The sequence below is a fragment of the Myxococcales bacterium genome (assembly GCA_012517325.1).
Classification (GTDB): Bacteria; Lernaellota; Lernaellaia; order Lernaellales; family Lernaellaceae; genus JAAYVF01.
Map to the genome: position 1 here is coordinate 1 of JAAYVF010000012.1, position 57671 is coordinate 57671.

Annotated in this window: 45 protein-coding genes (1 of these 45 running past the window's edge); 29 read left to right on the forward strand and 16 right to left on the reverse strand. The window is 62.1% G+C overall.

The features are described from left to right. Positions 1 to 493: 493 nt before the first annotated feature. The 5 genes from GX444_02835 to rodA are packed head-to-tail and all read left to right on the forward strand — an operon-like array spanning position 494 to position 5963. The gene (locus GX444_02835; GenBank protein ID NLH47519.1) at positions 494 to 1531 is read left to right on the forward strand and encodes a rod shape-determining protein; all 1038 of its coding nucleotides are present in this window, start codon (positions 494 to 496) and stop codon (positions 1529 to 1531) included. A gap of 46 nt (positions 1532 to 1577) precedes the next feature. After that, positions 1578 to 2417 carry a rod shape-determining protein MreC gene (gene mreC / locus GX444_02840; GenBank protein ID NLH47520.1) on the forward strand — a complete coding sequence of 280 codons (840 nt, stop codon included), beginning with the start codon at positions 1578 to 1580 and terminating at the stop codon, positions 2415 to 2417. Next, on the forward strand, positions 2414 to 2938 hold the full coding sequence (mreD, locus tag GX444_02845; protein NLH47521.1) for a rod shape-determining protein MreD: 525 nt from the start codon (positions 2414 to 2416) through the stop codon (positions 2936 to 2938). The genes mreC and mreD overlap by 4 nt, the downstream gene beginning before the upstream one ends. Continuing rightward, a complete protein-coding gene (gene mrdA / locus GX444_02850) occupies positions 2939 to 4789 on the forward strand; it encodes a penicillin-binding protein 2 (protein NLH47522.1) in 1851 nt (616 codons plus the stop codon). It abuts the gene before it with no gap. Between the two features lie 10 nt (positions 4790 to 4799). Continuing rightward, positions 4800 to 5963: a rod shape-determining protein RodA gene (gene rodA, locus GX444_02855; protein NLH47523.1), complete on the forward strand. Its 1164-nt coding sequence runs from the start codon at positions 4800 to 4802 to the stop codon at positions 5961 to 5963. Positions 5964 to 5976: 13 nt separating this feature from the next. Here the strand turns inward: rodA and amrS are convergent, their stop codons facing one another. Beyond that, positions 5977 to 6975 (reverse strand): AmmeMemoRadiSam system radical SAM enzyme, encoded by a 999-nt coding sequence (amrS, locus tag GX444_02860; GenBank protein NLH47524.1) that lies wholly within the window; start codon positions 6973 to 6975, stop codon positions 5977 to 5979. 8 nt (positions 6976 to 6983) lie between these two features. Further along, complete coding sequence (locus GX444_02865) at positions 6984 to 10445, reverse strand: SUMF1/EgtB/PvdO family nonheme iron enzyme (protein ID NLH47525.1); 3462 nt, start codon at positions 10443 to 10445, stop codon at positions 6984 to 6986. Positions 10446 to 10618: 173 nt separating this feature from the next. Between GX444_02865 and GX444_02870 the strand changes: the two genes are divergently transcribed. The 8 genes from GX444_02870 to GX444_02905 are packed head-to-tail and all read left to right on the forward strand — an operon-like array spanning position 10619 to position 19865. Further along, positions 10619 to 11614, forward strand: a complete 996-nt coding sequence (locus GX444_02870) for a QueT transporter family protein (GenBank protein NLH47526.1) — start codon at positions 10619 to 10621, stop codon at positions 11612 to 11614. A 7-nt stretch (positions 11615 to 11621) separates the two neighbouring features. Beyond that, entirely contained in the window at positions 11622 to 13295 is a 1674-nt protein-coding gene (locus tag GX444_02875) for an ABC transporter ATP-binding protein (GenBank protein ID NLH47527.1), read from the forward strand. Continuing rightward, positions 13292 to 14065 (forward strand): energy-coupling factor transporter transmembrane protein EcfT, encoded by a 774-nt coding sequence (locus tag GX444_02880; protein NLH47528.1) that lies wholly within the window; start codon positions 13292 to 13294, stop codon positions 14063 to 14065. The genes GX444_02875 and GX444_02880 overlap by 4 nt, the downstream gene beginning before the upstream one ends. A 36-nt stretch (positions 14066 to 14101) precedes the next feature. Beyond that, positions 14102 to 15436: a hypothetical protein gene (locus GX444_02885; protein NLH47529.1), complete on the forward strand. Its 1335-nt coding sequence runs from the start codon at positions 14102 to 14104 to the stop codon at positions 15434 to 15436. An 8-nt stretch (positions 15437 to 15444) separates the two neighbouring features. Next, positions 15445 to 16758 (forward strand): hypothetical protein, encoded by a 1314-nt coding sequence (locus tag GX444_02890; GenBank protein NLH47530.1) that lies wholly within the window; start codon positions 15445 to 15447, stop codon positions 16756 to 16758. A gap of 3 nt (positions 16759 to 16761) precedes the next feature. Then, positions 16762 to 17919: a hypothetical protein gene (locus tag GX444_02895; protein NLH47531.1), complete on the forward strand. Its 1158-nt coding sequence runs from the start codon at positions 16762 to 16764 to the stop codon at positions 17917 to 17919. After that, on the forward strand, positions 17916 to 18800 hold the full coding sequence (locus tag GX444_02900; protein NLH47532.1) for an acetoacetate decarboxylase family protein: 885 nt from the start codon (positions 17916 to 17918) through the stop codon (positions 18798 to 18800). The genes GX444_02895 and GX444_02900 overlap by 4 nt, the downstream gene beginning before the upstream one ends. A gap of 21 nt (positions 18801 to 18821) precedes the next feature. Beyond that, positions 18822 to 19865, forward strand: a complete 1044-nt coding sequence (locus tag GX444_02905; protein ID NLH47533.1) for a ketopantoate reductase family protein — start codon at positions 18822 to 18824, stop codon at positions 19863 to 19865. Here the strand turns inward: GX444_02905 and GX444_02910 are convergent. After that, positions 19862 to 20569, reverse strand: coding sequence for a hypothetical protein (locus GX444_02910; protein NLH47534.1), 708 nt, complete (start codon positions 20567 to 20569; stop codon positions 19862 to 19864). The genes GX444_02905 and GX444_02910 overlap by 4 nt on opposite strands. A 263-nt stretch (positions 20570 to 20832) precedes the next feature. On the opposite strand from GX444_02910, the gene GX444_02915 reads away from it, so the two are divergent. The 4 genes from GX444_02915 (at position 20833) to mutM (ending at position 25220) form a co-directional block, all read left to right on the forward strand. Continuing rightward, complete coding sequence (locus tag GX444_02915) at positions 20833 to 21840, forward strand: inorganic phosphate transporter (protein ID NLH47535.1); 1008 nt, start codon at positions 20833 to 20835, stop codon at positions 21838 to 21840. A 109-nt stretch (positions 21841 to 21949) separates the two neighbouring features. After that, positions 21950 to 23137 (forward strand): methionine adenosyltransferase, encoded by a 1188-nt coding sequence (locus GX444_02920; GenBank protein NLH47536.1) that lies wholly within the window; start codon positions 21950 to 21952, stop codon positions 23135 to 23137. Then, a complete protein-coding gene (locus GX444_02925; protein NLH47537.1) occupies positions 23134 to 24345 on the forward strand; it encodes an aminotransferase class I/II-fold pyridoxal phosphate-dependent enzyme in 1212 nt (403 codons plus the stop codon). Before GX444_02920 ends, GX444_02925 begins: the two co-directional genes overlap by 4 nt. Before the next feature lie 65 nt (positions 24346 to 24410). Continuing rightward, positions 24411 to 25220 (forward strand): bifunctional DNA-formamidopyrimidine glycosylase/DNA-(apurinic or apyrimidinic site) lyase, encoded by an 810-nt coding sequence (mutM, locus tag GX444_02930; GenBank protein ID NLH47538.1) that lies wholly within the window; start codon positions 24411 to 24413, stop codon positions 25218 to 25220. 10 nt (positions 25221 to 25230) lie between these two features. On the opposite strand, the gene GX444_02935 is transcribed toward mutM, so the two are convergent. Continuing rightward, positions 25231 to 26499 carry a 6-phospho-beta-glucosidase gene (locus GX444_02935; GenBank protein ID NLH47539.1) on the reverse strand — a complete coding sequence of 423 codons (1269 nt, stop codon included), beginning with the start codon at positions 26497 to 26499 and terminating at the stop codon, positions 25231 to 25233. Between the two features lie 298 nt (positions 26500 to 26797). Between GX444_02935 and GX444_02940 the strand changes: the two genes are divergently transcribed. The 6 genes from GX444_02940 (at position 26798) to GX444_02965 (ending at position 34092) form a co-directional block, all read left to right on the forward strand. After that, positions 26798 to 27979, forward strand: coding sequence for a hypothetical protein (locus GX444_02940; GenBank protein ID NLH47540.1), 1182 nt, complete (start codon positions 26798 to 26800; stop codon positions 27977 to 27979). Positions 27980 to 27995: 16 nt separating this feature from the next. Beyond that, on the forward strand, positions 27996 to 28439 hold the full coding sequence (locus tag GX444_02945) for a hypothetical protein (protein NLH47541.1): 444 nt from the start codon (positions 27996 to 27998) through the stop codon (positions 28437 to 28439). 36 nt (positions 28440 to 28475) lie between these two features. Further along, positions 28476 to 29135 carry a cytochrome c gene (locus GX444_02950; protein ID NLH47542.1) on the forward strand — a complete coding sequence of 220 codons (660 nt, stop codon included), beginning with the start codon at positions 28476 to 28478 and terminating at the stop codon, positions 29133 to 29135. Between the two features lie 183 nt (positions 29136 to 29318). Next, positions 29319 to 30242, forward strand: a complete 924-nt coding sequence (locus GX444_02955) for an ATP-binding cassette domain-containing protein (GenBank protein ID NLH47543.1) — start codon at positions 29319 to 29321, stop codon at positions 30240 to 30242. A gap of 7 nt (positions 30243 to 30249) precedes the next feature. Next, positions 30250 to 32586 (forward strand): ABC transporter permease subunit, encoded by a 2337-nt coding sequence (locus tag GX444_02960; protein ID NLH47544.1) that lies wholly within the window; start codon positions 30250 to 30252, stop codon positions 32584 to 32586. 3 nt (positions 32587 to 32589) lie between these two features. After that, positions 32590 to 34092 carry a DUF4340 domain-containing protein gene (locus tag GX444_02965; protein ID NLH47545.1) on the forward strand — a complete coding sequence of 501 codons (1503 nt, stop codon included), beginning with the start codon at positions 32590 to 32592 and terminating at the stop codon, positions 34090 to 34092. Positions 34093 to 34141: 49 nt separating this feature from the next. On the opposite strand, the gene GX444_02970 is transcribed toward GX444_02965, so the two are convergent. Both GX444_02970 and GX444_02975 read right to left on the reverse strand, forming a co-directional pair. Continuing rightward, on the reverse strand, positions 34142 to 35590 hold the full coding sequence (locus GX444_02970; GenBank protein ID NLH47546.1) for a B12-binding domain-containing radical SAM protein: 1449 nt from the start codon (positions 35588 to 35590) through the stop codon (positions 34142 to 34144). A 25-nt stretch (positions 35591 to 35615) separates the two neighbouring features. Further along, positions 35616 to 36014: a hypothetical protein gene (locus GX444_02975; GenBank protein NLH47547.1), complete on the reverse strand. Its 399-nt coding sequence runs from the start codon at positions 36012 to 36014 to the stop codon at positions 35616 to 35618. Positions 36015 to 36164: 150 nt separating this feature from the next. On the opposite strand from GX444_02975, the gene GX444_02980 reads away from it, so the two are divergent. Further along, entirely contained in the window at positions 36165 to 37697 is a 1533-nt protein-coding gene (locus GX444_02980; protein ID NLH47548.1) for an MFS transporter, read from the forward strand. Between the two features lie 12 nt (positions 37698 to 37709). Here GX444_02980 and GX444_02985 read toward each other — a convergent pair whose 3' ends face one another. Genes GX444_02985 through GX444_03000 form a run of 4 tightly spaced genes read right to left on the reverse strand, consistent with a single transcriptional unit; the run spans position 37710 to position 41522 of the window. After that, a complete protein-coding gene (locus GX444_02985) occupies positions 37710 to 39095 on the reverse strand; it encodes an aminopeptidase P family protein (protein NLH47549.1) in 1386 nt (461 codons plus the stop codon). Between the two features lie 48 nt (positions 39096 to 39143). After that, positions 39144 to 40178 (reverse strand): Gfo/Idh/MocA family oxidoreductase, encoded by a 1035-nt coding sequence (locus tag GX444_02990; protein NLH47550.1) that lies wholly within the window; start codon positions 40176 to 40178, stop codon positions 39144 to 39146. A gap of 11 nt (positions 40179 to 40189) precedes the next feature. Beyond that, positions 40190 to 40462 (reverse strand): hypothetical protein, encoded by a 273-nt coding sequence (locus tag GX444_02995; protein ID NLH47551.1) that lies wholly within the window; start codon positions 40460 to 40462, stop codon positions 40190 to 40192. Positions 40463 to 40466: 4 nt separating this feature from the next. Continuing rightward, complete coding sequence (locus GX444_03000) at positions 40467 to 41522, reverse strand: Gfo/Idh/MocA family oxidoreductase (protein ID NLH47552.1); 1056 nt, start codon at positions 41520 to 41522, stop codon at positions 40467 to 40469. 177 nt (positions 41523 to 41699) lie between these two features. On the opposite strand from GX444_03000, the gene GX444_03005 reads away from it, so the two are divergent. After that, a complete protein-coding gene (locus GX444_03005) occupies positions 41700 to 42827 on the forward strand; it encodes a twin-arginine translocation signal domain-containing protein (GenBank protein NLH47553.1) in 1128 nt (375 codons plus the stop codon). A 21-nt stretch (positions 42828 to 42848) separates the two neighbouring features. Here GX444_03005 and GX444_03010 read toward each other — a convergent pair whose 3' ends face one another. Then, complete coding sequence (locus GX444_03010) at positions 42849 to 43571, reverse strand: L,D-transpeptidase (GenBank protein NLH47554.1); 723 nt, start codon at positions 43569 to 43571, stop codon at positions 42849 to 42851. Positions 43572 to 43719: 148 nt separating this feature from the next. Between GX444_03010 and GX444_03015 the strand changes: the two genes are divergently transcribed. The 4 genes from GX444_03015 to GX444_03030 all read left to right on the forward strand — a co-directional run bounded on the left by GX444_03015 (position 43720) and on the right by GX444_03030 (position 48875). Next, positions 43720 to 45117, forward strand: coding sequence for a hypothetical protein (locus GX444_03015; protein ID NLH47555.1), 1398 nt, complete (start codon positions 43720 to 43722; stop codon positions 45115 to 45117). Between the two features lie 47 nt (positions 45118 to 45164). Then, positions 45165 to 46787: an NAD(P)/FAD-dependent oxidoreductase gene (locus GX444_03020; protein NLH47556.1), complete on the forward strand. Its 1623-nt coding sequence runs from the start codon at positions 45165 to 45167 to the stop codon at positions 46785 to 46787. Continuing rightward, on the forward strand, positions 46788 to 47141 hold the full coding sequence (locus tag GX444_03025) for a peptide chain release factor-like protein (protein NLH47557.1): 354 nt from the start codon (positions 46788 to 46790) through the stop codon (positions 47139 to 47141). 258 nt (positions 47142 to 47399) lie between these two features. Further along, positions 47400 to 48875: a hypothetical protein gene (locus GX444_03030; GenBank protein NLH47558.1), complete on the forward strand. Its 1476-nt coding sequence runs from the start codon at positions 47400 to 47402 to the stop codon at positions 48873 to 48875. Positions 48876 to 48951: 76 nt separating this feature from the next. On the opposite strand, the gene GX444_03035 is transcribed toward GX444_03030, so the two are convergent. The 5 genes from GX444_03035 to GX444_03055 form a co-directional block, all read right to left on the reverse strand. Then, positions 48952 to 49947 (reverse strand): carboxypeptidase regulatory-like domain-containing protein, encoded by a 996-nt coding sequence (locus GX444_03035; protein NLH47559.1) that lies wholly within the window; start codon positions 49945 to 49947, stop codon positions 48952 to 48954. A 166-nt stretch (positions 49948 to 50113) separates the two neighbouring features. Then, positions 50114 to 54649, reverse strand: a complete 4536-nt coding sequence (locus tag GX444_03040) for a hypothetical protein (protein ID NLH47560.1) — start codon at positions 54647 to 54649, stop codon at positions 50114 to 50116. Positions 54650 to 54846: 197 nt separating this feature from the next. Further along, complete coding sequence (locus GX444_03045; protein ID NLH47561.1) at positions 54847 to 55668, reverse strand: DUF547 domain-containing protein; 822 nt, start codon at positions 55666 to 55668, stop codon at positions 54847 to 54849. Between the two features lie 135 nt (positions 55669 to 55803). Next, positions 55804 to 56562 carry a triose-phosphate isomerase gene (locus tag GX444_03050; protein ID NLH47562.1) on the reverse strand — a complete coding sequence of 253 codons (759 nt, stop codon included), beginning with the start codon at positions 56560 to 56562 and terminating at the stop codon, positions 55804 to 55806. 47 nt (positions 56563 to 56609) lie between these two features. Further along, positions 56610 to 57671, reverse strand: the 3' portion of a protein-coding gene (locus tag GX444_03055) for a phosphoglycerate kinase (GenBank protein ID NLH47563.1). 120 nt of this gene lie beyond the right edge of the window; only the last 1062 of its 1182 coding nucleotides appear in the window; its start codon lies beyond the right edge, outside the window; the stop codon is at positions 56610 to 56612.

Genomic DNA, 57671 nt, shown 5'->3' on the forward strand with positions numbered 1-57671 from the left:
AATTGCTCGATGGCTCCTGGCGGGTCGAATACAAGAATCAGGTGATTGCCACGCATCCGCCAACGGAACTGCGCGCACCTCTCAAAGCCCGATGCAAAACGGAAAATCGAAAGGGAACAACCAACTGGACGTGGGTCTATTAGGCCTCGGCTCCGAACTCTACGTAACCAAGGGGACATTTTTGCTGCACAGTTAAGGGGACATATTGCCTAAGTATAAACAGGACAAAATGAGGGATCATTTGAAATCCTCTCGAGTATCCATGGCAAGAAGCGGAGCGACAACGGGCCGGCTATTTTTCCGTAACTTTTTACCTCGCCAAGTTGTCTAAAACTTGGATTTTAATTGCCCCAAAAAAGGGGCGGTAAAATTCCCTTGACATTGCGGCATTTTACGTTGAATGTAGGTGGGTTGAACCGACCATGATTCATGGTGTATAGACTATCGGTCTATATGCCCGAGAAACGTTTAAACGAAGCAAACGGATCATTCGATGATCTTAGACTATATACTTGGTATGTTCTCCAATGACCTGGCGATCGACCTGGGGACCGCCAATACATTGGTTTATGTCAAAGGCCGGGGCATCGTTTTTTCCGAGCCCTCGGTCGTGGCGGTCGCGAAGGATTCGCGCGGGGTCAAGCGCGTGTTGGCCGTCGGCAAGGAAGCCAAGATGATGGTCGGTAAAACGCCGGGCAACATCATGGCGATCCGGCCGATGCGCGACGGCGTCATCGCGGACTTCGAGGTGACGCGCGAGATGCTGCGCTACTTCATCCGCAAGGCGCACAACCGCAAGACGCTGGTGCGCCCGCGAATCATCGTCTGCGTACCCTACGGCATCACCGAAGTGGAGAAGCGGGCGGTGCGCGAAAGCGCGATCAGCGCCAGCGCGCGCGAGGTTTACCTGATCGAGGAGCCGATGGCGGCGGCGATCGGCGCGGGCCTGCCGATCACCGAGCCGTCGGGCAACATGGTCGTCGACATCGGCGGCGGCACGACGGAAGTGGCGGTCATCAGCCTGGCGGGCCTGGTGCACTGCCAAAGCGTGCGCGTCGCCGGCGACAAGATGGACGCGGCGATCATGCAGTACCTGAAACGCAAATACAATTTGCTCATCGGCGAAGCGACGGCCGAGCGGATCAAGATGACCATCGGCACGGCCTACCCGACCGAGGAAGTGATGACCATGGCGGTCAAGGGCCGCGACCTGGTCGCCGGCATCCCCAAGACCATCGAGGTCAACAGCGACGAAATCCACGACGCGCTGATCGAACCGATCAACACCATCGTCAACGCCGTGCGCGTCGCGTTGGAACGCACGCCGCCCGAGCTGGCGGCGGACATCGTCGACAAAGGCATCGTGCTGACCGGCGGCGGCGCCCTGCTCAAGCACCTGGATATTCTGCTGCAGGAAGAAACGGGACTGCCCGTCAGCATCGCCGACGATCCGCTGGCCGCGGTCGTGCTCGGCACCGGCAAGGCGCTGGACGAGCTCGATCTGCTGCGCAAGGTGAGCATCCAAAGCTGAACCGCCGGCGACGGCGTCCCGGCTCCCCGCCGCGAAAAGAGAGACGATGCTGCGTTTTATCGCGCAACACCGCGTGCTGTTGTTGGCGCTGCTGCTCGTACTGATCGGGTTGCATCTGCTGAGCACCGGATTGCGCCGGCAGGCCGATGTCGGTTTTTTCGGCAAGGCCGTTCTGGTGGTCTACACGCCGATCTACAAGGTCCTTTCCTGGCCCTTCGCCAAGGTCGCCGACTTCATCCGCGGCTACATCTACCTGGTCGACCTGCGCGACACCAACGAAAACCTGCGCAAGCAGACCGCCATCCTGAAGACGCAACTGGCCGAGTTGCAGGAGTTGCGCGCCGAGAATGACCGGATGAAAAAGCTGCTCGGCCTGCAAACCTCCGATCCCAAGCCCGTCGCCAACGCTTGGGTCATCCGACGCGGCGAGGAATACGATTTCCAGGTGCTGATCATCGACGCGGGCTCGCACGACGGCGTCCAGAAGGGCATGGCCGTGGTGGCGCCCGACGGGCTGGTCGGCTACGTCGCGGCGGTGGCCTTCAACGCCTCCAAGGTCGTGATGCTGACCGACGTCGGGGCGCGCGTCGACGCGATCCTGCAGCGCACCCGGCACCGCGCCATGGTGTTCGGCAGCGGCAAGGATTTCTGCACGCTCGAGTACCTCGACCCCGACGCCGACGTGGCCGAGGGCGACCGCCTGGTGACCTCGGGAATGGACGGCGTGTTTCCCAAGGGGATTCCCGTCGCGCAGGTGGGCGCGGTGAGCCGCGCCGACTTCGGCGTCGTGCAATCGGTGATCGTCAAGCCGACGGCGAACATGGCGACGATCGAGGAAGTGGCGGTGCTGCCCAAACCGCCGATCGACGCGGGACTGATGCCGTGAAAAAATTTCTCATCTTTTTCGCGATCGGCTCCCTCTTGCTGGTCGCGCAATCCATTTGGAGCGTGTTCTTCCACACGCGTTCGGCGCCGGAGTTCGTGTTCATCCTGGTGGTGTTTTCGGGCATCTACCACAAGCCGTTCGGCGGGATGATCCTCGCCTTCATTCTCGGCTTCATGGTCGATTCGCTGACCGGCCTGCTGCCCGGCCTGTTCGCCTCCATCTATACCCTGACCTTCGTCTTCTGTCGGCTGGCCGGCCGCCGCTTTTACATGCGCAGCTACCCGTTTCAAGTGCTGATCGTGCTGGCGACGACGCTGCTGGCGAAAATCCTCGAATACATCGTGCTCAATTGGCTGGCCGAGCGCGGCCATCCCGGTCTTGCCTTCTTCTGGCCGATGTGGCCGCTGTTCGTCTGGAACGCGCTGGCCGCCATCCCGCTGATCGGCTGGCTGGAACGGACGGAGCAGCGCCTGTCGGACCGCTACATGCATCACGTCTTCGAGCACCGGGGCTTTATCTAGATGGCGCAGGACACCAACGGCCAAAAAAATTCCCAGCGGGCGTTCGGCCGTTTCACCGTCGCGGTGACCGTGGCCTTCGTCGTTCTGTTGGGCCGGCTCTGGTACCTGCAAGCCATCCAGGGCCCGCAGTTGATGCAGAAGAGCGAAGCCAACCGCATCGGCACCTACCGCCTGCCCGCGCTGCGCGGCATGATCCTGGACCGCGGCGGACAATTGCTGGTCGACAACCGGCCGAGCTTCAACCTGATGTTCAATTCCGCCCTGCTGCCGGAAAAAGACCGCGCGCCGTTCTTGCTGACTCTTTCGCAGACGATTCAATGCGACATCGAACTGGCCGAGTCGCGCCTGAAAAAGCGGCCGGGAACGATCACGCTGAAGGAAGACATCACGCGCGACGAGGTGGCGCGCGTCGAAGCCCTGCGGATGCTGTTCGAAGGCAAGGAGTTTCCGTTGCGCATCGAGCAGGTCGGCAAGCGCACCTTCAAGCATGCCCGGCTCTTTTCGCACGTCATCGGCTACACCGGCGAAATCGATCAGGAGCGGCTGGACCTGCCCGAATACGCCGGCTACCGGCCCGGCGACCGCGTCGGCCGCAGCGGCATCGAGATGGCCTACGAGCAATACCTGCGCGGCGAATTCGGCATGCGGAAGGTGGAGGAAAACGCGCGCGGGATGCAGATCCAGACGCTGGACAACATTCCGGCGGTGCCCGGCCGGAACCTGGCGCTGAACATCGACCTGGAGATGCAGGCCGCCGCGGCGAACGCGATGGGCGATCAGGCCGGCAGCGTCGTCGCACTCGATCCGCGCAACGGCCGCGTGCTGGTGCTCTACAGTTCGCCGCCGTTCGATCCGGATTTCTTCACCCGCCCGGTGCCGACCGAGGAATGGGAGAGGCTGACCAACGATCCGCGCCACCCGCTGCAAAACAAGGCGATCGGCGGCGTTTATCCGCCCGGTTCGACGTTCAAGGTGGTCAGCGCCCTGGCGGGCCTGCAGGAAAAGGAGATCACCCTGCAGACACCGTTCGAGTGCCGCGGCAAGTGGAAATACGGCGAACGCGAGTTCCGCTGTTTCAACGAGCGCGGCCACGGCTCGGTCACCTTCTACGACAGCATCATGCGCAGTTGCGACATTTACTACTACAAGCTGTCGGTGCAACTGGGTATCGAGCGGCTGGCCAAGTACGCGCGGATGCTGGGCGGCGGGCGCAAGACGGGCATCGACATTCCGGGCGAGAGCGATGGCCTGATCCCCGATCCCGATTGGAAAATGCGGACCTCCGGCAAGGCCTGGATGCCAGGCGAAACGCTCAACACCTCCATCGGCCAGGGCTCGGTGATGCTGACCCCGGTGCAACTGGCGGTGATCTACGCGACTATCGCCAACGGCGGCGTGCTGTACAAACCGCAGCTCGTCGGCAAGGTGCTCGCCCCGGACGGCAAGGTGATCAGCGAGTTCGCGCCGGTGGTGGTCGGCAAGGCAGCCATCGACGCGAAAAATTTCGAATACCTGCGGCACGCGCTGTCGTTGGTCGTCAATTCGCCCGGCGGCACCGCATTCGCCCACCGGCTGCGCTCGATCCTGGTGGCCGGCAAGACCGGCACGGCGCAGGTCCGAAAAATCGGCAAACAGCGCCAACACTACACCACGCTGCCCTACGATCAGCGCGATCACGCCTGGTTCGCCTGTTTCGCGCCGGTGGACGATCCCGAAATCGTCGTGACCGCGGTGGTGGAGCACGGCGGTTTCGGCGGTTCGGCCGCCGCGCCGATTGCCATGGCGGTCGTTGCCAAATACGCCGCCTTGCGAAAAGATATCAACAGCGCGGCGACAACCGCCAACCCCTGACGGACAGACGATGCTGAAACGTTCGACGGCCAAAACGCAGACGATCTACCGCAGCCCGGACCACCGGTTCACCGGGCGGATCGACCGGCGGATGATCACCAATTTCGATTGGCCCCTGCTGGTCATCATCGGGCTGTTCATCGTCATCGGCCTGATCAACCTCTACAGCGCGACCAGCCACGACGACGCGCACAACGAGCGATTCGTCCTGCAGCTCATCTGGATTTTTGTCGGCCTGGTGCTGATGGTGCTGTCGCTATCGGTCAATTATCAGATTTACAAAAACGCCGCGTACGGCGTGATGATCGGGACGATCGTGCTGCTGTTGGCCACGCTGATCATTGGCTACGTCAGCCATGGCGCGAAGCGCTGGCTGTTGCTCGGGCCGGTGCGTTTTCAGCCCAGCGAGCTGGCCAAGCTGGCCGTGGTGCTGACGCTGGCCAAGTATTTTTCCGAAAACGCGAAGCCCTTCGGCATGCGGCTGAAGGATCTGCAGTGGCCGCTGGCGCTGATCGGCGGTCCGACCCTGTTGATTCTGATGCAGCCCGACCTGGGCACGGCCTTGATGATCCTGTTGATCGCCACGACGATGATCCTGTTCGTCGGCGTCCGCCGGCGAACGCTCATCGGATTGTCGGTGACGGGTCTGCTCATCCTGCCGATGATGTATTTTTTCGTCCTCCAGGATTACCAGCGCAACCGCATCCTGACGTTGCTGAACCCCGACCGCGACCCGACCGGCACGGGCTGGCACATCCGGCAATCGCTGATCGCGATCGGTTCGGGGCAGATCTTCGGCAAGGGCTGGATGCACGGCACGCAGACCAAATTGGATTTTCTGCCCGAACAGCACACCGATTTCATTTTTTCGGTGCTGGCGGAGGAATGGGGCTTCATCGGCGGCCTGTTGACGCTGGCGCTGTTTTTCATCCTGATCCTGCTCTGCCTCAACATCGCGATGAATTCGAAGGATCAATTCGGGACGCTGCTGGGCGTCGGGCTCACCGCGTTCATTTTCTGGCACGTCGTCGTCAACATCGGCATGGTGCTGGGGCTGCTGCCCGTCGTCGGCGTGCCGCTGCCGTTCATGTCCTATGGCCGCACCTCGCTGCTGACGATGATGATCGCGATCGGCATGCTGCAAAACATCGCCAGCCGACGCTATATCTTTTAATTTCCCGGAAAAATCAGGAAACAATCGGCAGGCGCGCCCCGCAGTGGGCGCAGGTGTTGGCCCGCGTCAGGGCGAGCCGGTCGACGCGATAGCCCAGCCGCTTGATGACCGGCCGATCGCACGCCGGACAAACCGTGTCGGCCGATCCGGGAAGGCTGAGGTTGCCGACGTACACGAAGGGCAGCCGGGAACGGGCGAGTTCCCAGGCCGCGAGCATCGTATCGGTCGGAGTCGCCGGTGCGGTCCACTCGTGCTGCGGGAAATAACGTGACAGGTGCAGGGGGATGTCGGGGGAAAGATCGGCCAGCCACTCGACCAGTTCGCCGAGCTGCTCGGGGCGGTCGTTGGCACCGGTCACGAGCAGATTCGTCACCTCGACGTGCACCCCGGCGCGATGCGCGGCCTCGACGTTGCGCCGCACCGGCGCCAGCCGCCCGCCGGTCAGGCCGCGGTAGAACTCGTCGTCGCCCTTGACGTCGATGTTCATCGCGTCGACCCACCGGCATAACTCGTCCCACGGCTCGGGCTCCAGGTAGCCGTTGGTCACCAGGACGACAGCCAGCCCCCGTTCGCGCAACAAGCGGGCGTTGTCGAGGATGTATTCGAACCAGATGGTGGGTTCGTTGTAGGTGAAGGCGATGCCGATCGAGCCGCCGGCGGCGCCGCGCGGCGCCAGGGAGGCGGGCGCCAGGAAGTCGGCGCGGGCGTGCCCGCCCGAGAGGTGCCAGTTCTGGCAGAATTTGCACGCCAGGTTGCAGCCGTTGGCGCCGGCCGAAAGAATCGCGGCGCCGGGATGAAAATGATAGAGCGGTTTTTTTTCGATCGGATCGATGCCCAGCGCGGCGACGCGGCCGTATTCGGCGGCGATCAACACGCCGTCCTCGTTCGCCCGGTGCCCGCAAAAGCCGCGACTGCCGGGCCGGATCACGCAATGCCGCGGGCAAAGCTCGCAACGAATCACCTGATCGGCCAGTGGGGTCTGAAACCGCGCGGTGATTTTTTCCGGCGGCATCGCTCAGCCTATTCGTTCGGGCTGCCGCAGCACCGGAAGCCGATCAAGTAGCTGGCGGTGCCGGGGCCGGCCGCGATGCGCACGCCGCAACGGACCGCCCAGTCGGGCTCGTCCGCCGCGCCGCCCTTGACCACGTAAGCGGCCTGGCCGGGCGCGACCGGCGAACTGGTCCATTCGCGCACGTTGCCGGACATGTCGTAAACGCCGAAGCCGGACCGGCAGGCGGCCCAACCGCCCGCCGAGGCAACGGTGCGCTTCTGCCCGTTGGAATTCTGGGTGGCGCAGACATTCGGGTTGAAATCGTTGCCGTAGGGGAAGCGGCTGTTGGCCGGGCCCTTGCACGAGCGTTCCCATTCCGCCTCGCTGCACAACCGTTTGCCCTGGGCTTCGCACGATTTCTTCGCTTCCGCCCAGCCGACGTTGGTCTTCGGGGGCGAACCGGGTTGGTTGGGGAATTCGTAGAGATCGATGCAATAGGCCGCCACGTAGGTCGGCGTGTTGTTCTTCTCGCCCGGTTTGTGCAACGGGTCGTCGGGGGCGCTGCCCATCCGCACCGAACCGCCACCGACGTAGCGCATGCCGTCGGGGCATTTCGAGACGACCACCGACGGCGTCGGCGTCACCGGTTCGGCGACCTCGGCCTGTTTGCCGGCCAGGGCCTGATTTTTCAGATTGAGCAGCTTGGCGTTTTTCGTCTCCGCCTTCAGCCCTTCGCCGGCGGTGGCGATCGCTTCATCCCACTTCTTCGCCGCGAGGTAGCTCTCGGTTTCCTTGATTTTCAGATTGACGATGTCCTTGCGCGCCTTGGCGGCGTCGGGATTGTCGGCCTGAATTTTTTCCATCTGCTCGGCGGTCGACAGCGCACAGGCGCCGATCGGTTGGACGTAAATTTTCTTGGCCATATACCACTTGAGCTGTTCGGCGAGCTTGGCGAGTTTTTTCGCGTCGCTCTGGGTATCCAGGCCTTTCTGGGCGTCGGCCAGATACTTCTGGAATGCCGTGTCATCCGGTTTGATGACCAGACCTTCCTCGGCCAGACTGGCGGCGCTGATGTAATTCTCGTCGCCCATCGCCTTTTCGATGCGCTTGGCCAGGTCGGCCAGCATCTTCTTGCGCGCCTCGGCCGGGAATTCGTTGCTCGGTTCCATTTCCTCGATCTGCTGCAGCAACAGCAAAGCGCAACTGTCCTCGGGCTTGGTGTATTTCTGCTGATCGATCAACGCATTGGCCTGGTTGATGAGATCGGCGATATTCGCGGCCGGCGAACCCTCTTCGGGACTGGCCTCCGGAGTGGCTTCCGGGGTTGGGGTTTCGACGGCTTGCACGACCGGAGTCGGTTCCGTCGGCGTCATGCCGCCCAATCCGAACCAGCCTTGCGAATGGGCTAAAAAACCCAATGCGGCGACAACCAGCAAGCCGCCGAAAATCGTCGCCCACAAACCGACGGACGACTTCGTTTTCGCCCGCGCCGGACGGCGGACTTGCATCGCGGGCTCGGGTTCGGCGGGCCGATCCGCGGCCCGGCCGGCTTCGCCAACGACTTCGTCGAACGAGACTCGCGATCCGGTTTCCATCGTCGCCGGGCTTGGCTGCGCCTCGACCGGCGCGGCCGGCTCCGCCGGCTTTTCTTCCTCAACCAGCTTTTCGAACAAGTCGGATTCGGCCTGAGCCTCCGCGACCTGATTCTCGTGGAGGGTGTACTCCTCGGCCGCTTCCGCCGCGGGAGTTTCTTCCGCCGGTTCCGGTTCGGCGGCAGGCTCTTCGATCGGCTCCGGTTCCTCGGACACGATCGGTTCTTCCGCGATCGGCTCCGGTTCCTCGGCCGCGATCGGCTCTTCCACGATCGGCCCCGGCGCCGCTTCGACCGGCGCTTCCGCCGCGGTTGCTTCCTCGACGACCGGTCCTTCAACAACCGGTTCCGCCGGCATTGCTTCGACCGGCGCCGGTTCCTCGGCAACCACGGGCTCATCGACAACCGCCGGCTCTTCGGCGGCAATAGGTTCTTCGACAACCGCCGGCTCTTCGACAATCGCCGGCTCTTCAGCGGCTTCGGGCTCTTCGACAATCGCCGGCTCTTCAGCGGCTTCGGGTTCTTCGACAATCGCCGGCTCTTCAGCGGCTTCGGGCTCTTCGACAATCGCCGGCTCTTCGACGGCTGCCGGTTCTTCGACGACCGCCGGTTCTTCGGCGAACACTGTTTCCTCGGCCACCTCGGCCGGTTCGTCAGCCGGCTCCGACTCGCCGAAGAGTTCCGCCGCGGCCGCTTCGACAGCCGCGCCGGCTTCAGGAGCGGCCGCCGGCTCGGGCCGCCTGGACACTTCACCGAACAACTCTCCGGCGGCTTCGTCGATCACTTGCTTGAATTCATCGGGCAGAATCGGTTCGGCGGCCGGGGGCTCGGCAGGCGGTTCTTCCGCCGGCGCTGCCGTGGGCGGCGGGGCAACGGGCGGCCGGATTTCCTCCGGAGGCGGCGTGGTGCGCGACGGCTGTTTCTCTTCGCCGGTCACGATGGATTCGCTTTGGGCGATGGCGTTGTCGAGCAGATTGTCGAACGCGTTGGAAACCCAATCGGCTTCCTTGGCTTCGATGGTCTTCGGCCCTTCGCGCACCGGCATTTTTACGGCGCCGAGCGCGGGCAGCGGACCGACCATTTCCGTCAACCGGTGCCGTATTTCGTTCAGCGATTCGAACCGCTGATCGGGTTTTTGCGCCATCAGCCGGTTGAGAAAATCGTCCCATTCCTCGGGGACGCGCGGATTGAGCTGGGAAACAGGCTTGAATCCCTTGCGCGGCGTTTTGCCGGTGAGGATTTCGTAAATCAACACGCCCAGGGCGAATTGATCGGCCTGCGGCGTCACCTTGCCGCCATAGGAAACGAATTCCGGCGCGAGGTAATAGTAGGGCGCGCCCGCCGACAACTGCAGGCTGGCGTATTTGCTGAAGCTCAGAATATGGCTGGTGCCCATGTCGGTCAGAAAGAACGGCGCATCCTCGGGGATCGGACCATCGGGTCGCAAGCCGACAACCAGGATATTCGCCGGTTTGATCGCGCCGTGCACCGTCGCGGGCGGCAACTGGCCGAGGATTTCGCAGAGGCGATCGACGATCAGCGAGGCGACGCGCGGCTCGCCGGTCTGCTCCTCGTCCTGCAGGTATTTGAGCCATTCCCGCAGGCTGGCGCCGTTGATATATGGCATCAGCGCGTACTTGAAGCCTTCGTGCTCGCCGATTTCCAGCGGGCGCACGATCGACGGATGCACCACCGTCTTTTCGTCGTAAACGGCCTTGATTTTGGCGGCGCTGAAATAACTCGGCACGACGCGGGAGAAGAACACCTTCAGGGCGTATTTCTTGCCGTCTTCGACGACCCGGAACACCTCACCCATCGGCCCCGCGCCGATCAGCGCTTCGAGTTGAAACCGACCAGCGAAGGTCGTACCAACGGGCAGACCGCTTTTTGAAGTGGCCATCGGCCCTCCGCAACAGATTGTTCGGCACTAATTCAGTATGACATAGAAACACAGACCATGCGGACAAGCAAGCGGGATAGCGAGGGAAATTCACCTTTTCAACCGACGCCGCTTGACAGTGCCGGGCCGTCGTTTCTATCGTGTTTGGCACCGCCACTTTTAAGGATGGAAACATGGCCTCCCAGATCGGTTTGCTCTGGCAGAAACAGTCCCTGACCCTGCTGCTCGGTTTGGCCGGAACGCTGATCGTCGTCGCCTTGCTGCGCCGGTACGTCCTGCGCCGCCCGATCGATCTGTTCGCCATGTGGTCCAATACGCGAATGGTGGTTTACACGGCCGTGACCGGGGCGTTGTATTTTGCGTTGCTGGTGCCGTTCAAATGGGCCGTCATGGTGCCGGGCTTCACGGAAATCCGCCCGGGCGTCGCCCTGCCCTTGTTTTTCTCGTTTCTGTTCGGTCCCGCCGCCGCCTGGGGAGCCGGCATCGGCAACTTCATCGGCGATTTTTTCGGGATGCTCGGCCCGAGCAGCCTCTTCGGTTTCTTCGGCAATTTCTTATTGGCTTATGCTCCCTATGCGATTTATCGCGCCTGGTGCGGGCATACGCTGCCGTCAAAATTGGGCATCAAAGCACCTTTCGTCATCGGCCTGGCGCTGCTCGGCGGAATTTTTTCCTGCGCGACGTTCATCGCCTGGGGTGTCCATTTGCTGGGGATGGTACCGTTCAAGATTTTGGCTCCGCTGATCGTCATCAACAATTCGGTTGTCGGTCTGGTCCTGGCATTGCCGCTGATTCTGCTCATGCTGCCGCGCATCGAGCGGTGGGGCGTCACCTATTACGAGGTGCTCGACCCGGAAATCGCCCGGCCGTCGAAAACCGCGAAACTCGGTTCGGTGCTGTTCCTTGTCGGGGCGATCGGCGGCTGGCTGCTCGGCATGGGCATCAGCGTCGTCGGGTCGCCCGCGGCGCCGAAAGCGGAGGCCGCGCCCGTCGCGGCGACCGCGCCGGCAACCGCGCCGACCGAAGGGGAAACGGCGGCCGTTCCCACGCCATCCGCCGCCGCGCCGGCAACACCGGCTGACGCCGGCTCCGGATCGTCGGTCCTGCCGATCGCGTTGGGCGTGGCGCCGGCCGTGCTATTGATGATCATCGGCATCCTGCTTTTGTGAAAACGCCATGACGACACCGCTCCGCCTCTCCGAAGTGCAATTTCAATATCGCCGCGCGGCATCGCCTTCGCTGCAAAACGTTTCCTTATCGCTTGAAGCCGGCCGGCTTACCGGGATCAGCGGCCGCACCGGCGCCGGAAAAACAACCTGCGTGCGCACCTTCAACGGCCTGATTCCCCACGTCATCCCCGGCGACTTTCGCGGCCGGGTCGAGCTCTTCGGCCGCCCGCTCGAACGGTCGAACCGCCATGAGGCGATCCGCCGCGTCGGCATGGTCTTTCAGGATTTCGAAGCGCAATTGTTTTCCACCACCGTCCGTGGCGAGGTCGCCTTCGTCCTGGAAACGGCCGGCCTCACTCCCGCCGCGATCCAAACGCGGGTGGCCGAATCCCTGGCGCGGGTCGGCCTGGCCGCGCTGGCCGAACGTGAGCCCGGCACGCTGTCGGGCGGGCAAAAGCAGCGGCTGGCGATCGCCTGCCTGCTGGCGGCGCGACCGGACATCCTGTTGCTGGACGAGCCGACCACCGACCTGGACCCGATCGGCAAGAGCGAGGTCGCCGCGATCCTGCGCGAGTTGGCCGACGCGGGGCACACGGTGGCGCTGGTCGAACACGAAACCGACCTGCTGGCGCGGGCGCGGCAAATCCATCTGCTGGCCGACGGCCGCCTGAGCGACACCCGGCCCCTGGACGGATTCCGCGACGAACCCGAGCGGCTGCTCGATTTCGGTATCCGGCCGCCCGATCTTTGGCGGTTGTGGCGCCGCATCGGTTTGACCGATCCGCCGGACGATGTCGAGGAGGCGGCGCGGCGGTTGCGCGAAAACGGCTTCGTCGCGACGCAACCCGCGAGCGACGAGCCGGCGCCGTCCCGCCGTGAACCGCTGTTCATCCTGGACCGCGTCGGCTTCGCCTACCCGGACGGCAACGCGGTGCTCGCCGATTTTTCCCTGACGATTCAGCGCGGCGAAAGCCTGGCCGTGCTCGGACCGAACGGCGCCGGCAAGACCACGCTGATCGGCCTGCTCAACGGCTTGCGCCGCCCGACGCAAGGGCGCGTCCTGTTTCGCGGCGCGGACATCGCCCGGCAAAGCGTCGGCCGCCTGGGCGCCGACATCGGCTTCGTTTTTCAGAACCCCGACCACCAGTTGTTTTCGCCGACGGTCTTCGAGGAAGTCGCGTTCGCGCTCAAGGTGCGCGGCGCGCCGGCGGCCGCTTGGCCGGCCAAGGTCGAGCGCGTGCTGGCGCTGGTCGGGCTGACGGGCGTCGAGGATCGCGACCCGTTCACCATGACCAAGGGCGAGCGGCAGAAACTGGCCCTGGCATCGGTGCTGGTTCACGAACCCGAAGTGTTGATCCTCGACGAACCGACGACCGGCCTGGACGCGGCGGAACAGGAAGTCATGGCGGATCTGCTGCGGTCGCTGCAAGCGCGCGGCCATACGGTGCTGATCATCACCCACAGCATGGACACCGCGCTGGCGGTCGCCGACCGCGCGTTGGTCTTGGTCGACGGCCGGGCGCTCGCCGACGGTCCGACGCGCGAGGTTTTCGCCAACGAAAACCGCCTGGCCGCGGCGCAACTGCGGCCGCCCATGGCCGCCCGTTTGTCGGCCCGCCTGGGATGCGGGGCGCTGTCGCTGGCCGCGCTTGCGGCGCGCCTGCGACGGAGGCCGACATGAGCCTGGCCTTCCGCCGCAACGCCGCCGCGCCGTTCGCGCAATCCCATCCGGTGGTACGCCTGATCGCCGCCGCCGCCTTGTTCGTGCCGCCGTTTTTCCGGGAGAGCGTCGAATACCAGGTCGGGTATGTCCTGCTGATGTTTCTGGCCGTCCTGGCGACTGGCGCGCTCGGCAACCTCTGGCGCCTGAAAGGAATCGCGCTGTCGATCTTTTTCGTATCGCTCGCGCTGTGGAGCCTGACCCTGCCCGGCGAAACCTTGCTCTGGCGCCTGGGACCGCTCGAAGTGCACCGCGAGGCGCTGCTCATCGGGCTGTCGCGGGCCGTCCGGCTGCTTTCTTTTTTAATGATCGGCGTCACCTTCCTGACGCTGACCTCGATCGAGGAATTCACCTACGGCCTGCACCGGCTCGGCCTGCCCTATCGCGCCTGTTTTTCGGTCACCCTGTCGTTCCGGCTGGCCCCGCTGTTTCTGGAAGCCGCGCTGCAAATCGCCAACGCGCAGCGGACCCGGGGGCTGGATCTGGACGAAGGCAATTTCCTCGCGCGCTGGCGGCGCTACCTGCCGCTGATGATGCCGGTGGTGGTCTCCGGTTTCCGCCGCGCCGACCAACTGGCCGTGGCTTTGGAGGCGAAAGGGTTCTCGCTGCCCGGCCGGCGGGTCTTCCCGGCGGTCTATTCCTTTACCTGGCGCGAAGCCCTCTTGCTTTGCGGCGTATTTTTGCTCAATATCGGGGCATATTTTTTCGCGGATATCCGGCTTGCTGTTTGAGACGACAACTCGAAAGCGGTAGGTAATTTGCATCCCGTGGAATTTCTAAAATCAAATCGCCCGTTGCTCGCGGCGCTTCTTCTTTTACTTCTTCCATGCACGGCCTTCGCCGACGCCTTTTTCACCTACGGCGTGTCGCCGCGCACGATCGGCATGGGCAACGCGTTTTCCGCCACCGCCGACGACTGGACCGGCGCCTATTACAATCCCGGCGGCGTCGCGCTGCAGCACCGCCCGGTGCTCGGCGTCGGTTACATGGCCAACTTCGCCAACCTGAATTACATCGGCAAAAGCGAGGCCGAGTTGGACGAAAGCCGCGCCATGATCTTCGGCGCCAATTTCCCGCTGCCGTTCGACTCCGGCTTCCTGAAAGACCGCTTCACCTTCGGCGTCACCGGTTACATGCCGGAAGGCCGCCTGTTGCAAATGCGCGTCAACGCGCCGGCCAAACCAAGCCTGATCCTGCTGCAAAACGCCCACCGCACCAACGCGATGTACCCGGCGTTCGGCATCCAGTTGACCAAGGGCCTGGGCATCGGCGGCGGCGTACAAACCTTCATCGACACCATCGGCGAAATCAACGCCTTCATCGACCCGGCGGGCAACGTGCAAACCGAGGTCGGCGAGGAATTACTGGTCACCTACTCGCCGACGGCCGGCGTGCTGTTCAAGCCGGGCGAGCACTGGGAAGCGATGAAGCCGTGGTCGTTCGGCTTCGTGTTCCGCGACGAGTCGTTCACCCGCTATCAGATTCCGGTCGGCGCGGTGCTCGACCAGATCCCCTTCATCGTCACCTTCAACGCGAAAAGCATCTTTACGCCGCGGCAGTACCTGCTGGCGATGGCCTACCAGCTCGGCCGGTGGCGTCTCGAAGGCGACGCTTCCTTTAACGAATGGTCGCGCTTCCCCGATCCGAACCTGAACATCACGGTGACGGTCGACATCCCGATCATCCCGCTCAACTTCATCAACAGCATCAAGCGGGAGCCTAAATTCCACGACACTTTCTCCGGCCGCGTCGGTACCGAGGTGTCGGTATACGAGCACGCCAAGATCGACCTGCTGGCGCGCGGCGGCTACATGTTCGATCCGTCGCCGGTGCCGCCGCAAACGGGTTACACCAACCAGTTGGACGCGGATCGCCACGTCGGCGCGCTGTCGTTCGGCTGCAAGTGGAAGGGCGTGGGCGACACGCAGTTCGGCGCGCCGCTGCTGCTGGACCTGGTCTGGCAAACGCAATACCTGCCGCGGCGGGTCGCGTATAAAAACGAATCGGTCAGCACCGACAATCCCGGCTACCCGAAAATCGGGCTGGAAGGCTGGCTGCACTTTGTCGGCATCTCGCTGAGCACCTACTTCGATTACGAATGAGCGGACGAATGCGGAAGATACTGCCGATTCTCGGGTTGTTGCTCTTGCTGGCCGGGCCCGCCTGGGCCGGTTCCTACGACGTTTTCGGAACCGGTTCGCGCGCGATCGCCATGGGCGGCGCCTACGCGGCCATCAGCGACGACCTCTCGGGCCTCTGGTACAACACCGCGGCCATCGCCCACGTGGAGCGGCTGCACACCGAACTGGGTTACGTGTACGCCGAGCCGACCCTGACGATCAACGGGCGCGAACAAGACATCGACAAGCACAGCGGCACGACCCTCGGCGGTATCCTGTCGACGAAAATCTGGAGCCACCGGCTGAGCCTCGGGCTCAATTTCTTCATGCCCGACGCGCACCTGATGCGCTTTCTGGTGCTGTCGACGAACCAGCCGCACCAGGCGTTCACCCATAACGCCAACCACTCGTTCACCACGCTGATGGGCGCCGGCGTTGAAATCTTCCCCTGGATGTCCGCCGGCCTGGGCGTCAACCTGCTGGCCTCCGAGGTGGGCGGCGTCAACTTCTCGATCACCGAGGACAAGCCGAGCGAAGGCAACGTCTTCAGCAACCTGAGCCCGCTTTACGCCCTGATGGCCGGGCTGCATTTTCAGCCGCTCAAGCAATTGCGCGTCGGCGCCGCCTTCCGTGACAAGGTAGAAATGCACTTCGAGCTGCCCAACGTCATCAAAATTCCGCCGCTCAAGATTTTCGACGGCAATCGCGTCGCCATCCTGCGCGAAACCCAGCTCAATCTGCTGGCGGTGTCCAACAGCCACTTCAGCCCCCGTACCTACTCCTTGGGCGTGGCCTACGAACCGACACCGCGCTTCCTGGCCAGCGCCGACGTCGATTTCTGCCAGTGGTCGGCGATGCGCAGCGACGCGCCGCGCGCCGAGGTCTACGTCAACGGCGGCCTGGCCGACATCTTTCCCACCAGCCCCGCGCCGGCCCCCAAGGAACCGGATTTCAACGACACCTTCGTCTACGCGGTCGGCGTGGAAGGGCGGCCGCTGCTGACCGACTCCTGGCGGCTGGATCTGCGCGGCGGCTATCGCTACCGGCCGACGCCGATCCCCAACCAGAATAGCGTCAACAACTATCTGGACGCCGACACCCACGTCTTCTCCGCCGGGATCGGCGCCCGAGGCGACAAACTGAGCGAATACCTGCCCCGCTCCGTGCAACTCGACGGCTACTACCAATATCAATACAGCCCCGAGCGGATTTACCACAAAGCCAGCGCCAACGATTTCGTTGGCGACCTGCGCTTCGACCAGAACTGGTGGGCGGTCGGCTCCAGCGTGACGTTGAGGTTCTAAGCCATGCGAACCTACGCTAACATTCTCGGCCTGTTGCTCCTGGTCGTCCTGCTCGGTTGCGGCGGCGCCGGCGACCGCTACGGTTCGATCACGGGCATGCCGGCGGCCGGCATCTCGCCGTGGTACAAGGTCGACATGGACCCCACCGTGGACCTGGTTCAACCCTACATCCTGGTGGGCGACACGACCCACTACCTGACCGAACCCTCGTACATCATCAGCGGCGGCTTGCACCGGGTGATCTACGAAATCGTCGAATACGACGAGACCGGCGACACCATTCTGGGCAGCACGTTGGCGATGGCGACCAGCGCGGACGGCATCGAATGGCAACCGGCGAACGACGGGCAACCGGTTCTGATCCCCGACCAACCGTGGGAAGGCGACCGCGTCGGCGCGCCGGCGCTTCTCGCCGCGGGCGGACGTTACCTGCTCTGGTACGTCGGCGGCCGCGGGGCGGGCATCGGCTTCGCCGAAAGCGACGACGGCCTGGTCTGGGAAAAATCGGCCGACAACCCGGTGCTGGTTCCCGACCAGGAATGGGAAGCGGATCTGGTCGCCGCGCCGAGCGTTTTCTCGCATCACGGCACCTACCGCATGTTTTATTCCGGCGGCGCGGTGGACGGGACGGAAATCGCCGTCCTGGCCGGCAGCGCCATCGGTTTCGCCGACAGCCCGAATGGCCTGGTCTGGACGAAACGCGACGCCGCCGGCCGCACCAGTAAAAGCGATCCCGGCGAAGTGCGGCCCGTGCTGACGGCGTCGCAGCCCTGGGAAGGCATGGACGAGGAAACCGGTCTGGGCGGCGTCATGGCCAGCCCGTGCGTGCGCGTCGACCACCCGGCCGACCGCGACATCTTCCGTCTGTACTATACGGGCAATCAGGTTGGCGAGCCGGTGCTCATCGACACCGCCATCGGCTACGCGGGCAGCTTCGACGGCATCCACTGGGAAAAGCTGGAAGACGCGTACAACCCCGTCCTCAACGAAAAATTCCCGCTGACGCTGTTCGGCGTCTCGCAATACATCGTATACGGCGAAAGCGCCCCCAGCGTCGTTAAAACCGGCAACGCCTACCGGATGCTCTTCAGCCAGACCGACATCCTCGGCACGAAACAAGGCATCGCCCTGGCCGTCAACCCGAACGTGGACGCACTGTGAAAACTACGACCTCGATCGATCCGCGCCTGCTCGACAACGCGGCGCTCTTCCAAAATGAGTTTTTCCGCCGCTTCGCGTTGCGCCACGCCGAAAAACCGCTGCAACTCGACGATCAAGTCGCGAAGAACTATTTGTTCCCGACGCTCTACGGCGACGTGACGTGCGCGATGGCCATTTTCCCGTGCGACTACGCCGCGGCCGCCCGCCTGCTGCCGCACCCGGACGTGCGGCCCGTGCGCCTGACGCGCGGCCGGTCGCTGGTCGCGTTTTCCTGCTACGAATACAAGCAGGTGCTCGGCGTCGCGCCGTACAACGAAATCGCCATGACGATTCCGATCCTGGTGGCGCCGCGCGTCAGCGTGCCGGTGTTGCCGATGCTCTGGAACGGCTACCCGGGTTTCGGCTTCTACGTTTTTTCGATGCCGGTGACCTCGCTTGAAAACCAGATTCGCGGCCGGCGGATCTGGGGCTTGCCCAAGGTGGTGCAGGAAATCGACCTGACCGAGACAAATGGCGAATGCGTCACCACCGCCTACGAGGAAACCGGCGAACCCTATTTCACCCTGCGCGTGCCGACGGGAGGCAAGCCGACGCACTTCGACGTCAGCTCTTACCTTTATTCGCGGCTGGGTGACGACTTTCTGCAAAGCCGAACCTGTTTCAAAGCCACCTTCAACGTGAACAAATACCCGGCGGTGCTCTGGCAAAAAGGAACGCGGCTGGCCGATCCCTATCTGCGGCTCGGTGACACGCCGGCGGGACGAATGTTGCGGGAACTGGGGATCGAGGATCAACCGCTGCAATTCCGCTTCGCCAAACACCTGTCGAGTTGCTTCGATCTGCCCGAACCCTCGTTTCGCTCGCCGATCCGCTTCGCCTGATCCGCGACGGAGGACCCATTGATGTTGCCTGACTCGATGAAAATCGTCTTTTTCGGCACCGGTGTCATCGGCGGTTCGGTCGGCGGTTGGATCGCGCCGCACTATCCGCATCTGTATTTTCTCGATCGCGAGCCGATCAGCACGGCCCTGCGGACCGGCGGCATCACCCTGTACCAGCAGGAAACGCCGGCGGAGCGGCAACGGGTCTCCGTGCGGGTGATCGACGACCTCGCCGCGGTGCCGGACGCCGACGTCGTGGTGCTGGGCGTGAAGAATTACAGCCTCGAAGGCGCGGCCCGCGCCATTCGGGAAAAGCTCGGCGACCGTCCGGTCATCTTCGCGATGCAAAACGGCGCGGAAAACCAGCGCATCCTACCGCACTATTTTTCGAAGGTGATCTATTGCGTGGTCAGCTACAACGCCTGGATGGACGAGCCGGTCGTCATCGGCTATCAGAAAAAGGGCCCGCTGGTCATCGGCACGATCCACAACGAACTGCAACCGGAAATGGCGGCCATCGCCCGGGTCTTCAACCTGGGCGTCGAAACCATCGTCACCCCGCACCTGCAGGACGCTGTTTACACCAAGATGGTCATCAACCTGACCAACTCGCTGACCACACTGATTGGCATGGGCTACCGGGAAATCGGCGACCGCGCCCTCTTCCAGAAACTGCTGACCAACATGACCTACGAGGGCATCCAAATCCTGCGGGCGGCCGGCTTCAACGAATGCAAGCTGGGCGGCATGCCTTCCTGGCTGGTCATCCGCGCCGGCGCCAAACTGCCGCGCCTGCTGACCAAACCGCTGTTCGAGCGCAACGTGAAAAAGATGGTGCTCAGCAGCATGGCGCAGGACGTGCTGCAACGGCGCGGCGGCACATCGGAACTGGAGACGCTCAACGGCCATTTGTTGCATCTCGCCGATCGGCACGGCCTGGCGGTGCCTTACAATCGCGCCGTGTACGAATTGTGCCGCGAGGAATTCAGCCGGCCGGATTTTCAGCCGCTGGAAGTGAAGGAAGTCTGGCTGGCGGTGAAAAAGCAGCTCGCCGCCCGGCGTTAATCCTCGTCGTCGACCGCGAATTCGTCGAGAAACCGGCGTTCCACTCCCCGGCCCGCAAACCGTTCCCAGAGCAACCGCAAACCGCGAACGCGCAACAGGTGAAACACCCCGCCGACATGCACCCAACGCCGCTCCCGCCGCGCTTCCAGCAGCGGCCGGATCACCTGCTCCATCTTCTCGTCGCGCACCTGCAGGAGCGCCAGGCGTTCGCCGGAAAAACCCAGCAGGGCCGGCGGAACCGGTTCGTCGGCCAGCAGCCGGCGCGCCCGGCGGTAGAACGAATCGACGGTTCGCGACAAGGGAATGTCCGGACGCCGGACCAGCGCCCGGAGGTTCTCGGCCGTCAATAATTCCGCGGCCACATCAGCCAGCAACTCGCGGGAGACCTCGCTGTCGTCGACCAGCAACACCTCGGCCCCGCACTCGGCGCGATAAAGCTCGGCGGCTCGGACTTCGAACGGGATTTGCAGCATTTCGCGGATCGCCCGGATTTCACCGTGTTCCGCTTGATTCGGCGGCGTTCGTTCGGCCAATTGCGCCAACAATTCCGGCCCCTGCCGGCGGCGATATTCGACCGCGTACGGGCTGACCTCGAGGGTGATCCAATCCGGCCGCGCTTGCCGTAAAGCCGCCAGCAGGCGCGTCTCTCCCGCCGGGTCGCGATGGACCACGCCGATCATGGTTCCGGCGGTCGGTTCGTTCATCGGCGAACACCCTACCGCTTTCGCTCGCCGCTTGGCAAATACCGACGAATAACCTGGCAATGAATCCATTTGTATCCGCGATAAAAAGTTCCGGTAGCCCACTGTCCGAACGATGAAGAATCAATTAGAATTCGGCCATCGATGCGTTAGAAAGTACCGATCCGCATTCCGCGGGGATCTGTGGAACGGCGGAGTTGCATGAACGGCTGGATTCATCGATGACGCGGCTTTTCTCCGCGGCGAGAATCGCGTCCTGACCATACATGAGGAATTTCTCCGTGAATACGCTGATCATCGTCACTTTTCTGGCGGCTCTGGCCTTCGATTACGTCAACGGTTTTCACGATGCCGCCAATTCCATCGCCACGGTGGTTTCCACCCGGGTAATCACTCCGCGGCTGGCGGTCGCCTGGGCGGCGTTTTGGAACTTCGTCGCGGCGTTCACCTTCGGCACCGGTGTCGCGCTTACCATCGGCAAAGGCGTCGTCCATACCGACCAGGTCACCGTGCCGGTCATCTTTTCCGGCCTGATCGGCGCCATCACCTGGAACCTCATCACCTGGTGGCTGGCGCTGCCATCTTCCTCCTCGCACGCTTTGGTCGGGGGTTATGCGGGTGCGGCGGTCATGTTCAACGGCATGGACATGATCATTCCGTCGGGACTGATCAAAATCGCCGCGTTTATCGTGATTTCACCCATCATCGGCCTCATCCTGGGCTTGTTCAATCAAGTGGTGGTGACCTGGCTGTCGCGCAACGGTTCGCCGCTCAAACTGAACCGCTTGTTTCGTCGCCTTCAATTGTTATCGGCGGCGATTTATTCCTTTTCACACGGCACCAACGACGCGCAGAAGACCATGGGCATCCTGTTCGCCCTGCTGGTGGCCGGCGGCAAATTGCAACTCACCGATAAAATGCCGATGTGGATTCTCTTCCTATGCTACGCGATGATCGCCGCCGGCACGCTGACCGGCGGTTTTCGCATCGTACGGACGATGGGCATGAAACTGACCAAGCTCAATCCGATGCACGGCTTCTGCGCCGAAACCGGCGGCGGCGTGACGATTCTGGCCGTCTCCCATTTCGGCATCCCGGTTTCCACCACGCATACCATCACCGGCGCCATCATCGGCACCGGCATGGCGGGCGGCGTCCGGTCGGTGCGGTGGATCGTCGCTCAACGGATTCTCTGGGCGTGGATCCTGACGATTCCCGTCTCGGCCGCCATCGGCGCGTTCGTCTATTGGGTCATGTCCCTGTTCGGTTATTGATTCGCCCGGCCGACGCGTTTTCCCGCCGTCCCAATGTGTTGACACGCCGGAATCGAGCCCCTAGCATGGGGCGATTCGTTCTCCAATTACCTGCTCACGGGGGAATCGTATGCCTTCCAAACAACTAGTTTTCAGCGCGGAATCCGTAACTTGCGGACAGTCGGACAAGCTTTGCGATCTGATCGTCGATACCATTTTGGATCGGGTTTTGGCCGAGGATCGTTTTGCGCGCGTCGACCTGCAGGCGATGGCCGCGCCCGGCATGGTGTTGGTTGCCGGCGAACTGACCACCAACACGTACATCGATATCACCGGCACGACGCGGGAAGTGCTCGCGGGCTGCGGGTACAACAATCCCGAGAATCCCTTCAACGCGCGTTCGGTGGCCGTGCTCCACATTTTGCAGGAGCAGTCGACCGAAGTCGCGTTGGCGGTCGACAAGCGCGGCGCGGGCAATCAAGGGGTCGTCATCGGCTACGCCACCAACGAAGCCCAGGCGGCGGGTCTGGACTCCAACCTGATGCCGGTGCCCATTCACCTGGCGCACCAATTGACCAAGCGGCTCTGCGACATTCGAATGCAAGGCAAGATTGCCGGCCTGCATTCCGACGGCCAGGTTCACGTGACCTTCCTCTATGAAAACAACGTGCCGGTCCGGCTGCTCAACGCCACGGTCAGCGCCCAGCACAGCCCGACCGTCAAGGAAACGGAATTCCGCGAGGCGGTCATGCACCACGTGCTGAAGCCGGCGCTGAAAGGGCTGGGAAAAATCGACACCAAAAAAGCCGAACTGCTGGTCAACCATTCCGGGCCTTTCACCTCGGGCGGGCCGAACGCCGATATCGGCGTGAGCGGGCGCACCATGGTGATGGACCTTTACGGCATGGCGGTGCCCAGCGGCGGCATGACGCTTTGCGGCAAGGATCCGACAAAGACCGACCGCGCCGCCACTTACATGGCCCGCCACGTCGCCAAGTGCGTGGTCGCGGCGAAACTCGCCGACCGCTGCGAGGTCCGCCTGGCTTATCTGTTCGGCCGCGAAAAACCGGTCAGCGTTCAGCTCAACACCTTCGGCACCGGTAAGCTCGAATCCGACAAGGCGCTGGCCGACGCGATCATGAAAGTGTTCGACCTGACCACCCCGGGCATCGTCGAACACCTCAACCTCCGCCGCGTCAAATACGCTCCGATCTGCTGCTTCGGCCACCTCGGACACGAAGGCTCCCCCTGGGAAGACACCGCGCCGGCCGCGGCCCTGCTGACCGCCGCGAAAGGCAAGAAAGGAGGTCGGAAATGAGCGCTTCGTCCAAAACCGGCTTCTCGACCAAATGCGTTCACGGCCGCAAGCACACCGACAAACACGATCCGCACGGGCGCAAACCGTTCGGCACCGTCTCCACGCCGATTTTCATGTCGTCGACCTTCGCCTTCGAATCGGTCGAACACGGCGCGAAAATCTTTGCCGGCGAATCGAAAGACTACACCTACACCCGCATCGGCAACCCGACGACGGCGGCGCTGGAAAGCGAAGTGGCCTTTCTGGAAGGCGCGGAACGCGGATTGGCGCTGGCCTCGGGCATGGCGGCGGTCAGCCACCTGACCTTTCACCTGGTCAAGCCTGGCGAAAAGTTCCTTTACGCCAAAACGCTGTACGGCGGCACGTTCGCTTTCTTCTCGCACGTCTGCGAATCGCACTTTAAAATGAAACCGATCGTCATCGACGCCACGAATCTCGACGAGGTCGCCGCGGCGATCGATAAAGACACCAAGATGCTGTTCATCGAAACGCCGTCGAACCCGACGCTGGCCCTGATCGACATCGCCGGGTGCGCGGAGATCGCGCGGAAACACGGCGTGCCGTTGGTGGTCGACAACACGTTCGCCACGCCCTATCTGCAAAATCCGATCGAATTCGGCGCGGATTACGTGCTGCACAGCCTGACCAAATACCTCGGCGGCCACGGCGACCTGGTGGGCGGCCTGGTGGTCGGGTCCGAGGAAAATATGGCCCGCCTGCACAAGGACATCTACGTCGACGTCGGCGGTTGCCTCAGCCCGTTCAACGCCTGGCTGGTTCTGCGCGGCATCCGCACCCTGCCCGCGCGCATGGATCGCCACTGCAAGAGCGCCATGGAAATCGCGCAATTTCTGTCCTTCCATCCCAAAGTCGAACAGGTGTTTTATCCCGGATTGCGCTCCAACCCGGATTACCACCTGGCCGTCAAGCAAATGCGCAATTTCGGCGGCATGGTGTCGTTCCTGGTCAAGGGCGGACGCGAAGCCGCGGCCAAGATGGCCGACAACGCCAAACTCTGGACCCTGGCTGTCAGCCTGGGCGATGTCGATTCCCTGCTGTCGGTTCCGGCCAGCACCACCCACAGTACCTACAGCAACGAGGAGTTGCGGGCGGCGGGAATCGACCCCGGGTTGATCCGTCTGAGCGTCGGCCTGGAAGACGTGGATGACCTGATCGAGGATCTGCGCGACGCCTTGCGCACGATCTGACGTTGTCGTTTTCCCTTCAAGGGCCGCCCGCGTGGGCGGCCTTTGTTTTCAAGGAGCAAACCGCCATGCCGGAAATGCCCGAAGTGGAAACCGTCGTCCGGTCGTTGCGCCGCCACCTGCCGGGAAAGCGCCTCCGCCGGGCCGAGGTTTACGATCCGAAGCTGAATCGCCTCGACACGACGGCACTCGCCGGTCGCGTCGTGCGCGCGGTCGTTCGTTCGGGCAAGGAAATCGTGGTCGATCTTTCGCGGCCGCACTCGCCGCTCTGGCTTTGCGTACATCTGCGGATGACCGGCTCGCTGCACTGGTCAGTGGACGAAGGACCGGCCGGGCAGAAATCGGCCCGCGCCTGCTTCGTTTTCACCGACGGAAATCTCTATTTCCTCGATCCGCGCCGCTTCGGCGTGATCCGCCTGGCCCGTCGCGCGGAAGAAATCGCCGCTCCGGGCGTGGAGATCCTCTCGCCCGAGTTCACCGTGCCCCGGCTCGCGCAACTTTTACAGGGCGGCCGCGGCCCGCTCAAACCCTGGCTGCTGCGCCAGGACCGGATCGTCGGCTTCGGCAACATCTACGCGTCGGAGGTCTGCCACCGGGCCGGGCTCGATCCGCGCCGCCCCGCCGGTTCGCTCACGCCGGCGGAAATCAAACGGCTGCATCGAATCACCCGGGAGGTTTTCACCGAAGCCATCCGCCTGGGCGGCACGACCATCAGCGATTTCAACGACTGCGACGGCGAATGCGGCGGCTATCAGCACCGGTTGCGGGTCTACGAACGCGAGGGAGAACGCTGTCGCCGGCGCGGCTGCGGGGGAACGATCTGTCGTCTCGTCCAGGCCGGCCGTAGCACCTACTATTGCCCAACCTGCCAGCGCTGACGCGAAGAGCTTATTTCAGGTCCAGCCGGTTGACCGCGATCATGTCGTCGAGAATCGGCTTGGCGCGGTCGGCGGTCGGGCCGAGCGGATTGGTGAAAATGGCCTTGAGGGCGTAGGCGTAGCTGCGATGCAGCGCGGCCTTGATGGTCAGGATCTCGTACATCTTCGCCTGGAACAGGAGCGCCAGCATCGATTCGTCGGGCTCGCCGGCCGACCGGGGCCGGGCGCCGTCGCGGCCGATCGTGCAATTGGTTTCCACCACGAAACGGTCGGGCAAGCCGGGAATCGCTCCCTGGTTGCGGACGTTCACCGCATGGACGATGCCCAGGTCGTTGACCAGGGCGTCGATGACGTCGATGGCGATTTTCGAATAATAAGCGCCGCCGCGCAGATTCAACTCCTCCGGCTTGGTGAACAAATCGGGGTCACGGTACTTGGCCAGCAGGGTTTCCTCGACTGCCATGACTTCCTGCGCGCGCGTTTTCGGTTTGGCCTGCAACAGCGCCAGCACGCGTTCGGTGTTGTAATAGTAGCGGTTGTAATACAGCGGCACCGCTTGCAGCGCTTCGATCAGTTCGGGCTTGAAGTCGACGTCCGGGATGTTTTTCGGACCTTCTTCGCTGGCCAGATAATGCAACAACCGGGCGGTGACATCCTCGCCGTTGACCGTCACCCGGCGCACCCAACCCAGGTGATTGAGGCCGATCACGTCCATGTCCACCGCCTCGTCCGGCACCCGCAGGTGTTTGGCGACGGTCATCTTCATGTCGATCGGCACGTTGCACAGGCCGACGGCCTTCTCGCGGCCGGCGAAATTCAGAATGGCTTCGGTCACCAGGCCCGACGGGTTGGTGAAATTGATCAGCCAGGCGTTCGGACAATAGCGGTCCATGTCCTCGCAGATCGAAAAAATCACCGGCAGGGTACGCAGCGCCTTGGCCATGCCGCCGATTCCCGTGGTCTCCTGCCCGATCAGGCCGTGGCGCAGGCCGAGCAATTCGTCCTGGTAGCGGGCCGGCTGCTTGCCGACGCGGAATTGGGTGCTGACGAACGCCGCGCCGTCGAGGGCGGCCCGGCGGTCGGTGGTCAGGCTGACGCGGAACGGCCGGCCGGCATGTTCCACCATGCGCTGGGCGAAAGTGCCGACGACGCTCAGCCGCTCTTCGTCGATGTCCATCAGGGCCAGTTCGGTCAGACCGAGCTTTTTCGCCCGCGCGATAAAGCCGTCGACCAATTCCGGCGTGTAAGTGCTGCCACCGCCGATTACCGCGATTTTCACTGCATCGCCTCCGTTTTACCAAGCCCGCGATCAGGCGCGCACTATAAAATTTTGAGCGCCCCCGGGCAAGGCGGTGAAAATTTCGCCCGCGAATCCCAGTCGTAACGGACATCGCAACCTGGAAAATCGGACCATTTGAGACCTGATCCAAAATAGTATTGATAACTAATTTTTCTTGCTCCGACCCATTCACTGATTATATTCTGAACCAATGCAACCGCTGAAAATTTGGCTCGCATCATAAAAATGTAATAACTATTAAATAGCCCCTCTGGCGACCGAAAGGATCAAAACAACCATGAGCGATAAGTATACTTTTCCCTTGGCTTGTTTTTTACTCATCGAACTCCTGTTGCTGCTGTTTCCGTGTGAATCCACGGCCCGTCCGGAATTTTCCGCCCTGCAAAACAGCCCTTGCTGGAAATGCCATGTCAACCCGCTTGGCGGCGGCGAGCGCAACGCGACCGGATTCTTCGCCGGCAAAAACCTGGGGCTGGAATCGACGACCGAATACCTCAACGCGAAATTCAAGGATTTCGGCGATTTCGACCCGATGATCGCCGACAAAATCCAATTGGGCGCCGATGTCCGTGTGCTTTGGGACTATCTCGTCTATCACAACAACGATCTGCCGGAGAATTTGAAGCAGGGCGAAAACTCCACTTTCCAATTCATGCAAGGGCAATTTTACCTCGACGCGCAGGTGCTGCCGGTTTTTCAGGCCGTCGGCGGCTACGATGTCGCCAACAACACGTACGAAGCCTACGGTTTGTTCGATCATCTGCCGGCCGGGATCTATGCCAAGATCGGCCGGTTCATCCTGCCCTTCGGCCTGCGTCTGGACGATCATACCGTTTATACGCGCAGCGCCATGGGCTTCGGCCCGCTCAGTCAAGACACCGGCATCGAGGCCGGTATCCGGCCCGGTCCGTTTTTCCTGACGGCGGCACTGACCAACGGCTCGCTCGGCAACAACAGCCCGGACCGGACCGGGCATTACTATTCCGTCACCGGACAGACCGGCGTCCGTTTCTGGAAAATGGGCTTGGGACTCAGCGGCTTCCACAACAACATCGAAAGCCTGGTCAACAATACCTATGGCGCCTGGGCTACTTTCGGCTTCTGGAAAATCGCCCTGTTGGGCGAATTCGATTACCAGGAGCAGGAAACCCAGATCGAACCGACCGCGACCGCCGTAACGCCGGCCGCCTCGCCGAAAGTGCGCCTTCGCCCCGGATCGGCCGCCTTTACCGAGGCGGAAATCGAGCTGATCCGCGGTCTCCTGGCCCAACTCCGCTACACCCACTGGGACCCGAATTGGGAAAAAGCGGAAACCTTCGAGGATCAGACGATGGCCGGTTTGTTGTTCTATCCGATACCGTATTTTTCGACCACCCTGCAATACAAGTTCAACCGGCGGCCGGCCGACCAGGATCGCAACGCAAGCGAAGTCACCGCGCTGGCGCACTTTTACTTCTAGGGAAAGGGGACCGGAGATGAAATACCGGGAATTCGCGATTCTTCTGGCGCTGGTGGCGCTCCTGGCACTGGTCGGTTGGACTCTGGCGGCTTGCAACGACATCAATAGCGGCCGGGACAGTGATTGGAATGACTGGAGTCTGGACGGCGGTGGCGGCGCGGCGCCGGCGGACTCCGGCGATGATGACGACGACGATTCCGCGACGGGTTGCGACACCACCGTCGAGCCGACCTGGGCTACTTTCGGGCAATGTTTCGTCGAATCCTATTGCACCCGCTGCCACACGAGCGGCAGCGGCAGCGCGCCCTTCGCGCTCGACACCTACGAGGCCGTCCATCAGCGGGCCGCCGCGGTCGCCGCCGACGTCGAAGCCGGCCGGATGCCGCCTTCGGCGCCGTTGCCCGCGGACGCCGAAATCACGCAATGGCTCGCCTGGATCGAAGCGGGCTTGCCGCAATAACCGCATTTCGCGGCGCGCCAAATAAAGGAAAAACGAATGCGGACGAGACAAAATATTTTCGCGGTGCTGGCCGTGCTGACCGGCGCGGTGTTGGGGGCGATCGGCCTGGCTTGCGACATCAACCTGAACGGCGACACGGTCGATACCGACCTGACCTGGTACAACTTCGGCCAACCGTTTTTTTCCACGTATTGCGGCTCCTGCCATCAATCGTTCCTGAATTACAACCGAGTGACCGGTAGCCAGGATGAGATCCGGCGGAAGGTCGACAGCCGTAGCATGCCGCCGAACGACTCGGGCATCGTCGTTCCCGACAGCGACATCGCCCGCCTGTTGGAATGGATCGATGCCGACCTGCCCGAAGGCTCCCCGACCGGCGACGATGACTCCGCGGGCCTTTATTGGACCAACTTCGCCGAAGCCTTCTTCGCCGGATATTGCACCCGCTGCCACAGCGACCCGCCGATCAATGACGCCGAAATTCCTTTGGTGACCCTGAGCGACGTTCGCGCCGAAATGCACCATGTGCAGGAACACGTGGTCGACGGGGAGATGCCGCCCTCGGCGCCCTTCCCGACGGCCGCCGAAAGGCAGGATTTGAGCGACTGGATCGACGCCGGCGCGCCCTACGATGAAAACGATCCCGGGGTCGGCGGCGACGACGAGGATGACGACGGGGAGGATGACGGCGACTGACCGGCTGACCTTCTCGACGGCCGACTTTTCAGGTTATTCCGGGCGGTTTTTCACCGCCCTTTTTCTTTTTTCCTTCCTGAAATACATTGAACCGGTTTCTCTGGCCCGGGGTCTTTACAGCGCCAACTTCTTTTGGCGGATACGAAGACCATATCCATAGTTGTGAATCAGGAGGCGAAGACCATGATCGCGGTCAAGAACCTGACCAAACGTTATGGGGAGGTTGTGGCGGTCGACGACATCTCCTTCCAGATTTCGAAGGGCGAGGTCGTCGGTTTTCTGGGCCCGAACGGCGCCGGAAAAACCACCACCATGCGGATGATCACCGGCTATCTGGGCGCCGACGGCGGCTCGGTCGAGATCGACGGCAAACCGTTTCACGACGATCCCGCCGCCGCGAAGAGCAAAATCGGTTACCTGCCCGAGAACAATCCGCTCTACGACGACATGACCGTGCTCGAATACCTCGATTTCGTCGCCGAGATGCGCGGCATGAAGCCCGCCAAACGGGCGTCGGCCGTGCAGCGGAACGTGAAGACCTACGGCCTGACCGAAATGGCGGCGAAGGATATCGGCGAATTGTCGAAAGGCTACCGGCAGCGCGTCGGCCTGGCGCAAGCCTCGCTGGCCGATCCGCCGATCATGATCCTCGACGAGCCGACCAGCGGCCTGGACCCCAACCAGATCATCGAAATCCGCAACCTGATTCGCGAAATCGGCAAAACGAAAACCGTCATTCTCTCCACCCACAACCTCGGCGAGGTGGAGGCGACCTGCTCCCGCGTACTAATCATCAGCGGCGGCAAGCTGATCGCCGACGACACCCCGGAAGCGCTGGAAAGCCGGGTCACGGTGGCGCTGCTCTACGCGCGGCTCAAGGGCGACGGCGACCTGGCGGCCGGATTGCAAGCGCTGCCCGGAGTCGCCGGCGTCGAGGAGCGGGAGCGCGACGGCGACTGGCGGATTTTCGCGCTGAAGGTCGATCCGCGCGGCGAAGTGGCCGAACGGGTCTTCGATCTTTGCGTCGCCAACCGCTGGAAGCTGTCGGAGCTGCGCAAGGAATCGACGTCCCTGGAAAACGTCTTCACGCAGATGACACGGAGGTAGAAACGCCATGGCACGCATTTGGGCGCTCTACAAAAAGGAAGTCCGCACCTACTTCAACTCGCCGATCGCCTACATCGTGTTGACGGTGTTGCTGATCGGCGTCGGCTACTTCTTTTTCCAGACGTTCTTCGCCGGCGAACAGGCGACGCTCCGCTTCTTCTTCCGCGTCGCCGCCTGGTCGTTCCTGCTCTTCGGCCCCGCGGTCACGATGAAGCTGCTGGCCGAGGAAAAGAAGACCGGCGCCATCGAACCGCTGCTGACCCTGCCGCTCCGCGAATGGGAAGTCGTGCTCGGCAAGTTCTTCGCCGGCTGGACCCTGCTGGCGATCTACCTGTTGATCACCCTGGTCTATCCGATCAGCATCGCCTTTATCGGCAAGCTCGATTTCGGCCCGCTGGCCGGCGGCTACCTGGGCCTGTTTTTCCTCGGCGGCACGTTCGTGGCCCTGGGCATGTTCGCCTCGGCCATCTCGCGCAATCAGGTCATCAGCCTAATCGTCGCCTTCGTCATCGCCATGATGCTGTTCGTCATGGATTTGCTGCTGCCCTTCCTGCCGCCCTCCTGGCAGAACGTGGTGCAGTTCATCGGCGTGGATTCGCACTTTTCGAACATCAGCCGCGGCGTCGTGGACACGCGCGACCTGGTGTATTCCTGCTCGCTGATGGCCTTCTTCCTGTTCCTGTCCGCCCAGGCGCTGCAAACGCGGCTGAGCGATCACTCTAAAAAATGGCGGCTCAACCGGGTGCTGTACATCGGCGCCGCCGCCGGCTGTCTGATCGCCCTCAACGCGATTTCCTTCCTGGCCAACGGGCGCGTCGACCTGACAGAAGACAAGCAGTTCACGCTGTCGGAATCGAGCCGCGACCTGTTGCACGAACTGGACGATCAACTGACCATCACCGCCTACTTCTCGCGCGAGCTGCCGCCGCCGGCCAACAACAACACGGCCGTGGTGCGCGACCTGCTCGAGGAATACCGGACGGCGAGCGACGGCAAGGTGACTTACAACTTCGTCGACCCGGATACCCCCGGCAAGGACGGCCAGCCCGATCAGGCGCTGATCGCCCAGGCCCAGGCGGCCGGCATCCCGAAAATCGACATGCGGGCCTTCCGTAAGGACCAGGTGCAGATGGTCAAGGTCTATCTCGGCATCGCGCTGCAATACGGCGACAAGACCGAGTCGCTGCCCGTGGTGCAAAACCTCGACAACCTCGAATACGACCTGACCAGCCGCATCAGCAAAATGCTGCGCGAAAAAACGCCCACCCTGGCCTTCCTGTCCGGCAACGGCGCCTTTACCTCCGCCGAGGGGCTGGGCCGGGTCGCCGGCGCGCTGAAGGACAAATTCACCGTCAAGGACGCGGACCTTTCCAAAGGTGACGAAGCCTTGAAAGACGTCGACGTGCTGGTGGTCGCCGGTCCGAAGCAACCCCTGCCGCAAAACGTCCTCTTCGCGATCGATAATTTCATCATGCAGGGCCATCGGGTCGCCTTCCTGGTGGATAAAGCGATTCTCGACCCGAAATCGCTGATCGGGCGGCCGTTCAGCAGCGGCCTCGAGGAACTCCTCAAGGCTTACGGCGTCGAGTTCAACCCGTCGCTCATCCTGGATCAAAACTCCGAGCGCGTGGCCGTCAGCCGCCAATCGAACGGTTTCACCATCCAGTCCATGGTCCAGTTCCCGCTGATCGTTCACGTTCAGGATTTGGCGAAAGACACGCCGATCACCAAAAACCTCAACGGCTTCGCCCTACCGTTCGCCGCGCCGATCGAGTTGACGCGCAAGGACGGTGTCGAAACGCACATCATCGCCCGCAGCTCGCCGCGCAGTTGGCTGTTCACTTTCCAAGACTCGTTCCTCGCGGATCCGCAGGCCCTGCCGGTGCCGGAGGAAAGCGATTTCGTCGGCCCGCAAAATCTGGTGGTGACCCTGGAAGGCACGTTCCCCAGCGCGTTCGTGGAGCAGCCCCTGCCGATTGCCGAGGACGGCACCTCGCCGGCCGACAACGTCACGCCGAAAAGCGCGCCGACCCGCCTGGCCGTGGTCGGCTCGTCGTGGTGGGCGGCCGACATGATGCCCAATCCGCTCAACCAGCTCCTGTTCTCCAACCTCGCCGACTGGCTGGTGCAGGACGAACGATTGATGAGCATTCGCACCCGCAGCATCGAAAACCGGCCGCTCAAGCCCCTCGGCGACACCGCGCGGGCCGTTTTCAAGTACGGCAACATGCTGGCGCCGCCGCTGCTGCTCGTGGCGTTCGGTCTGCTTCGCTGGCGCTTGCGCCTGCGGAAGAAAAGCCGCGGTCTGTCGGCCTTTCTGCGCACCGGCGGAAAGGAGGAGTAAGCCATGTTGTGGAGACGCACTGCCATTCTGCTGATCGCTTGCGGCGTCCTGACCCTCGTTGCCGCGCTCCTTGCGGCGCTGCCCTCCGGCGGCAAGGGCCCGGAACTGCAATTGCCCGCGGTCGACAAGACCGCCGTGGCGAAAATCACCGTCACCCGCCTCGAAGGGCCGTACTCCCTGGTGAAAACCGGCGAGAAATGGACCGTCGAGCCGGGCGGTTTCCCCGCCGATCAAACGCTGGTCGACCGGGCGCTTGACACCCTGACCGCCCTGCGCTTCGGTCCGACGGTTTCCGCCAAATCCGCCAGCCATTCCAAGTACGAGGTCGAGGACGGCCGGCTGACCGTCGCGCTGCATACCGCCAAGGGGGCGGCCTGGGAATTGATCGTCGGCAAGGACAGCGCCGATAACCGCGGCACCTATGCCCGGAAGGCCGGCGACGACCGGGTCTACGTGGCCCTCGCCCGGCTGCGCGATCTGTTCGGCAAGGACGCGAACCGGTGGCGCGATCACGTCATCGTGAAGTTCGATCCGCAGGAAGCCGCCAGATTGACGGTCGCCGACAACGCGCAGACCTTGAGCTTCAAGAAGAACGACGCCGGCGCCTGGGAATTCGACGCGCCGCCGGAGAATCTGCCCGCGGGCTTCCGGCTCGATTCGGAAAAGGTGGCGCGGATCGCCCGCACCATCGCCAATCTGAACGCGAACGACTTCGAGGATTCCAAGGAAGCGGTCGATCGCGGGTTGGAGCCGCCGCGAACCCTGGTCACCGTGGAAACGGCCAAGGGCGAGAAGTACGCGGTGAAACTCGGCGCGGACAAGGACAAGAACGTCTACGTCCAGCGTGACGGCAACGAGCAGATTTACCTGGTCAACACGATGATGATCGCCAACGTGAGAAAATCGCTGCTCGAGCTGCGCGACATGCACGTGGCGTTTTTCGATCCGGCCAAGGCCGCCAAAGTGACGATCCTCGACGGCGCGCGCCAGCTGGTATTCGAAAAAGCCGGCGAGGACAAGTGGAAAATCGCCGAATCCAGCGAAGCCGTTCCCCAGGGGTTCATCCTGGACGACGCCAAGGTCGCCACGCTGGCGCGCAGCGCCTCGACCCTGCAAGGGCTCTCGTTCGTCGGCCAGAGCGCGCCGGCGGCCGCCAAATTGGGCAGCGCCGGTTCGCTGATCGTCGCGCTCGAGGGCGGCGGCGAGCAGAAAATCCAGCTCGGCGCCGAAGCTCCCGACGACCAGCGCTACGTCGGCGGCAACGGCTACGTGTACTTGATCAAAAAGTCCGGCGTCGACCGCCTGCTGAAAAAACTGGACGACATGAAGGTGACCGCGCAGCGCTCCAACCAGATGGGTGGGATCGATCCTTCCATGCTCGACAAGCTGCCGCCGCAACTGCGCGAACAGTTCATGCAGCAGCAACGCCAGAAAATACTGCAAAATCAGATGATGCAGCAAATGATGAAAAAGGCCGAAAAGCAAAAGCAGGCGCCGAAAAAATAATCGCGCCGCACCAGAATGAGGGAAGCGCCGCCGCCGGGCGGCGCTTTTTTTATATCAGCGACGCGAAGTTTTTCGTCCGCTGGTACGGGTTGCCGGTGTGCCGGTAGTAGCGGAAGGCCGAGAGCCACTCGGGCGCGAAGAACTTCCGTTCGCGAAACAGCGCCAGCCACAGCGACAGCTTGTAAATCCCGTGGTACTTCCCGCGCATCCATTTTTTAATGCGCGGCGCCTGGCGCGGCAGCGCCAAAACCAGCGGAAACAGGTTCTGGATGTTGCGGAAATCCATCTCCGGCGCGACCGCCGTGAACTCGCGCGAGTCGCGGAAGTCCGGCATGACGCGCACGTACTCGGCTTCGTCCTCGCGCAGCAGGCCCTTTTCGCGCGCTTTTTTAGCCAGCTCGGTTTTCGGCAACACCAGCGTCATGTTGCCGCGGCCGTGATAGGTACCCATCGCCAGATTCAGATCCACCGTTTTCAGCGCGTCGTCCGGCGTCTCGCCCGGCAGCGCGAACATGTTGAAGGAAAACGGCAGAACGCCCTTTTCGCGCAGGCGGCGCGCGGCGGCGATGGCGTCGGCGTTGGTGAAATACTTGCGCAGGATATCGCGACGAATGGTCTCGTCGCCCGATTCGATGCCCAGGGCGATGGCGCGGCAACCGGCTCGCGCCAGGCAATCGATGATGGGCTCGCTCAGGTGATCGACCATGCAATTGCAGGAAAAGGGGATGCCGACGCGGCGCGGATACTGTTCGGCGAATTCCTCGATCCAGGCCTTGCTGGTGATGAAGATGTCGTCGGAGAAATGAATGCTGCGCATCGGCGCCAGCCGCTGCAGGTCGAGGATTTCCTCGATCACCTTGCCGACCGATTTGCGCCGCACATAGGGCATTCCCGGTTCGAACATCGTCTTGTACCGCGGATTGAAACAATAAGTGCACTGGTTGGTGCAGCCGCGGCCGGTGTTGAACCGCTTGACGCTGAAATCGCGGATGAACGGATAATGGAAGTACAGCGCGCGGTCGGGCAGCGGCAATTCGTCGAGGTCGCGAATCGGTCGGATCGTCGAATTGCGAAATTCGCGGCCGCCGGCGCGACCCCAGACCGCCGCCTGCGACGACACGTCCGCGCCCGCTTCCAGGCCGGCCAGCAGATCGGCCAGCGGCAATTCCGCCTCGCCGATGACCAGATAATCGACATGTGGATCGGCGAAGGCCTCCTCGGTGAAAAACGTCGGGTAGATGCCGCCGCTGATCAACGGCAGCGGGAACCGTTGTTTCAACCAGGCGGTCATCCGGTGAAACCAATGGTGTGCGCCGACATCGCTGGGCACCAGTAACGCGTCGGGAGCGAACTCCCGAATCCGACTTTCCAAACCGCCGCGTTCCTCGTCCTCCAAGAACAAAGCGAACTGATGACCGCGTTGGCGGAGGTAGGCTACCGCTTCCACCAAGGCCAGCGATTCGTTCAGGCCGTTGTCCTGGATGATGCAAACTTTCATTGTCCGACCTCCGACATTCGAGCTATTATGATTGCCAGGCCGCGACCGCGATCATGAGACAAGTCAAAATGCCGGCGCCGATCCAGACATGGATCATCGCCTTTCGTTTATACCGCCAGAGCGCAAAAGCCAGACCGCCCAGCAGACCGATCAACCCGATTCTCGCTCCCCAGAAGCCAATCAGGCCGGACAGCCACGGCAACCCGACTCCGATCAGTAGGGTCACGGCCGGCGCCGCGAAGACCGTGGTGAGAAATACCCGTATGCCGATCCTCCGGAGCCGATCGCCGTCAAAAGAACCGCGCTTTGCGACAGCCAGCACTCCCAGCACGATCAGGGTCAACCCCAACCCGAAGACCGCGCCGGCGACGATCGACAGACCGATCGCGGTCGGACAATCGGATAACGCGATGTATTTGCTCATTCGACCTCGGCAATTATTTTCGGATCGGGACTTTTCAACCGGACCCGGCTTGCTTTCGGAAAAAATTTTTGGCTATAAATGCCTACTTATCCTTAACTAGCGGCATCTCACGTCGCCCAACACTAGAAAGAAACGAGCCGAGAATCAAGCATGCAAACACTGGACATCCTGATTTGGGCAGTCGGCATCGGCCTGGTCGCTTCGTTCATCTATTTGCTCTACAGCTACAGTAAGGGGCTGCGTTCCAGCCCGCGCGAACTGATCATCATGTTCCTGGCGAAAATCGTCGAGTATTCCGCCTACGGCGCGATGAACCTGTCGTTCGTGCTTTACCTTTCGGCGGACTGCGGGCTGAGCGACATCGCGGCGGGCTCGTACATCGGCGTCTGGTCGATGACGCTGACCCTGACGATGATCCTCGTCGGCGCGGTCTGCGATGCGATCGGCATCAAGAAAACGCTGATCGGCGGCACGATCTTTCTGCTCTTCGCCCGGATTTTCATGCCATTCACCAACAACGTGGTGGTGACCAGCATTTTCGGCTTCTTGCCGCTGGCGGTGGGCACGGCGATTCTCGGGCCGGTTCTTTCCGTCGGCATCAAGCGCTACACGACCAAAGAAGGTTCGGCGTTGGGGTTCGCCCTGTTCTACACGCTGATGAACGTCGGCTGGGCGATCGGCGGCCACATCTTCGACGGCGTGCGCGGGATTTTCGGCGAACACTCCCTGGTAACGTTGCCGGTCGTCGGCGCGCAGATTTCCACCTATCAAATCATCTTTCTGGTGGCCTTTTTCCTCACCATTCCCAACCTCATCATCCTCGCCCTGATGCGCGACCGCGTCCGCATGACCGAGGATCAGGGCGTGGTGATCGATCCGCCGGATGAAAAAATCGCCGGCGGTTTCTTCGTCGCCGCCTGGGGCACGTTGAAGAAGGCGGCCAAGGACACGGCGCGGATTTTCGGCCAGGTGATCATCGAAAAGCCGTTCTGGATCTACCTGTTCATGCTGGCCATTCTCGTGCCCGTGCGGCTGGTTTTCTATCACTTCCATTACACCTTCCCCAAGTACGGCATCCGCATCCTCGGCGAAGGCGTGAAGATCGGCAACATTTACAGCGTGCTCAACCCGACGTTGATCGTTTTTCTCGTGCCGCTCTTCGGCGCGCTGACCCGCAAAATCAGCTCGTACCGGATGATGCTGGTCGGCACGCTGGTGTCGGCGTCATCGGTGTTCATCGCCACCCTGCCGAGTGAAATTTTCGCGCCGCTGGTCCATACCTGGTTCGGCGAACTGGTTTACGACCGCTGGCTCGGCGTGCCGGTCGAACAGCGCACGCCGATCTTCCTTTCGCTCGTCATTTTTATCGCGATCTTCACCATCGGCGAGGCGATCTGGTCGCCGCGCCTGATGCAATTCACCGCCGAGATCGCGCCCAAGGGCCGCGAGGGTTCGTACATCTCGCTTTCCTACCTGCCGTTCTTCCTGGCCAAACTGGTGGCCGGGCCGATGTCGGGCCTGCTGCTGACCGCCTACGTGCCGGTCGGCGCCGAATCGTACCCGCACCACCACCTGGTCTGGGTGTGGATCGGCGGCATGGCGGCGCTGTCGCCGCTCGGCCTCCTCTTGTTCCGGAAATTGTTCAACCGCGCGGAAGAGAAGGAAGTCACCGCCGTGGCGTAGCGCCGCCGGCGATCAGCCGGCCATCGCCGCTTCGATCGCCGCCGGATCTTTCGGAATTCCCGGGCCGAGAACGCGGCAGCCGGTTTCCGTGACGAGAATGTCGTCCTCGATACGGATGCCGCCGAACCCGCGGTACGGCGCCAGCGCTTCATAGCGGATGAATTCCGCGTGCCGTTTTTCGGCGGCCCACGATTCGATCAAGGCCGGAATGAAATAGATCCCCGGTTCCACCGTCAGCACGAAGCCGGGTTCCAGCCGTCGCGCCAGGCGCAGGAACGACAAGCCGAATTGGGACGAGCGCGCCTCGCCGTCGGCATAACCGACCACGTCGCCCAGGTCTTCCATATCGTGCACGTCCAGCCCGAGCATGTGGCCGATGCCGTGCGGGAAAAACAGGGCGTGAGCGCCGGCCCGCACCGCTTCCTCGACCTCGCCCTGCATCAGGCCGATTTCCTTCAACCCGTTGACGGCGGTGCGCGCGGCCAGCAGGTGCAACTCGCGGTTGCTCGTCGCCGGCGACGCCGTCGCGATCACCGCCGCCTGCATGGCCAGCACGAGGCGGTAGATCGCCGCCTGCCGTTCCTGGAATTTGCCCGCGACCGGGATCGTGCGCGTGATGTCCGAGGCGTAATACAACGGCGACTCGACGCCGCTGTCGATGAGCAGCAGCTCGCCGCCGTGCAGCGTGTTGCCGTATTTGGTGTTGTGAAAAATCTCGCCGTGCACCGAGACGATCGGCAAAAACGTCTGGGCGCGTTCGTGGGACAAGGCGACGCCCTGCATCAGGCCGGCGATCTCGGCCTCGCGCCGGCCCGGCCGGGTTTCGCGCAGCGCGACCTCGTACATCAGCGCGGTGATGCGCAACGCCTCCTCGATCTGCGCAACCTCATCGGGGGTCTTGATCGACCGTTGTCGAGCGACGGCCCGAGTCAATTCGACGGACGCGCCGGCGGCGACATTTTCCGAAGCGCGCCGCAGCAGCTTGCCCAGGCGCAACGTCATTTCGGCCCGGTAGGGCGGCAGGTAATGGAGGGGCACGTTTTTCGCCGCCAGCGCCGCCAGGCGGTCAACCAGTCGCGACGGGTCTTCCGAGCGGCGAATGCCCGCCCCGGCGGCCAGGTCGGCGATCGGCGGCACCGGACCGGTCCAGACGATCGTTTCGAGATCGACGTCGACGCCGAAGAAGATTTCCTCGCCGTCCGGCAGTATCAAGAGCGCGGTATCCGGCAGGTCAATGCCCGTGTAATAGAGCAGGTGCGAATCCTGGCGGAATGGATAGGTGTTCGCCGCGTAATTGCGGGGCGCCTCGTTCAACCCGAGCAGTAAGATCGCGCCGCCGGGCACCCGGCCGCGCAACACGGCCCGCCGCTCCACGTAGGTTTGCTGGTCGATACTCATTGCCCGGACCCTCCTTTCATCGGCTCGGCAATCGTCGCCGGGGACCACTCAATCCGACAGGCGGATCGGCCGCGCCGCGCGCACGGAATCGGCGACCGCTTCGTTGACCGCCAGCGCCCGCGCCGCCTGTTCGAGCGTATGGCCGGGCTTTTCGCGGCCGCGCGCGACCGCGACGAAATGCGCGCGCATTTGCGCCAGCACCGCCGGCATCTCGTATTCGACCCGGTCGTCCCACACGGTCGTCTGACATTTCCGTTTGAGCATCAGGCGCGGCGCCTCGACCATCAGACCCGTCAGGTTGCGCACCCAGAGGATGCCGTCGGTGCCGGTGATTTCCAGCGAGTGATCCACCGGCATTACCACGCTTTGCACGGCCAGCCCCGGCGAGCAGACGGCCTCGTGAAAACCGTAGCAGCCCGCCGCCGTGAATTTGAAGGACACCATCCGGCTCGCCGGCCCGGCATAGGCGAACACCTCGGCGATCGGCCCCAGCAGGTACTCGGCGAGGGCCGCCTTATCGAACGCCGGCAGAATCAGCGGGTTGTGCGCCGGATCGGCGAAAACCGCCGGATCGCATGCTTCGCCGCGCTCGTCGCGCCCAGCGTGCGATTTCAGACGCAGCATTTGAACCTCGCCAATCCGCTCGTCGGCCAACAGCGCTTTGGCCTCGCGCACCAGCGGGTGAAAGAGCAGCGGATCGAGCACCAATGCGGCGACACCGGCGCGCCGGACGTCGGCGACGATCGCCCGCGCCTCTTCGCCGGTCGCGGCCAGCGGCTTGTGGATCGCCAGCGGCAGGCCCTTTTGACAGACCGCCGCGGCGATCTCCCGGTGCCGGCCGGCGGCGGCATGAACTTCCACCGCATCGACCGCACCGGCGGTCAGCATTTCGCGGTAATCGGCGAAGACGCCGGCGACCCGGCACGCCGCGGCAACCGCCTGAGCCGCGGCAAGATCGTCAGCGGCGACCGCCGTGACGGCGGCGTCAGCCACCTGGTCGTAAGCGCGAATGATTTGATCGGTGCAGGCGCCGACGCCGATGACGCCCACACGCAGCGGCTTGGTTTGGATCGGGTTGCCCATTTTGGCCATCCTTACCGGATCGCGCCGCGTACCACGGCCTTGAACTGGGCCGGGCGCGCCTCGCGGATCAAGCGCCGCGCCAGCAAGGACGCGGCGGGGTCTTGAAAGATTTTAATCAGGTCGCCGAGCGCCGTGACCGCCAGGTCGTCCGGTTTGCGCCGGGCGAAAAACGACCGCGCCCGCCCCAGGTTGCGAACCAGCCAGGCGTCGGAAGCGCGATTGACCACCAGCAAGGCCAGGCGATAGGCCGGCGGAGCCGCGATTTTGGCGAGGATCTTTTTCATGGCGCTACTCGTTGACCTCCGTCGGCGACAGCTCGCGCCCTTCCTTGGCGGAGCGGATCGCCGCGAAACAGAATTGCTGCACGGCCTTCGCCTGTTCGCCCGTCAGATACGGCTCGGTGTCGTCGATGATGCAATCGATGAAATGGCGGGTCGAATCGATGAAACTTTCGAGCCAGTCGGTCCGCAGATTCTCGAAGCACGTTTTCACGCCGTCGCGATACAGGATGACCGACGCTTCCTCGAGCAACCGCCCGGTGCAGCGCGTGATCCAGATGACGCCGCGCGTACCGGTGATTTCGACGCGCTCGTCGGCCGAGTAGTACTTCGATTTCACGTTGAGGTTCGGCGAAAAGGTGGCGTCGATACACCCGACGACGCCGTTGGCGGCGCGCCAGGAAACGATGGCGGGGGCGTCGATGAGCGCGAACGAGCGGTCGATCCAGGCGAAGACCTTCTCGACCGGGCCGCCATAAAACAGGCCGATCGAAAACTTGTGGTAGCCGTCGTCGAAAATCGACGGGCCGCCGCCCTTGTCGGTCTCGGCCAGCCGCCAAAGCCAGGTGTTGAGCGGCACGTACCAGCCGCCGGTGCCGCCGGAGCCCAGGCGAATGCGGATCGACTGCACCGGACCGATCTCGCCCGCGTCGATCAGTTCCTTAGCTTTGCGGTACGGCGGGTAGAAGACGAAATTCTCGATCACCTTGAATTTGACGCCGGCTTTCCGGGTCGCCGCGATCATCTCGTCGCATTCGCGGATGTTCATGCCCATCGGCTTCTGCAACTGGATGTGCTTTCCCGCCGCCGCGGCCGCCAGCACCATCGGGTGATGCAGGTGGTGCGGCGTGTTGATTTCGACCATGTCGATTTCCGGGTCTGCCAGCACCTCTCGGTAATCGGTCGCCCACTTGCGCGCGCCCCATTCGGCCTGGCGCTTGCGAGCCGTCTCAGGCGTGGCGGCGCAGACCGTCACCAGTTCCGCCTTGGGATAATCGCGATAGGCCGGGTAATGCAAATCGGTGATTCGCCCCGCGCCGATCATGCCGACTCGTACCTTGTCCACGATAGCCTCGTTGGTTTGAGTAGGCGTTCATTATGGGAACCCCGCGCCGAGGCGTCAACCAAACGGGTGCCGTCAAACGGGTGCTGTCCTTGACAGCCCGCCGCCGCGTGCCATAAGGAGGCGAAAGCAATTTTTTGCGGTCGCTCGCCGAGGCGGCCGAGGGATGGGAGGCCGTTCATGATGCGCCGGTCTTTTCTGCAAACCATGGCCGCCGGCGGCGCCGCCCTCGCCGCCGGTTCGCTGCTGCCCGGCTGCGGCGGCCTGACCCGCGCCATGCTGCCGCCCGTCGCCGCCGATCTCGCGTCGCCGCCGGGCCTTTCCGCCGCGACGCTGCGGATTCTGCGCGACGCCTCGCTGGCGCCGTCCGGCCACAATACGCAGCCCTGGCGAGTGCTCGTATATAACGAAACGCACTGGACGCTGTCGCTCGACCCAACGCGCCTGCTGCCCGCCGTCGATCCGGCCAATCGCGAAGCCCTGCTGTCGCTCGGCGCTTTTCTGGAAAACCTCGCGCAGAGCGCCGCACTGAACGGCTACGACGCGCGGTTCGAGGTGCAGAGCGCCGATCCACTCGCGATGGATCTGGTGCGCATCGACCTGGCGCCGCGAACGCCGGCGGCCGGCGCGGCGGACCGGTTCGCTTCCCGCCGTGTGGTGAAGACCGGCCTGCGCGCGGTTGAATTGAAAAGCGCCGACGCGGATCCGCTGCAAAATACGTGGCCCGATCACCTGTTCTACTTTCCGCGCGGCTCGCAGCACGCCCGTTGCATCGCCGAGGAAACCATCGAAGCGATGCGCCGCCAATGCGCTCGCGACGAGGCACAGGCGGAACTCGCCAAATGGATCCGCTTCACGCCCGCCGCGATCGAAAAAAACCGCGACGGTCTGACGACCGAGGGCATGGAAATTCAAGGTTTTGCCGGCTGGTATGTGCGTCGCTATTACGACGCCGCGACGGTGATGAGCCCGTCGTTCCGCGCGCAAACTATCGACAAGACCGCCGCCCAGGCGGAGGAAGGCGGCGGCTGGCTGATCGTGCGCGGCGACGGCAATTCGGTCACCGAAATACTGGACGCCGGCCGTCACTTTGAAAGATTGTTTTTAATGCTCCGCGAGCGAAAGATCGCCATCCACCCGATGACGCAGATCCTCGAGGAAGCATCATCGCGAGAACGGGTCGTCGCCGACCACGGGCCGGACCACGGCTTTCAACTCTGCTTGCGAATCGGCTACGTGCGGCGTTACCCCGACCCGGTCAGCCCGCGCCGGCCGGTCGGCTGGTTTGTGGAAGTGAACGAAAAGTGATCCGGTGAAAACGGAATCGCGTCACCAGACGATCTCGACCTCGTCGCCGAGCCGCGCGAACTCGTAGACCTCGTCCATCATCTCGTCATTGAGGGTGACGCAGCCGCGGGTCCAGTTGAGCACGACCGGACTCCCGTCCTCTTTATAAAAAGTCTTGCCGCCCCAGACGCCGTGCCCGTGAATGCAGATGTCGCCGCCGGGGCCTTTTGTCAGCGGAATTCCCAGGCGACGGGCGCGCTCGATTTTTTCCCGCGATGCCGCGTTCGGGTAGTCGAGGCACAGCGAGAGGTGGCTGGCAGACGGGTGTTTGGCGACGATGCGGAAGCGGCCTTCGGGAGTGGCGCGGTCGCCTTCCTGCAGTTTGTCGTTGATCGGGTTGCGGCCCAGGCCGACCGGAAAAGTCCCGACGACCTTGCCGCCGGCGATCAGTTCCAGACGGTGGCTTTGCTTGCCGATGCGCAGGCTTCGCGGCGCCTTTTGCCCGATGCCCAGCGCTTTCATCCGTTCGGTCCAAGGCGGCTGGTCGACCGGCAGTTCGACCGTCAGCGGGGCTTCGCGCCGGCCCTCCAGTTGCCGCCGGGCGGGCGAGCGATCGATGCGCGGCCGCTTCTTTTTGTAGCGCGTCTTGACGATCGCCCTGACCAGGCACGGATCGGCCGTCGGCGTCGATTCGGGCCAGGCCGAAAACGCCAGCGCCAGGATCAGCCCGGCCAGCACCATGAAAAAACCCCGCCGCATTTTCATCGTCGTTGTCCGCCACCGTCGGTTCGCTTCATTGTAGCGGCGAAATCGTGGGCGGCAACGCGGCACGCCCGGCCCTCTTTTTTTTGCGCGGCAAACACGCAACAATGGCCGCGACAAACACTCAGCCGATCAACAAAGAAAGCAAAACATGACCTCGCGGCCGCTCTATCTTTTTCTGCTATCCCTGGTCGTGACGATTGCCGTCCTGAACGGCCAGCGCAGCGTGTATTGGCGGCCCTACGACGACAACCCGCAGGAGTCGCTCGCTTCGTTTCATGCTCACGGTTTCGCGCTGGCCAACCAGGCCGGCGGCATCCGCAACCCGTTCGTCGCGCGTCATTTCGACGCGGCCAACGGCACGGTCGTCCCTTACAACCACTGGCCCAACGGCTTCTTCGCCCTATTTTCCCTGGTGATCCGCGCCGCCGGCAACACCGAAACCGTCGGCCGCACATTCGCCCTGCTGCTGAATCTGCTGGGCGCGTATCTGCTGGCCTGGGCGTTTCGCGACCGCTTCGGGTTCGTATTTTTCGGCGTGCCCCTGCTCCTGGCCCTGCCTATCGGCCGGGCGGCGATGCCGTTCGTCTTCGTCGACGCCGCCCTCTTCTGCTGGCTCGGCTTCCTGGCTCTGGCCGTCGCCGCCGGCGAACCAGAGAAATACCGGCGGGCCGGCCGCATCCTGTTTCGCCTGACCGCCGTCCTCGCGCCCTTCTTTTGCCAACTGATCGCCCCGTTTTTACTGGCCGGAGCGGTTGCGCGCTACGCCTTTCACCGCCGCTGCCGCGAGTTCATCGCGGATGTAGCGATCGCCTCGGCGGCCGTGGCCGTTTTGTTACTGCTGCTGGCCTGGACCGATCGCGGGCTGCTGGCGGGCGGCCGCGAACTGGTGACGCAATTCCTGCACCGCTCGAATCTGTCGCTGCGCTACGACGAATCGGTCGGCTGGCTCGAACTGAGCCGCCGCCTGTTCGACCATCTGTGGAAAAACCTCGGCTCGCTGACGGCACTGTTGCCCGGGCTCTGGCTCGGCCTGGTCGTTCGGAAAAAGAGCGTCGCCGTCTGGCTGCCCGCGGCGCTCGCCTATTCGTTGCTGCTGCGTAATTACGTCGGCATTCACATTTTCGCCAACCTGCCCTTGCTGGCGATCGCGCTGTTCACCGGGTTCAGCGGTCTGTGCCTGCTGGTGGAAACGGAGCTGATCCGCGGCGACGCGCGGCCGTTGGTACGCCGGCTGATCGCCTACCCGACGATCGCGCTGCTGTTGCTCGTTCCTCTCGCCGTCGGGGGCCGCGACTATTACCGGCTCGATTCCGCCATCGCCGGGCAGCGGCTCGCCTACCGCGCCCTGGCGCCGGCGATCGATCGTTCCGCGGCCAACGCCTTCGTCGTTCCCGGCAACGACGACTGGCGGATGATTCAGTTTTATTGCGGCGAACGCCTGGCGCGCGGCATTCGCGCCCACGAACCGCGGCGGCTCGGCGTGATCGATTTGCCGAATAAAACCTTGACCGTCGCGCCGGTTTTGCCGGTTCAATCCGCGAATTGAATTGTTTATACTGCGCGGGCCAACCGCGTGGGAGGATGGACAACGAGATGCCGCAACCCGGGCAGCCAGCTATTGCCGTCATCATCGGCGCCGGACCGGCGGGCCTGACCGCCGCTTACGAATTGCTCGACCAAACCGAGATCAAGCCGCTCGTTCTCGAGGCGTCCGGCGACTTGGGCGGGCTTTCGAAAACGGTCGAATACCACGGCAACCGGATCGACATCGGCGGGCACCGCTTTTTCTCCAAGTCCGACGCGGTCATGCGCTGGTGGCAAAACCTGCTGCCGTTGCAGGGCGCACCCGCGGTCGACGACCGGCTGCTCGGCCGAAACATTCCGCTTGCCGGGTCGGCCACGCAACGGCCGCTGGGTGCCGCACAGGCCGTGACGACGCCCGCTCCCGATCCCGAGCAAACCGATCGGGTCATGCTCTGGCGCGGCCGGGTTTCGCGGATTCTGTTTCTGCGGAAATTGTTTCAATACCCGGTCACGCTCAGCCCCGACACCTTGCTGAAAATGGGCCTCTTCCGAACGTTCAAGGTCGGGATGAGCTACCTTGCCTCGCGCCTGCGCCCCATCCGCCCGGAAAAATCGCTTGAAGATTTTTTCATCAACCGCTTCGGCCAGGAGTTGTACCGGACCTTTTTTCAGTCGTACACCGAAAAAGTCTGGGGTGTTCCCTGCCGGCGGATCGGGCCCGATTGGGGCGCGCAGCGCGTGAAAGGGCTGTCGCTTTTCGGCGCGATCGGCCATGCGCTCAAACGGATCTTTCGCCGCGACCGGTCGCTGGCCCAAAAGCACACCGAAACCTCGCTGATCGACCAGTTCCTGTATCCGAAATTCGGCCCGGGGCAGATGTGGGAGGAAGTCGGTCGCGCCGTACAGGGCGCCGGGGGGGAAATCCGCCTACATTGCCAGGTCGTCGGGCTGCGGCTGGAGCAAGGAAAAATGGTCGCGGCGCGCGTACGCGACCGCCGTACCGGCGCGGAGACCGACGTGCCGGGTGATTATTTCTTCAGCTCGATGCCCCTGGCCGAATTGATCGGCCAAATGGACGGCGAAGTGCCGCCGGCGGTGCGGGAAGTGGCCGCGGGGTTGCAATACCGCGATTTCCTGACGGTCGGCGTCCTGTTGAATCGCCTGCTGCTGAAAAACGATTCCGCGACGCCGACGCTCAACAACCTGGTGCCCGACAACTGGATGTACATCCAGGACGGCGATGTCGTGATGGGCCGCCTGCAAATCTTCAATAACTGGAGCCCCTACCTGGTCAAGGATCCGCAAACGGTCTGGTTGGGGGTCGAATACTTCTGCAACGAGGGCGACAGCCTCTGGACCCGGCCCGACGACGAGATGGCGGCGCAGGCGGTGCGCGAACTGGCGAGTCTGGGCATCGTCGACCCGGCCGACGTGCTCGACCGTGTCGTGATCCGGATGCCCAAGGCCTACCCGGCCTATTTCGGCACCTGGAAGCGGTTGGCGGAGATTCGCCGGTTCACCGACGCGATCCCCAACCTGTTTCTCATCGGGCGCAACGGCATGCACAAGTACAACAACCAGGATCACTCGATGCTCACCGCGATGGCCGCTGTGGAGTGCTTGCGGAGCGGCGGAACCAAGGACAAAATCTGGGATGTGAACACCGAGGAAGAGTATCACGAGGAGAAGTAAGTGGAGACGAAGAGCGAGCGCTTCGCCGTGGACCGCGAAACGCTGGAACGCGAATGCGAGGTCGAATTTTTACGGGCCAGCGGCCCGGGCGGCCAGCGGCGCAACAAAAAAGAAACCGGCGTACGGCTGCATCATCCGCCGTCCGGCCTCACCATCATGGCGGTCGAGCGGCGCGTGCAATCGCAGAACCTCGACGTGGCCTACGAACGGCTGATCGAAAAATTGATCGCCCGCAATACCCCTCCGAAGAAACGCATCCGCACTAAAACACCCCGACGGACGAAGGAAGAACGATTGGCGGAGAAGAAAATCCGTTCGGAAAAGAAGCAATTGCGCTCTTCTCCAAAAGATTAGCCCTTCATTTACAATATATTAGCCAGAATATAGAGTATTTACTTTATATATGTGTGTCAACAAATTGAATAATAAACTATATTCAATAATTCATATATATATTTATATTTTTTTAAAGAATTTAATGACAACTCAAAAAACGCGTATTATATTCAATTGACGCATCATTGAAGTGTGCGCCAAGAAAATCGTATCGAGAAGAATATGACTTATTTTCCAATACTTTATTCAATCAACCGAAAAAGAAAGGTACAGGCCATGAGAAAAATTGGCATTTTTGCGACCAGTTTGCTGTTCCTGCTGACCCTGTCTTCCCTTGCCATGGCGACGAACGGCATGGAAACGACCGCCTCGGGCGCGCGCGCCGCCGGCATGGGCGGCGTCGATCTGGCCATCGCCCTGGATACCACCGCCATCAACACCAATCCGGCCGGCTTGACGCAACTGATGGGCAGTCGCATCGATTTCGGCTCCGGCCTGCTCATTCCTTCGCTGCATTTTAAAAACGACCTGAACGATGAAGATGGCAAGACGCAGTTCTTCCCCATGCCCGAACTGTCGTATGCCTATCGCTTCCATGAAATTCCCCTCGCCCTCGGTTTGGGCATTTTCGCCCAAGGCGGCATGGGCGCCGACTTCAAGTTGGAGCATCCGCTGCTCGGCAAGGACACCAAATATTTTTCCAACATCGCCTATATGAAGATCGCGCCCGCGGCGGCGATCCAGCCGGTCGATTGGTTCGGCGTCGGCCTGGCCCTGAACATCGGCTACGCCTCGATGGGCATGGAAATGCCCTATACCGTCTCGCCTTCATTGCTCAAGGGCGTCACCGATCCGTCGACCGGAATGACCTTCGGCGACATGTTCTCCGCCCCCAGTGCCTCGGGCGGCCTGGGATATGATGAACTGGTGGCCAAAGCCAAATTGGAGGACGCGACCGCCTGGGGCTTCGGCGCCAAGCTGGGAATGATGTTCACCCCGCTGAAGGGTTGGAACATCGGCGTGGCCTACACCACCAAGAGCACGCTCAACTTCTCCGGCACGATGAAAATGGACATGTCGGCGCAGTTCAACGACGCCTTCGGCCGCATGGTGCAGGGCGCGATGGCGCAAGGTTTGTCGCAAGAAGCCGCGATGCAAGCCGTCGCTCAGCAATTGGGCCAGTTGGGCATCGACACGACCCAGGGCATGAAGGGCGAATACGATGCCGAGATCAAGTTCGCCTGGCCGCAAAAGGCGGGCCTGGGCATGTCGTTCAACTTCTACCAGCCGTTGCTGGTCGGCTTCGACGTCACCTGGATCAACTGGTCCGACACCATGGAGAATTTCGACGTCACCCTGAAGAACGGCGACAACGCCAACATCAACCGCTTGGTCGGCGGCAAGGAAATCAAGGACAAGATGCCGCTGGAGTGGAGCGACCAATACGTGGTGGCGGTCGGCGTGCAGTACGAATTCATCAAGGATCTGTTCGGCCGCGTCGGCTACAACTACGGCAAGAATCCGGTGCCCGCCGACACCGTGTTTCCGATTTTCCCGGCGATCGTCGAACACCACATCTCGGGCGGTCTGGGCTACCAGTATAAATTCTTCGGCGTCAACGCCGCTTACGAATACGCCGTGCCCAACACGCAAAAAGCCGACGACACCCACCAGATCGCCAGCGAATACGCCGGCAGCGAATCGACCCTCGGCGAGTCGACCGCCAACCTGATGCTGTCGTTCGTTTTCTAGGATTCGTTGCATCGAACCAGCCGCGAGGCGGTCCGCTTCGCGGCTTTTTTTATTTCCGGAGGAAGAACGGCCGCTGTCAGGGCGCGATGATTTCCATCAAACCATAAGGCGGCGAAGCGTTGACCAACACTCCCGGGCGGCATTTGATCGTCGCCGGCGCGAATTCCATCCCTTCCTTTTCGGCCGACAGCACGTATTCGCCGGGCGGCACGTTGATGAAAACCGCGCCGCCGTCATCGGTGGTTTCGGTCAGGCCGCGCACCGGGATGTCGATCGGCGGCAGGTTGGGCAGATCGATATACATGAAATAGAACGGACCGTGCGAGTCGTCGAGGGGCGGATCGATCGATACCACGGCGCCCTCGATACCCGGCGAGAACGGGTTGCCGCCGGCCGGCGAAACCGTCAAGGCAATTTGACACATCTCCGGATCGAGCGGCGTCAGCAGGACCAGCGCCAGCGCCCAGACGATGGCACGCGGCGGCGCCTGGAAGGTGAGGTCCGCAACCCCCGTTTCCGGCACGATAACCGTCGCGGTCTGCGTGGGAAAGATCGAATCCGCGTTCAGTAATAGCGTCAATTCATCGTAAGCGTGAACCGCATCGATGAAAAAATACCCGGATTCGTCGGTGTAGACCGCCGGCAGGTCCGGACGCTCCACGACCGTGATTTCAGCGCCGTTCAACATGCTGAAAGAAGGATCGAACCGATAGGCATACCCCGCCGCGCTGGTCATAATCGGCGGAGCGGTGTCGTCGTCGTTATCGTCATTGTCGTTGTCGTTGTTGTCGTCGTTATCGTCATTGTCGTTGTCATTGTCATCGTTATTGTCATCGTCGTTGTCGTCGTCGTCATCGTCGTCGTCATCATCGTCGTCGTCGTCATCGTCGTCGTCGTCATCATCATCCGGGTCGAGTGAGGAATCGTCGTCCGCATCCGGCGACTCGTCGTCGGTGACGGAATGATTCTCATCGTCGTTGGACCCGGTATTGGAGGAATCATTTTCTCCATCGCAAGCCAAAGCGAGGGCGAAGGAGGCTAAAAGGAACAAACCCAAACATCGAAAAACCATTCGTTGCGCCAAACTCATCCCTCCGTGGCCGGCGTACCCGGCCCCCGATCGTTGGTCCGGGTTTTAAAACAGGCGCCGGCGGATCTGTCAATGATGGATGTGGGGGTCAGCCCCCTGGAAAATGATAAAAAAAGGGCGCGCCGAAGCGCGCCCGGGCGGATTCAGTTTACCATTCTTTCGGCGGAACGAACCAAATATCGCCGAACAGCCCGATGAAGTCCATGGTCGATCCCAGATACGCCAGCGTATTCAAGGCGATCACGTACTCATCGCCGCTGATGACGAAGTTCGGGAAGGAGAAGCCGCTGATCGCATCGTTGATGATCGGCAGCAAGAAGGACACCAGGATCGGTCCGATGCCTTCAAACAGGTTCTCCGGCAAGGCCAGCGGATTGTCCACGGTATCGACGTAGACCGTCGGCGTACCGAAGGACACATCCAACGTACCGTCGGAGCCGTTGTGAGAGATGATGGTCGGAATCTTGGTCGAGACCGCGAGATTCAAAACCGTCTCGGGATCACCGTCGACATCGGTCGTCAGGTACATGAACATGTCGCCGATCTGCACGCTGGTCGTCAAAGTGCCGGCTTTGCTTGCATTGACCTTGATGACCGGCGGTAATTGCGGCCGAATCTTCAGGTCGAGATAAACCGGATTGGAACCGACCTGGTAGTAATCGCAGATGTCCGGGAACAGCGTGTAGAACGGAGCCGCACACGCGTTGAGCGCATCCGGCATATCCAGATGGAGCATGCCGGCCCGGTACACCTGGTAGAGAAGTTGGTTGAACATATCGTCGTTCAGCCCAAAGCTGATGCCGAACGGGAAGCCGTCCGGATGCACGCCGAGGTTCGGGAGGTTGCCTCCGGTGCGCAGCGATCCGTTGAACGGCCTGACCGCCGGATTGATCGTGCCGACCATGGTTCGACCGTTCATCCAAATCGACGTACCGCCGTTGGACGGGATGATACTGGCCGGCTGGCCGGCAAAGTTGAATTCAACAACTTGATGATTGACCGGATTTTCAACCGGGATGCTGAACGACATCGGCAGGCTGTTGAAGACGTCCTGAATCAGCGGCGGAATCGCGGCATCCAACTGACCCTCGATCACCCATTCGATGACTTCCCGGACAACGTCTTCGAACCAGTTGATCAGTTCATCGGGGAAGTTGTCGATATGGAAGTTGAAGGTGCCGATATTGAAGTTGAACGGCGACATACTGACGATGATTTGATGGGTCGTCGGATTGACGCTCAGGGTCGCGACGCTGCTCGCCGAGACGTTCTGGACCGTCACGTCGCCGCTGATGGTGAAGTAGAACTTGTCGCCGTCGGCATTCTTGGAAAAGATGCCGCAACGGATATCAAAGTAGACTTTCAACCATTCGATACCCGCGGTCACGTTGATCGGTCCGGCCGCGGTCGGCGACATCGTAACCCAAGGCGTGGAGAATTCGACGTCCGTCACGGTCGCCCTGGCGCTGGCGATCGTCACGCCCCAGGCTTCGGCCCGTTCGTCGAAGATCGGGTTCTGCGCCATGATGATTTGCTTGATATTGATGTCTTCCAGATACGACCCGATGATGGTGGTCAGTTCGTTGTAACCCGTGCTGTTGAGGTGCAAGCCCAGGGCGTTCTGGATCCACGAATCGTTGGGCCACTCGGCGTACGCCGCCAGCACGCTGGTCGAAGCGCGCGCGATATTGCCCTCGTTATCTTCCACTTCGACCCAGATGATATTGAGGCCCGGTTGGAGCCAAATGCGTTCGGGGCCGAAATCGCCGGTACTGCCGTTGTAATAAATCTCCGTCCCGTTCAACCGGACCGTGGTTCCCGGTTCCATCAATCCAACGTCGTAAATGTACCCCGTCACATCGGTGTACAGATCGGTGTTGGTGTAATAAGCCCGTTGCGGATTGGTGATCACAATTCCGGGGAAAGTCTCGTCGATGACTTCGACCAGCACGGCATCCGTCAGCGCCGGATGGTCGGACGAGTGGCCGGTAATGGTGTAGATCCCTTCCGCATTGAAGGTGATGGTATCGCCGTAAATCGTCGCGTTCGGGAACACCGTATAATAGTAAGGTTCGTCGGGTAGGACGTTGCCGCTGGCATCAACGATTTCCACCGAGCAATTTACGGATTCGCCGACGTTTACCGTCGGCAAATCGCAATAGAGGTTCAGCGCGTACGGAGCGCCCGGATTCACCAGTACCATCGCCGTGGCGTAAACATCGGTGCCCAACACGTTGCCGGTGATCGTCACCAGGCCGGCGGCGGACAGGGTGATGACGTTGCCGTTGATGACGGCGCCGTAAGGCGGATCGACCGAATAACCGACCTGCATGTAGGTGATTTCGTTGCCGTTGCCGTCCCGAACGTGCGGCGTGACGATGACGCTCTGGCCGATGGTGATCTCGTCCGGATCGACATCCAGCGTCAGGCTGACCGCCTGCGATGAGTTGACGAAGACGTAATTGCTCGCCTCGATGTGGCCGTAGCTGCCGTATTCGGTGCTTACCGACACCAGGAACAAGCCGGGGTTGTAGAAATAGATCCGCGATCCATTGATGACCGTGCCGGTCGCCGGGTTGGTCAGGATGGTGATCGGAACGGTTTGCGGTTCGCCGTTTTCATCGTAGAAGGTGTAATACACGTCGACGTATTGACCGGTATTGATGACCGTGCGGCTCAGGGTCATTTCAATGTGCGGCTGGATCAGCTCGACCTCGAAATACGAGGTGACCTCGGCCACATCGCCCTTCGAGGATTGGGCCCGGAACGTCATGGCATGGCTGCCTTCGGAGACGTTTTCCATGGCCCCCAGGATATTGCCGCCGTAAATGCTGAGGTAGCCGCTGATGTCCAATTCGTCCAAGGTGACCGTGACGGAGCAATTGGAGCAATTGCCGTAATCGGCGTCGACGTCGATCGTGGTGGAATAGAACAAATCGCCGGTCTGCGGCGTATTGACGCGCACCCACGGCTTGTTGATCAGGAAGGTGGCGTGCGCCGAAGCGGAGCCGGCGGCGTTGGACGCCTCCACCAGCACGGTGTGCGAGCCGCCCGTCGCCGCGTTGAGTTGGCCGGAAATGATGGTGGTGGTCACGGTCAGGATGCCGGTGATCGGCACGTCGTCGAGGTAAACGGCGACGTTATCCGCGTTATCCACGCGGTCCAGGTCGACGTCGATATCGATCACGTAGGTATTGTAGGTGCCGCCGTTGAGCGGCGAATGGATCGTGATGATCGGAACGGCCGGGATGCATTCGTCGTTTGCTTCGACGCATTCCTCGAGATCGTTGCAGGGATCGCCGGTGTGCGAGCAGGCGTTGAGATCCTCGTCGCAGAACTCGTCGCCGGTGCACCACAGATTATCGGTCGGGCAGGAAGGCGCGTTGCGGTGCCCGCAGGAATCGCTGTTCTCGTTGCAGAACTCCGTGCCGTTGCAGTAGAGCGTGTCGTCCGGGCAACTGGGCACGTTGCGCACGTCGCAACGATCGACGGTTTCGTTGCAATATTCCTCGCCGTCGCAATACAGGTTGTTGCTCGGGCAACTGGGAACATTGCGGGTTTTGCATTGATCGGCCAATTCGTCGCAGTATTCCTCGCCGTTGCAGTAGAGGGTATCGGACGGGCAAGGATTACCGGCATGGACCGAGCAGGTGCCGCCCAGGCAACTATCGGCGCCGTTGCAGAAGGTCCCGTCGCCGCAGGTATTGCCGTCGTTATCGGTCCAGTCGAGATCGTTTTCGGACACATCGCAAATCAGGCAAGCGTTGAAGGGATCGACGGTTCCGTCGTCGTAACAGACGGCGCCCCCGATCAGGCAGCCCTCACAGGTATCGCCGCATTCGTCATTGGCCTCGTCGCAGATCTGCAGAACACCGCAGGGAAAGCCCGTCGTTTCGCATTCCTCATCAAGGCCGTTGCAGCTTTCCTCGCCATTGCAGAATTGACCGTCGTCCGGGCAGGGATCGCCGGTGTGATCGCAGGCGTCGTCCGTTTCGTTGCAGAATTCATCGCCGTTGCACCAGTCGCCGTCGTCCGCGCAATCCGGCTCGTTGACGACCTGACAGCCGTTGACCTCGTCGCAGGTTTCCTCGCCGTTGCAGAACAAGCCGTCGTTCGGGCACGGCGACCCATCGTGTACTGTGCAATTGCCGGCGGCGCAGAAATCGTCGCCGTTGCAGACGAGGCCGTCATCGCACAACGCGCCGTTATGATAGGACCAGGAATCGGTCGATTGGGTGATGTCGCAGATCAGGCAGATATTGTCCGGATTGGTTTGGCTGTCCGCGTAGCATTCGCCGTCGATGTTGCAATCGCACGGCGTATTGTCATCGTTATCGTCGTTATCGTCGTTGTCGTCGTTGTCGTCGTTATCGTCGTTGTCGTCATCATCGTCGTCATCGTCGTCATCATCGTCGTCGTCATCGTCGTCGTCATCGTCGCCGGTGTCGTTGTCGTCATCATCGTCACCGGAATCGTCGTCCCCGGCGTCGTCGTCGCCGGCGTCATCGTCGCCGGCATCGTCATCATTGCCCCCGCCGTTATCGTCGTCGCCGGGCAACGGGGTTTCGCCGCCTTCTGTCCGATCGGTAAAATCAGCTTGTTTCTCGGAACCGCCGCAGCCGGTCATCCCGACGGCAACCAACATGGCGATTAACAGGACTACCACGACATAATGACGTTTCATTGCTGATCTCCCCATAAGAAAGCTACACGCATCCCATTGGTTACCCTATCCGGTTCAAAATCAGAAGTCAAATGTCCGGCGGCGATTCAATCAAAAATAATCAGTTTCATTTATCCGGGATTTGTCCGTTTGAGGGTCAACGCCAATCAAGCCTGCCGGGAATGAAAACTCGGCAACCACTCGCGAGCGGCGTCGGGTCATTGCGGGGAACGAATATTGAGATTCTGATCAAACGGCAGATTTTGCAAAGAAAAATCGCCGGAATAGAGAAGCGTTTTGATTTGTTTGTCGGTCCCGTGCGCCAGGTACAATTTTGCCGCGATGATTTCGTAATCGGTGTGACCCATGAATTCCCCGCGGCGGAAGTAATCGCGTTCCAAAATTTTCATGTTTTGGTGCAGATAACTGGAAACGCTGATCTGGTGCTGCTCGGGACTGGCCTGAAAGTTGATGGGATTGGCCAGCCAAAAACCGACGGCCTGACTCATTTGTCCGCGTACGCGGTCCCCGGTATAGGCTTCAGATAACTGAACCCCACCGCCCTTCACCCCTCGATTGATCGCAAAGATCCACAAGTCATTGTTCAATTTGCGGACCTGCATGAATTCCATGGTATTCAGGTCCTGTTTGCCGTAGGGGGTGTTCCATTTGTAGTTCGTCCACAAACCGGGGATTTGACGCGGGCTGACATTGCCGCTCTCATCGGGCTTGAGCGGCATGTTGCGGCTGACCGCGTCGAGCAGGCAGGCGTTATAGAAATTGAGCCAATAGGCCAGTTTCTGATCGAGGGTCCAGTTGACGATTTCATCGGCGGAAACAGATCCGAGGTCATCCAGATACTTTTCCAACGGACCGCGCGCCTGGGACAGGCTTTGGTAATCCACCAGCCCGTCCTTCACGTAGGCGCGCAGAATTTTCGTGAACTGGGTGTGCTGATGATCGAACGGTTCGCCAGCCGCCACTGGTAACGCCAGGAGAATGATCCCCGCCAGAACCGCCCACAACGCATGTTTGCTCATCGCTGTCTCCCCGCCTTCCGGCGCCCCGGTTCGCATCGGTAGCACGGCTAACAAAAAATCCGGCGGCTGACAAGTGGATAAATCAAAACGGCGGCGAATCGGTCATCCGCCGCCGTTTTGAATTTTTCGGCCGTATTAGGACAAAAATTTCACGATCCGGGCGAACCCGTCGGCCTTGAGCGCCGCCCCGCCGACCAATGCGCCGTCGATATCGGGTTTCGCCATCAGTTCGTCGACGTTGTCGGGTTTCACCGAGCCGCCGTACTGAATCCGCGTCGCCTCGGCACGCGCCGGGCCGAAAGCCTCGGCCAGCCGGCCGCGAATGAAAGCGTGCACTTCCTGGGCCTGTTCGGGGGTCGCCGTCTTGCCGGTGCCGATCGCCCAAACGGGTTCGTAGGCGATGACCAGGGTTGCCAATTCGTCGGCGTTGAATCCCGCCAGCCCTTCGGCCAATTGCGTTTCGACCACCTGGAAGGTCCGGTTCGCCTCGCGCTGTTCGAGCGTTTCGCCGAGGCAATAAATCGGGGTCAAACCGGCCACCAAAGCCGCTTGAATCTTCGCCCGACAACTCTGATTGGTCTCGCCGAAGTACTGCCGCCGTTCGCTGTGTCCGATCGTCACGTACTGGCAGCCGGCGTCCTTGATCATCGGCATCGAAATTTCGCCGGTAAAAGCGCCCTTCGGCTCCCAATGGCCGTTTTGCGCGCCCAGGCCGATCCGCGTTCCGGCAATCGCGCCGTGCACCGCGGCCAGTGCCGTGAAAGGCGGAATGAGCACCACGTCGCGATCGGTGAGCTCGCCGACTTCCTTGGCCAAAGCGCCGGCGAGTTGGATCGCTTCGCCGGTCAGCATATGCATTTTCCAGTTTCCCGCTAAAATAGGTCTGCGCGTCATGCTGTTTTCCTCTATCGGGCGAATGAATGAATCATCGCCGGGTGATGTTACGCTTCGAGCGCCACGATGCCGGGCAGTTTCTTGCCTTCCAGCAATTCGAGGCTGGCGCCGCCGCCGGTGGAGATGTGGCTGATCTTCTCGGCTACGCCGGCTTTCTTGACCGCGCTGACCGAATCGCCGCCGCCGACCACCGAAACCGCGTTGCTTTCCGCGATGGCCTCGGCGACCGCAAACGTTCCGGCCGCGAACTGTTTGTTTTCGAAAACGCCCATCGGGCCGTTCCAGACAATCGTCTTGGCCAGGCGCAACGCGGCGCCGAAGAGGCGGATCGTCTCCGGGCCGATATCCAAACCCATCATGTCGGCCGGGAAATTGGCGTTGGTGACGATGCGCACGGCCGCTTCCGGAGTGTTCTCGGCGGCCACCAGGTGATCGAGCGGCAGGAGGATTTTCACGCCGCGTTTTTCAGCCCGGTCCAGCACTTCGCGGCAGTAATCGACACGCCCGCCTTCGAGCAGGCTCTTGCCGATCTCGTAACCCTTCGCTTTGAGGAAGGTATAGGCCATGCCGCCGCCGATGATCAGGCCGTCAACCTTGTCCAGCAGGTTTTCCACGACGCCGATCTTGTCGCTGACTTTCGCGCCGCCCAGCACGGCCCAGAAGGGGCGGTTCGGGTCGGCCAGCGCTTCTTGGAGGTAGCGCAATTCCTTGCGCATCAAGAGCCCGGCGCCCTTTTCCTTGACCATCCGCGGCAACGCATCGATCGTGGCGTGAGCACGGTGACAGGAGCCGAAGGCGTCATTGATGTAAACGTCGGTGATTTCGGCCAATTTGGCGGCGAATTCCGGGTCGTTTTCGGTTTCGCGCGGGTCGAAGCGCACGTTTTCCAGCAACAGCACTTCGCCTTCTTTCAACTGATTGGCAACCACTTTCACGCCGTCCGAAATCACGTCCGGCGCCATGATGACCTTGCGGTCGATCAACTCGGCCAGCCGCTCGGCCACCGGCAACAACGAGGAGCCCTCTTCGCGCTTGCCCTTGGGACGGCCCAAGTGGCTGGCGATGATCAACCGGCCGCCCTTGCGAAGAATTTGGCGGATCGTCGGTAA

Excerpts from the sequence above, each read along its gene's own strand:
- mreC (NLH47520.1), top strand. The coding sequence starts at position 1,578 with ATGCTGCGTTTTATCGCGCAACACCGCGTGCTGTTGTTGGCGCTGCTG.
- GX444_02875 (NLH47527.1), top strand. The coding sequence starts at position 11,622 with ATGACGACACCGCTCCGCCTCTCCGAAGTGCAATTTCAATATCGCCGC.
- GX444_03015 (NLH47555.1), top strand. The coding sequence starts at position 43,720 with ATGACCTCGCGGCCGCTCTATCTTTTTCTGCTATCCCTGGTCGTGACG.
- GX444_02920 (NLH47536.1), top strand. The coding sequence starts at position 21,950 with ATGCCTTCCAAACAACTAGTTTTCAGCGCGGAATCCGTAACTTGCGGA.
- amrS (NLH47524.1), bottom strand. The coding sequence starts at position 6,975 with ATGCCGCCGGAAAAAATCACCGCGCGGTTTCAGACCCCACTGGCCGAT.
- GX444_02960 (NLH47544.1), top strand. The coding sequence starts at position 30,250 with ATGGCACGCATTTGGGCGCTCTACAAAAAGGAAGTCCGCACCTACTTC.
- GX444_02890 (NLH47530.1), top strand. The coding sequence starts at position 15,445 with ATGCGGAAGATACTGCCGATTCTCGGGTTGTTGCTCTTGCTGGCCGGG.
- GX444_02910 (NLH47534.1), bottom strand. The coding sequence starts at position 20,569 with ATGAACGAACCGACCGCCGGAACCATGATCGGCGTGGTCCATCGCGAC.
- GX444_02985 (NLH47549.1), bottom strand. The coding sequence starts at position 39,095 with ATGAGTATCGACCAGCAAACCTACGTGGAGCGGCGGGCCGTGTTGCGC.
- GX444_02925 (NLH47537.1), top strand. The coding sequence starts at position 23,134 with ATGAGCGCTTCGTCCAAAACCGGCTTCTCGACCAAATGCGTTCACGGC.
- GX444_03045 (NLH47561.1), bottom strand. The coding sequence starts at position 55,668 with ATGAGCAAACATGCGTTGTGGGCGGTTCTGGCGGGGATCATTCTCCTG.
- GX444_03010 (NLH47554.1), bottom strand. The coding sequence starts at position 43,571 with ATGAAAATGCGGCGGGGTTTTTTCATGGTGCTGGCCGGGCTGATCCTG.
- mrdA (NLH47522.1), top strand. The coding sequence starts at position 2,939 with ATGGCGCAGGACACCAACGGCCAAAAAAATTCCCAGCGGGCGTTCGGC.
- GX444_02915 (NLH47535.1), top strand. The coding sequence starts at position 20,833 with ATGAGGAATTTCTCCGTGAATACGCTGATCATCGTCACTTTTCTGGCG.
- GX444_02975 (NLH47547.1), bottom strand. The coding sequence starts at position 36,014 with ATGAGCAAATACATCGCGTTATCCGATTGTCCGACCGCGATCGGTCTG.
- GX444_02945 (NLH47541.1), top strand. The coding sequence starts at position 27,996 with ATGAAATACCGGGAATTCGCGATTCTTCTGGCGCTGGTGGCGCTCCTG.
- mutM (NLH47538.1), top strand. The coding sequence starts at position 24,411 with ATGCCGGAAATGCCCGAAGTGGAAACCGTCGTCCGGTCGTTGCGCCGC.
- GX444_03035 (NLH47559.1), bottom strand. The coding sequence starts at position 49,947 with ATGGTTTTTCGATGTTTGGGTTTGTTCCTTTTAGCCTCCTTCGCCCTC.
- GX444_02870 (NLH47526.1), top strand. The coding sequence starts at position 10,619 with ATGGCCTCCCAGATCGGTTTGCTCTGGCAGAAACAGTCCCTGACCCTG.
- GX444_03020 (NLH47556.1), top strand. The coding sequence starts at position 45,165 with ATGCCGCAACCCGGGCAGCCAGCTATTGCCGTCATCATCGGCGCCGGA.
- GX444_02880 (NLH47528.1), top strand. The coding sequence starts at position 13,292 with ATGAGCCTGGCCTTCCGCCGCAACGCCGCCGCGCCGTTCGCGCAATCC.
- GX444_02970 (NLH47546.1), bottom strand. The coding sequence starts at position 35,590 with ATGAAAGTTTGCATCATCCAGGACAACGGCCTGAACGAATCGCTGGCC.
- rodA (NLH47523.1), top strand. The coding sequence starts at position 4,800 with ATGCTGAAACGTTCGACGGCCAAAACGCAGACGATCTACCGCAGCCCG.
- GX444_02835 (NLH47519.1), top strand. The coding sequence starts at position 494 with ATGATCTTAGACTATATACTTGGTATGTTCTCCAATGACCTGGCGATC.
- GX444_02905 (NLH47533.1), top strand. The coding sequence starts at position 18,822 with ATGTTGCCTGACTCGATGAAAATCGTCTTTTTCGGCACCGGTGTCATC.
- GX444_02865 (NLH47525.1), bottom strand. The coding sequence starts at position 10,445 with ATGGCCACTTCAAAAAGCGGTCTGCCCGTTGGTACGACCTTCGCTGGT.
- GX444_02995 (NLH47551.1), bottom strand. The coding sequence starts at position 40,462 with ATGAAAAAGATCCTCGCCAAAATCGCGGCTCCGCCGGCCTATCGCCTG.
- GX444_03030 (NLH47558.1), top strand. The coding sequence starts at position 47,400 with ATGAGAAAAATTGGCATTTTTGCGACCAGTTTGCTGTTCCTGCTGACC.
- GX444_02895 (NLH47531.1), top strand. The coding sequence starts at position 16,762 with ATGCGAACCTACGCTAACATTCTCGGCCTGTTGCTCCTGGTCGTCCTG.
- GX444_02965 (NLH47545.1), top strand. The coding sequence starts at position 32,590 with ATGTTGTGGAGACGCACTGCCATTCTGCTGATCGCTTGCGGCGTCCTG.
- GX444_02990 (NLH47550.1), bottom strand. The coding sequence starts at position 40,178 with ATGGGCAACCCGATCCAAACCAAGCCGCTGCGTGTGGGCGTCATCGGC.
- GX444_02955 (NLH47543.1), top strand. The coding sequence starts at position 29,319 with ATGATCGCGGTCAAGAACCTGACCAAACGTTATGGGGAGGTTGTGGCG.
- GX444_03040 (NLH47560.1), bottom strand. The coding sequence starts at position 54,649 with ATGAAACGTCATTATGTCGTGGTAGTCCTGTTAATCGCCATGTTGGTT.
- GX444_02940 (NLH47540.1), top strand. The coding sequence starts at position 26,798 with ATGAGCGATAAGTATACTTTTCCCTTGGCTTGTTTTTTACTCATCGAA.
- GX444_03050 (NLH47562.1), bottom strand. The coding sequence starts at position 56,562 with ATGACGCGCAGACCTATTTTAGCGGGAAACTGGAAAATGCATATGCTG.
- GX444_02980 (NLH47548.1), top strand. The coding sequence starts at position 36,165 with ATGCAAACACTGGACATCCTGATTTGGGCAGTCGGCATCGGCCTGGTC.
- GX444_03005 (NLH47553.1), top strand. The coding sequence starts at position 41,700 with ATGATGCGCCGGTCTTTTCTGCAAACCATGGCCGCCGGCGGCGCCGCC.
- GX444_02950 (NLH47542.1), top strand. The coding sequence starts at position 28,476 with ATGCGGACGAGACAAAATATTTTCGCGGTGCTGGCCGTGCTGACCGGC.